Genomic DNA, 49,444 nt, shown 5'->3' with positions numbered 1-49,444 from the left:
GCATGAAAACCGCACTAAATCGATGAAATTCGGGCTCGATTTCCCGCATCACGAAACGCACTCAACTCAGACTTTAAGTCGGGCGCCAAAGCTGCATGATCAAGGCGGTTTTTCAGCAGCCTGCTAACTGAGAGTGAGCCCTTCATGAGTATGCTGAGTCAATGGAATGTCCGAACGCGCCTGTGGCTGGGCTTCGGCGGGTTGCTGCTGCTAGCCATCGGCATTGCACTGTTTGCTATGCGCAATCTTCAGCAGACCACGGCCGACGTAGAGGACTTGGTCTCTGAGAAGATGGCCAATGTGGCCCGAGCTACGGAGATCAAGGACAACATCAATGTCGTGGCGCGTGGTTTGCGCAATTTGGCATTGATGACTGAGCGCTCTCTCATATCGGACCAGCCTGCCAAAACCGCAGAGCGCAAGCGCATTGACGAAGTCCGGGCACGCAACTCTGTCTTGATCAAAGAACTGCAAGACAAGGTTCAGGACACGCGCGGGCGCGAACTGCTGACGGCGCTGGTGGCCGCACGTGACCCCTACGGCAAGCATCTTGATCGAGCGCTGGAGATCTCGACCACCGGAACCTCCAGCGAGGCCGTCGACTACCTGTTGAAGGACATGAGAACTGTCCAGAGCAACTACTTCAAGGCCATCGACGAATTTGGCAAGGAGCAGCGTGAGCAGATGAAGTCGACGGCAAACACGGTGGGGCAACGTGCCCAGCAAGTGGGTGCTGTGATGATGGGGCTAGCCCTGCTGGCCACGGTAGCAGGATTGGGTCTCATGATGCAGATCAGCCGATCCATCACCCAGCCCTTGGCCCATGCGGTATCGCTTGCTCAACGCATTCGCGATGGTGATCTCGCCACCAGCATTCAGCCCCACTCCCGAGACGAAATGGGTCAGTTGCTGAGCCATATGGCTGAGATGCAGGATTCATTGCGGCAGTTGGTGGCCAATGTCCGCGCCAATGCCACCCAAGTGGCGACAGCGGCCACACAGATTGCGCAGGGCAATCAGGATTTGAGTGCCCGCACAGAGCAGCAGGCCAGCGCTGTGCAAGAAACGTCGTCGACGATGGAGCAGTTGGGCAGCACCGTTAGCCACAACGCGAACAGCACCCGGCAAGCTAACGAGCTGGCGCACACAGCGACCGCCGTAGCGACAAAGGGCGGGGAGGTGGTGGCCCAAGTGGTGGAGACCATGCGCGGCATCAACGAGTCTTCGCATCGCATTGCGGACATCATCAGCGTGATCGACGGCATCGCCTTTCAAACCAACATCCTCGCGCTGAATGCAGCCGTCGAGGCCGCCAGGGCGGGGGAGCAGGGGCGAGGCTTTGCGGTTGTTGCGGGGGAAGTGCGCTCTTTGGCGCAACGATCTGCCGAGGCCGCTCGTGAGATCAAGGGCTTGATCACCGCGAGCGTAGAACGAGTGGGGACCGGCACCGTCCTGGTGGATCAGGCCGGCAACACCATGAATGATGTGGTGCAGGCTATTCGCCAAGTCAGCCAGATTGTGGGCGAGATCAGTGCGGCCACGACCGAGCAGAACGAAAGTGTTCAACAGATCACCCAGGCGATGGGTCAAATGGACCAAGCCACTCAACAGAACGCGGCCCTGGTGGAAGAGTCTGCCGCTGCGGCGATGAGCCTGCAGACGCAGGCCCAGCAGTTGGCGCACACCGTCTCTGGCTACCAAGTCTGACCGCTGGGCCGCAGGACCGCGTTGCGGTCGCCATGGCCACGCAGCCTTTATGCCTCTAGCGAATTAGCTTATTCGCGACTGGACTTTGGGCTTTGGGTGAAGGGGGCGAAGATGCAGCCATTACCCAACCGAATGGTTTGACATGAATGCTGTTGCAACGCCCACGGTAGCCATCGTGGGCGCTGGTTTTTCTGGCACGGCGGTGGCCATGCATTTGCTGGCGCGGCTGCCGCGTCATGCCCGTGTGATCTTGATAGAGGCCGCGCCGCGCTTTGCGCGCGGGGTGGCCTATGGCACCCGCAGCCCCAGCCACTGGCTCAATGTGCCAGCGGGCCGGCTGGGCTGGACGCCGCAGGACGAGGGCGACTTTGTCGCCTGGCTGCAAGCCCGGGGCAGCGACGCGCAAGCGCCGGACTTTGTGCCTCGCATGCAGATGGGGGACTACCTGGCCAGCCGCTTGCAAGATGCCATTGAGCAGGCGCGGCTGCACGGCCCGGTGGTGGAGCGCTTGGCGGCAGAAGTGCTGGCGGTTCACCCACAGAGCCCGGGCCATGCACTTGTGTTGGCCGACGGGAGCACCCTGCAGGTCGACGCCGTCGTGCTGGCCTGTGGCCATGTGCCGCCGGTTGCGCCACCGCTGCCTCACACGGCGTGGAGCGAGCCCGGCTTGGTGGCTGACCCCTGGCAGCCGGGGGCCCTTGCGCATTTACCCGAGACCGGTGACGTCTTGGTGATGGGCACGGGGCTGACCGCCATTGACGTGATGACTTGGTTGCAAGACCGAGGGCATGAAGGGCGTGTGACTCTGCTGTCTCGCCGTGGCTTGCTGCCGCAAGCTCACCGCACCTTAGAGGCTCGCCCGCCGGTGGGCTTATCCCCCGTGGCGGAGTTGGGGGACGAGCGCCGCCTGCGCTTCATGGTCAAAGCCATGCGGCGCTGGGTCGATCAGGCGCAAGCCCAAGGGCGTGATTGGCGGGATGTGATGGCCAGCCTGCGGGCCTGTACGCCGCAACTCTGGCAACGTTTGTCGCTGCGGGATCGCCGCCAGTTCCTGCGTCATGTCGTGCCCTATTGGGACACCCACCGCCACCGTCTTGCCCCCGGCATCCACCGTCGCTTGCAGGCGGCGCGTCAAGCGGGGCATGTCGAGGTGGCGGCGGGGCGCCTGCACAGCTTGCTGCGTTTGCCAGATGGGCAGTGGCGGGCGGCATGGGGCCCCCGCGGCGGTGGCCCGCTCGAGCATCGCGATGTGGTGGCGGTCATCAACTGCACGGGGGCTTCGACCAGCCTGCGCGCAGCGACCACGCCCTTGCTGACGCAGTTGCGTCAAGACGGGCTTTTGTGTGCGGACGCCCTGAACCTGGGCCTGCAGATGAGTGGGTCTACCCAGCCTGTGGCGGCCAACGGCCAGACCACGCCCGGCCTGTATTACGTCGGCCCCATGCTGAAGGCCGACCGCTGGGAGGCCATTGCCATCCCTGAATTGCGTCAGCATGCACTAGAGGTGGCCGAGGCCGTGCTCAAAGACCTGTCGGTGTGCAGCGTCTGAGCGCCGAGCGGGCCGCTAGGCCCGCGTCGGCTTCAGGGCTTGCTCAGGCCAGCGCATCCTTCCAGATGGTGCGAGCCCAGTTCCAGGCGTAGCGGCCTTCTTGTTCGCTGGGTGCCACTGACAAGCCACCCGCACCGGCCACGGGCTTGAAGGTGCGCTCTGCCGCCACGTACTCATGCACGCTGGCCACATGCACCACACGCTGGCCGTCTACAAAGCTGTAGCAGGTGTTGGTCAGCACGGGGGCAGGGTTCAGCTCCCAACCCCGCAAGCGGGAGATCGCAGCCGCAGCAGCCACCTTGCCATGGTTGTTGGCCATGTGTCCGCTCTTGGGCATGCCCGGCGCAATCTGGATTGCGTCGCCAATGACATGCACATCGGGCAGCACGGTCGACTCGAAGCCTTGGTAATGCACACCCGCCCAGCGCTGGTTCGCCAGGTTGGCCAAGCCGCTGTCCAGCGCGATACGACCCGCCCGCATGGGCGGCAGCACATTCAAGACGTCGGCGCGGAGGTCTTCTTGCACCTCAAAGCGCAGCGTCTTGCTGGCGCCATGCACGCCCACCAGCTTGTGCTGCGGCCGGTACTCGACCAGGCCAGGGTAACTCTCGGCCCAGACCTTTTTGAACAGCGCGCCCTTGGAGGTGACATCAGGGTTGGCATCCAGGATTAAGACCTTGGAGCGCGGCTTGTACTGCTTGAAATAAGCGGCCACCACGCTCGCCCGCTCATAGGGGCCAGGTGGGCAGCGGTAGGGGGCTTCGGGGATGGTGATGGCAAACACGCCGCCGTCCGGCAGGGCTTCCAATTGGCGGCGCAGCGCCAAAGTTTCTGCGCCGGCCTTCCAGGCATGCAGGGCTTGGCCTTGCTCGTGGGCTTGGCGCAGGCCTTCCACGGCATCAAGGTGCAGGTCAATGCCGGGCGAGACGATCAGTCGGTCGTAGCCCAAGGTCACACCCGAGGCGAGGCGAAGCTCATGCTTGGCGGCGTCGATGGCGGTGACCGAATCACGCACCAGAGTCACGCCTTCACGGCGCAAGCCCTCGTAGGACACGCTCAAGTCGTCCAGGCTCTTGTGGCCCGACAACACCAGATTGCTCAAGGGGCAACTGATGAACTGTGGGTTAGGTTCGATCAGCACCACCTGCACTTGATGGGCCGACAAGAGGCGCAAGTAGCGTGCTGCCGTGGCGCCACCATAGCCACCACCAATGACCACCACCTGGGCCTTGCGGGGCAGCGGCGTGGCACAGCCTACCAAGCCCAAGCCACCCGCCACACTGGCGGCGGCCAAGAGAGTTCGACGTTGCATCGTCGCTCCTTCAGCGCGGCTGAGCCGCAAAGTATTGAGCCAACTGTTCGATCTGAGCAGGCGTGTAGCCCTTGGCAAGCTGATGCATCACCGTGGCTGGGCGCGTGCCATTGCGAAACGCATTCATTTGCTCGATCAGGTAGGGGGCAGCCATGCCCGCAAGGCCAGGCACCTCGCTGCGCTCAACCGCGCGGCCTTGGGGGCCGTGGCAGTTGGCACAGGTGGCGGCCAGCGCGGCACGCTGCAACTCGTTGGGGGTGTTGGCAGCGACGGCTGGCAGAGCCAGCAACGCAGCCGCAAGACAAAAGAGAGATCGCATGGGGATGTCCTTCACAAGTCAACGGCCGGGCTTCTTGATCACGATCTGGTCGTAGATGCCACCGTCATCGAAGTGCTCTTTCTGGGCTTTCTTCCAGCCCCCAAAGACTTGGTCGACGGTGAAGGTCTGGACCTTGGGAAAGTCTTTGGCATGGGCGGCCAGCAACTTGGCATTGCGAGGGCGCAGATGGTGCTTGACCGCCAGCGCTTGGCCCACATCTGACCACAACCATGCCAGGTAGGCCTCTGCGACCTTGCGGGTGCCACGACGATCCACCACCTTGTCGACCACCGAGACCGGGTTCTCGGCCAAGATCGTGCGTTCGGGGTAAATCACTTCAAAGTCGCCCCCAAACTCGCGTTGGATCAGCGGCACTTCGCTCTCGAACGTCACCAGCGCATCGCCCAGTTGACGTTGGGCAAAGGTGGTGGTGGCCGCGCGGCCACCGCCATCCAGCACCGGCACATTGGCAAAGATGCGCTCTACCAGCGCCCGCGCAGCCGCCGGGCTGACGCCGTTCTGTACCGCCGCGCCCCAGGCCGCCAGATAGGTGTAGCGGCCATTGCCCGAGGTCTTGGGGTTGGGAATGATGACGGAGATACCCGGTCGGCCCAGGTCAGTCCAGGTACGAATGGCCTTGGGGTTGCCCTTGCGCACCAAGATGACCGAGATGGAGGTGGTGGGCGAGGCGTTGTCTGGCAGGCGCTTGGCCCAGTCGGCGGGGACCAGGCCGCCACGGTCATGCAAGATGTCGATGTCATTGGCCTGGTTCATGGTGATGACATCGGCCTCCAGGCCGTCGGCCACGCTGCGGGCCTGCTTGCTGGAGCCGCCGTGGGATTGGTTGAGCACCAGGACTGCGCCGGTCTGCTTCTTCCAATGCGCAGCAAAGGCGGCGTTGTACTCTTTGTAGAACTCTCGTGAGACGTCATAGCTGACGTTGAGCAAGCTGGTGCCCGCCAGGGCTTGGCTGCTCCACCACAAGACGGGGGCCAGAAGCGCTGCGCGACGCGAACGAGATAAAGCGATGGACATGACGAAGCGTGCCAATAAAGAGGTTCGGGCTCGCACTGTAGGCGAGCCCCTTTGTTCCGCCAAAGAACTGTTTGGCAGATGCTTATGCCGCCACAGACTCAGCTCAGATTGACCGGGGCGGCGTGCAGCAAGTTCAGCTTCTTGGGGATGAGCTTGAGCTCAAAGAAGGTGTCGGCAATTTGCTGCTGCTCTGCCAAGATCTCGCGCGTCACCGGAGCGGTGCCAAAGGCCGCGCGGCTCAAATACAGCTCGGTGATGCTGGTGTCCAGACCCAGCACCTTGGAGAGCTCGGCCGCAGCGGCGGGCTTGTTGGCCGCCACCCAGGTGTCGATGGCATTGATCTCGCGGATGGCGATGCGCAGCACATCCACATTCTTGGTGGCAAAGTCGCGCGAAGTGAAGTAATAGCCCCGGTTGTTCACCACGCCGCTGGCATTGACGAGCAGTTGGGCGTCCAAGGTCTTTTGCGCGGCGGCCAAGAAGGGGTCCCAGATGATCCAGGCGTCGATGGCGCCTCTTTCAAAGGCGGCGCGGGCGTCAGGCGGGGCCAAGAAGACCGACTGCACATCGTTGTACTGCAGGCCATGCTTCTGCAGCAGTTTGACCAAGAAGTACTGCACGTTGGAGCCCTTGTTATAGGCCACGCGCTTGCCCTTGAGATCGGCCACCGTTTTGATGGGCGAGCCCTTGGGCACGATGATGGCTTCAAGCTGTGGGCGGGGCACGGTAGCCCCGGCATAGACCAGCGGGGCACCCGCAGCCTGCGCAAAGATGGGCGGCGCTTCGCCCACGTCGCCAAAGTCAATCGAGCCCACGTTCAGTGCTTCCAATTGCACCGGACCGGCATTGAACTCGGTCCAGGTGACGCTCACGCCCAAGGGCGCGAGTTGCTTCTCCAGCGTGCCGCGTCCTTTCAAGATGGACAGCCAGCCTTTTTGGTGCCCGATGCGCAAAACGCGGGGGCCTGTTTGGGCCTGTACGGCGCTGCTGCCAGCGGCGGCCAAGGCCAAGCCTGACAAGCTGCTGGCCAACCATTGGCGACGCGAGAACAACGAATGCATGATCAAACTCCTTATGAGTTGGGAGGCATCGAGAGCGGCCTCTGTCGGATGCATGTTGTCTTGGCCTGCAGGGCTTGTGAACAAACAAGAACGAGTTTGCTCATGCAGTGAGGTGGCGTTCCATGGCGGTGCCCCTGATCCTGTATTCGGAGGCAGTATCCCGACCCAGGCTGAGTGCTTCATTGACGACCTCCCGCGTCAGCGGCGGAGCAAACGCCCGGATGAACTCGTAAGCAATGTCCCGCAGAGCTTCGCCGCGTCTGACGGCCAAGCGCGTGATGTTGGCGGCGAAGAGGTGTCTGCCGTCCAGCGCCACCAAGGCTTGGTCCCGCTCGGGTTGATGCGCAATGGCGGCGATGATCCCGACGCCCAAGCCCAACTCCACATAGGTCTTGATGACGTCGGCGTCCATGGCTTCCAGCGTGAAGTTGGGTTTCAGTCCTGCCGCTGCAAAGGCCTTGTCGATATTGGTTCGCCCGGTAAAGCCAGGCTCATAGGTGATGAGGGGGTACTGAGCCAGCCGCTCCAGCGTCAGTGGGCTTTGCAAACGAACCAGCGGGTGGCCCTTGGGGACCAAGACCATGTGCGTCCAGTGATAGCAGGCCAGCGTGCTCAGCTCAGGGTAGCTGGCCAAGGCCTCGGTGGCGATGCCGATGTCTACCGTACCGTCGAGTAGCAGCTGTGCGACTTGCTTGGGTGAGCCCTGGTGCAGGTGCACCATGACCTCTGGGTGAGCGGCCCTGAAGTCGTAAACCGCATGCGGCATGGAATAACGAGCCTGTGAGTGGGTGGCCGCAATGCCCAGTCGACCGGACTGCTCACTCTGAAAGTCTCGCCCGACCTTGCGCAGCCGCTCGGCGTTGTCCAGCATGCGCTCGACAATGGGCAGCAAGCGTTTCCCTTCAGTCGTCAACCCCGTGAGCCTCTTGGATTGGCGGGTGAACAGATCGAGCTTCAGCTCTTGCTCAAATTCACGTATGTGGCGGCTGATCCCGGGTTGAGAGGTGTGCAGCACATTGGCCACTTCGGTCAGATTGAACTCCTGCCTGACTGCCTCACGAACCGATCGCAATTGTTGAAAGTTCACAGCCCATCTCCCTGAACACACGAAAGGGAAGATTGTCGAAATCAGGCGGCCGAAGCAGAAGGAATGATTCCGACTGTGGTCATGCGGATTGGGTTGTGCGTGTTGAGGCGCGCCCACAAAAAAGGCCCTGTGAAGACAGGGCCTTGATGGAAGAGCAGTCCGTGTTTCAGGCGGTGGCTGCGAACCTCGTCACCCGTCGCGGACGCAGATGCACAGCGCTGCCATTCTCTAGCTTAAGTTCAGCGCGCAGCGCTTGCCAGGCCTCGCGGCTGAGCTCCACATCCACATAGCTCCCGTCGTCGCGCTTGAACTCCAGGCGCGTGTTGGGGCCTACGGTGAGCGCTTGGGCCAGGGTTACAGCCCAGGTGTCGTCCGCAGGAGTGGTGACGATGTCCAGCTCGTGCGGGCGTACATAGCTGACTTCCTCGCTGGGAGCGCCTCGGCCATGGAAGAGGTTCACATCGCCCAGGAACTTCAGCACAAAGGGGGTGGCGGGGTGGTCGTAGACCTCGTCCGGGCTGCCTTCTTGCTCGATGCGGCCTTGGTTCATCACCACAATGCGGTCGGCCACTTCCATGGCCTCTTCTTGGTCGTGGGTCACAAACACGCTGGTGACATGCATTTCGTCGTGCAGGCGGCGCAACCAGCGGCGCAGCTCTTTGCGCACTTTGGCGTCCAAGGCGCCAAAGGGCTCGTCCAGCAGCAGCACTTTGGGCTCCACCGCCAAGGCGCGGGCCAGGGCCACGCGCTGGCGCTGGCCGCCAGAGAGCTGGTGTGGGTAGCGCAGCGAAATAGCGTCGAGCTGCACCAGCTTGAGCAGGTCCATCACCTTGGTGCGGATGGCGGCCTCTGAGGGGCGGGTGGCGCGTGGGCGCACCCGCAGGCCGAAGGCGATGTTCTCGAAGATGGTCATGTGACCAAACAACGCATAGTGCTGGAACACAAAACCCACGTTGCGGTCACGCACGTCGTCGAAGGTGGCGTCTTCGCCGTGGAAGTGCACACTGCCTGAGTCGGGTTGCTCCAGCCCCGCAATGATGCGCAGCAGCGTGGTCTTGCCCGAGCCCGAGGGGCCAAGTAGCGCGACCAGTTCACCCGAAGGGATGGTCAGGTTGAGGTTGTCGCAAACGGCCAGGGTGCCGAAGCGCTTGTTGAGGTTTTTGACTTCGATGCTCATGGGGGGCTCACACGGTTTCAGCTCGGGCCGAGCGCTTCTCGTGCTTCACACGTTGCTCGACGATGTACTTCAGCACCAGGGTGACCAGCGCCAGGGCGGCCAGCAGCGAGGCCACCGCAAAGGCGGCCGCAAACTGGTACTCGTTGTAGAGAATTTCAATGTGCAGGGGCATGGTGTTGGTGGAGCCCCGGATGTGGCCGGAGACCACCGAGACCGCCCCAAACTCGCCCATGGCCCGTGCATTGCACAAGATCACGCCGTAGAGCAGGGCCCACTTCACATTGGGCATGGTCACGCGCCAGAACATTTGCCAGCCGCTGGCGCCCAGCACGCGGGCAGCTTCTTCTTGCTCTGCGCCTTGGGCTTGCATCAGCGGGATCAGCTCGCGCGCCACAAAGGGGAAGGTCACGAAGACGGTGGCCAGCACAATGCCTGGCACGGCGAAGACGATACGCAGGTCGTTGTCGCGCAGCCATTCGCCAAACCAGCCTTGCAGGCCAAACACCAGCATGTAGATCAGGCCGGCGATGACGGGGCTGACGCTGAAGGGCAGGTCGATCAAGGTCAGCAGCACGCTTTTGCCACGGAACTCGAACTTGGCAATGGCCCAGGCGGCTGACACCCCGAACACGAGGTTCAGCGGCACCGAAATAGCAGCGGCAATCAGGGTCAGCTTGATGGCGGAGATGGCGTCGGGCTCGGTGATGGCTGCAAGATAGACATCCCAGCCCTTTTTGAAGGCTTCATGGAAGACCGCCACCAAGGGCACAAACAGGAAGAAGGCCAGAAAGGCCATGGCCAAGGCGATCAGCGTCCAGCGAACCCAGGCGGGTTCTTGGTTGGCGGCCAATGCGGACCGCGTAGCGGACTGAGGGCGAGGCGACGAACCTGGGGCCAAGGCGGCGGAGGGGGAGGTCACGGGAGTGGCTGTGTTCATGGTCTCAACGGCCTTGGCGTTTGCGGGTCCAGGCCTGCAGGAGATTGATGGCCAGCAGCAGCACGAAGGCGGTGACCAGCATCACCACGGCAATCGCGGTGGCACCGGCGTAGTCGTATTGCTCTAGCTTGGTGATGATGAGCAGGGGTGTGATCTCACTGACCATGGGCATGTTGCCGGCAATGAAGATGACCGAGCCATACTCGCCCAAGGCGCGGGCAAAGGCCAAGGCAAAGCCCGTCAACAGGGCTGGCATGATGGTGGGCAGAATCACATTCCAGAAGGTTTGCAGGCGGGTGGCGCCCAGCGTGGCGGCGGCTTCTTCCAGCTCTTTTTGCAGGTCTTCCAGCACGGGCTGCACGGTGCGCACCACAAAGGGCAGGCCGATGAAGGTCAGGGCCACAAACACGCCCAGCGGCGTGAAGGCCACCTTGAAGGGCAGCAGCTCACCGATCCAGCCGTTCTGCGCATACAGGGCGGTCAGGGCAATGCCCGCCACGGCGGTGGGCAGGGCGAAGGGCAAGTCCACCAGGGCGTCCACGATGCGACGGCCCGGAAACTCATAGCGCACCAAGACCCACGCTACCAAGAGGCCAAACACGCCATTGAGCAGTGCGGCCGCCAGCGAGGCTCCAAAGGTCAGTTGGTAAGAGGCGACCACACGGGGCGAGGCCACGGCGTCGACAAATTGACTCCACGTCAGCGTGAACGTCTTGAAGAACACCGCCGAGAGCGGGATCAGCACCACGATGCTGAGGTAGAGCACGGCAAAGCCCAAGGCCAGGTCGAAACCAGGCAGGACGCTGTGGCGCTTTAAAAGAGTTTTGGACAGCAGCACGGGAGGAATCACTTCAAAGGAAGGCGCGATGCTAGGCAGTGCGCTGAAAACGCGGAACGAAGTAAAACGCGCTTGCTTATGCAAAAAGCAAACAAGCCCGCTGAAAGCAGGCTTGTCAGGCGCTCACTGCTGGATTACTTCTTGGTGTAGATCGCGTCGAACAGGCCGCCATCGGCGAAGTGGGTCTTCTGAGCCTTGGCCCAACCGCCAAACACTTCGTCAATGGTGAAGAGCTTGATCTTGGGGAAGAACTTTTCGTACTGCGCGGCCACCTTGGGGTCGGTCGGGCGGTAGTAGTTTTCGGCCGCGATCTTCTGGCCTTCTGGGCTGTAGAGGTGGTTCAGATAGGCGGTGGCCACCTCACGGGTGCCGCGCTTGTCCACCACTTTGTCCACCACCGTCACGGGCGGCTCGGCCAGCATGCTGATAGACGGCACCACGATCTCGAACTTGTCTGGGCCCAACTCTTTGACGGCCAAGAAGGCCTCGTTTTCCCAGGAGATGAAGACATCGCCAATGCCGCGCTCCACAAAGGTGATGGTGGAGCCGCGCGCACCTGAGTCCAGCACCGGCACGTTCTTGAACAAGGCCGTCACGAACTCACGGGCCTTGGCTTCGTTGCCGCCCGGCTGCTTGAGGGCATAGCCCCAGGCGGCCAGATAGTTCCAGCGCGCACCGCCCGAGGTCTTGGGGTTGGGGGTGATGACTTGCACGCCAGGCTTCACCAGATCGCCCCAGTCTTTGATGGCCTTGGGGTTGCCCTTGCGTACTAGGAACACCAGGGTCGAGGTGTAGGGGCTGCTGTTGTGCGGCAGGCGCTTTTGCCAGTTGGCGGGAATGAGTTTGGCCTTGGCTTCCAACTCGTCAATGTCGTAGGCCAACGCGAGGGTGACGACATCGGCTTCCAGGCCGTCAATCACCGAGCGGGCCTGCTTGCCCGAGCCGCCGTGCGATTGCCTCACGCTGAGGTTTTGACCCGTCTTGGCTTTCCAAACGGCGGCGAAGGACTTGTTGAAGTCTTGGTAGAGCTCACGGGTGGGGTCGTAGGAGACGTTCAACAGCGTGATGTCCTTGGCGTGGGCCAAGGGGGCGGCCAGAGCGAGAGCCAGGGTGCTGAGAGCCGCCAGAGTGACGCGACGAGACAACATGAATCAATCCTTTGAGGTGTCAGGCCGAACGAGGTGTCGGCATGGGAGGGATGCTATGAATGGCCGCTCAATGAGGGAACGAATCAAATCGTTGCTGCTTATGCGGTTTGTGCGCTTGGTGGTGTTCAGGTGGCAAAGCGCAGTGTGTTGACGCGGGGCGGATGCACGCGTTGGTGCTCTGCTTCCAGCGTTTGGGTCATCTGGTTGATCCATTGGCGGGCCAGCGGCCAAGGGCCGTAGCCAGATTCCGGGTTGATGTGGCCAGCCTCACCGGCATCCACCAACTGGCTGCCCCAACGCTGGCCGTAGTAGCGCGCGTCAGAAGCACTCATCCATGGGTCGCTGCGGCTGTAGATGAGGGTGCTGGGGCAGGGCAGACCTCGGTCCAGTTGGCCTTCTGGGATCTGAAAGCGATCAGGGTTGGCAGGGGCCACCAGGAGTGCGGCTTGCAGGCCGCGACCGCGCTGCTGTAGATAACGCGCCAAGGCCAAGCAACCAAAACTGTGGCCCACGGCGATCCAGGCCTCTGCGGGTCTTTCGGGGTTGAGCAGTCGCACCCTGGCCGAGGGCTCTGCCACCGTGCATGGGCCGACTGACACCGGCCGCGCCTGCGACTCGGTCAGGGTCCGGTCTATGGCCTCTACCCAGTCGTCCAGATGTGGCGCGCTCCAGTTGGGAACTCGCACACGCACCGCGCCGGGGTGCTGACGCTCCAGCCAGCTTTGCCAATGCTCAGGGCCGCTGCCATGCAGGCCCGGCATGATCAGCAGGCGGGTGTGGAGTTCAGACCACGCCATGAAGGGCTCCTTGTTGCTTCGTTTTAAAGGGTGGCGATGGAGACTTCGGTGGACTTGACCAAGGCGACCACGTCGCGGCCCACCTTCAGGCCCAGCTCATGCACGGAACGCGTGGTGATGACCGAGGTGACGATGAGCCCCGACGGGGTCTCGACATCGACCTCGGAGACGACCGGGCCTTCGATGATCTCGCGGACCTTGCCGCGGAACTGGTTGCGTGCGTTGACGGCGATGATGCTCATGGGAACTCCTGCAGTTGAGACAGTGATAGGAATGGGAGAAGTGGCCTCAGGCCGAGATTCGGAAAGGAACGCTTTGGTCCACTTGCTGGCGGGCAGCGGCTTCGGGCACCTGCACGTAGAGGGGAACGCGCTGACCAAAGGGGTCGGTCAGCCAGACGCAGCCGTGACTAAGCAGCTCTTCCGCAAGGCGTTGTGGGTCCACGCTGAAGCCGGCAATGCGCAATTGGTGCGCGGCGTTCATCAACAGCCGGATGTCGCGCTGAGCCACAGCTTGACGCAAAGCCTGTCCGGTGAAGGGCAGCTTCAGGGGCCGGGTGGGGTGGGCTGAGGTGGGGGTGTCCATGGCTCACATGGTGCGAGCGGTGGACCATTCAGGGAACGAATGAAAACGGTCATCGTCATGCGAAAACCGCATATGCGAAGCGTCAGGTGTCTCACCGCTAGGGTGCAGGCAAAGCCAAGAGCGCTGCAGCGCGAACGCGCTCTTCACCACTGAAGCGCTGCAGTAGGGCGCGCTGAGCCTGCTGGCGTTGCAGGTCGCTCAGTTCGGGCGCGCTGTTGATGCGCTGAAGTTCCACCCTCGCTTCGGACAATCGGCTTTGCCACTGTTCTTGCAGGGCCTCTTCTTGAACCAATCGGGCCAGGGCGGCTGGGTCCAACGTGCTGCGGTCAATCAAGGTTGAACTGCGTGGCCCAGAGGCCTGGGTCATCTGCAGGATTTGGGCTTCCTCTTGCGCGTAGAAGGCGTCGGCCCAGACTCGGCCCAGAGCGCTGCGGCGGGCGATCTGGCGCTCGGCCAGTGCAGCGGAGATGCTCTGAGGGTCTTGCGGGTTCACCTGGGTGCTGAACTTCACTTGCTGAAGTTCAAGGTAGCGCCGCCACAGCTGCATCACCTCGCGCGCGGCGGCTGGGCTCAGGGCTTGCTCGGCCTGGGTTTGAACCAGGGCGCTGATGCGCTCGATGGGCTGTTGGCCCAAGAGCTGCAAGAAGTAGTCGAAGCGGCGCCTCAGGGCGATGTCGGGCACCAACTGGCCTTGGGCGTTGACGCTCCAGCTGCCGTCCACACTGCTGCCGCGCAGAGGGCTGTCTTGGGCCAACCAGGTGGCCATGGCTTGGCCCGGTGCGCTGGCGGTCTGGCTGCCCGCTGAAGCTTGAGAGGCTGAGATGGAGGGGCTGTCCGTTGCTGGGGCAGCGGCCTTGCTGGCCGGTGTGGTGGGGCTGGGTGCGGCCGATGGATAGGCCCACCACACCGCTGCAGCGGCGCAGCCCAGCGCCACGATGACCAGCAAGGGACGCTTCATGGGCTTACAGGCCGGTGTTCTTCAGGCGGTTGGCTTGGACGCGATAGAACTGCACCGGGTCGGGGGTGAACCAGCCCCGCAAGCCAAAGGCTTGATTGACTTCGTCCATGTGGTTCCAAGGGTAGGTGTCGCTCAGGACGGTGCCCCAGCGGCTGGAGCAGCGGCTGACCACGCCGTCATTGGCTTCACCAAGAAACACCACCGACGCGGCGAGCAAGAAGCCGTCGCTCAGGTCGAACAGATTGGTCCAGACACTGATGCCGCCTGCCGAGTAGTAACGCACGCCGTTCACCACTTCAGGGCCGGTGCCGCAGGTGCTGGTGGGGCTGCCTTGGGGAAAGCGGCGGTTGAAGTCAGCCGCGCCCACGGTGTTGAGAGACTCCAGCGTGCCCAAGGCGTTTTGGGGCAAGGTGGGCGAGCCGGCCATCCAGGCAATGGCAGTCCCCAAGGCGTTGACGATGCTGGCGACCAAGGGGGTGGTGCCGGTGGCACCAGTGACGCCCTTCACCACATCAGCGACCTTGCTGCCCTGATGCGGTGTGCCCATGGAGGTGACCGAAGCCACCAAGCTGGGCTCGACAGCGGCCACATAGCGGGCCGTGGTGCCGCCATGGCTGTGGCCGATGATGTTGAATTTTTGGTAGCCATAGGCGGCCTTCAGCTGGCGCAGCGTGGCACGCAGTTGCTCGCCACGCTCTTCGGTGGTGCTGAAGGGCGACACCATGGGGGTGAAGACCGTGGCGCCGCTGGCCCGCAGGCTGGCAGGCACATTGAAGAAGTAGTCCACCGGCCCGATGGCGTCAAAGCCTGACATGCCATGCACCAGCACGATGGGGTAGCGCGTCTTGGTGTAGGTGTCTTGGGCCATGGCCACCTGCGCAGACAAGGCCAGCGCGGCGGATGCCAGCAGGGTGCGAAATCTCAACGACATCTCTTTGTCTCCTGGCGCCGGCGAACAAGGGCAGCAACAGGTCGGCGCCCCCTGATGCTGAGGGCGCAAGTGTGTACGAACGGTCGTGCTTTTTTATCGAGGGCAAACCCTTCGCCTGGGAGTTTCCCTGCTCAGTGCTAGAGAGTGATCCCTAACGCGCGGGATGTGGGTCAGTCCTCGGCGTAGTTCACCGCTTCTCGGTAGGCATGCCAAGTGGCATGGCCAGTGATCGGGCCGACGATCAGCAAGCCAGCAAACCAGGGCAGCAGGGCGGCTACCACCAACACCGTCAGCAGAAAACCCCACCACAGCATCACGCCCGGTTGGGTCAGCACAAGTTTGAAACTGGTCAGCCCGGCGGTGATGGCATCGGTGGGCCGGTCAAGAATCATCGGGATGGAGATCACGGTGACCGCAAAGATCAGGCCAGCAAAAAACGCCCCCACCAACACATAGGCGACGATGAAATTGATGTTTTCAGGGTCGAGCAAGGCCAAGAGCGAACCCTTGAAATCAGGCATGCCATCAAAGCTGACGGCGAAGACGATCAGCGAGGCGCGGCCCCAGATCATCTCCAAGACCAAAAGCACAAAGCCAAAGATGGCCAGTGTGCCGGTGCGGGTGTCCCAGGCCAGCAGGCTTTGGCCAAAGTCAGGTTTCAGGCCTTGCTCTAACTGCTTGCTGACATGGTAGAGGCCCAAACACATGAAAGGCCCCATCAGCAAGAACCCGGCGGAGAGGGCCAGGGTATAGGCTGGAGCGGACTCGAAGACCTTGAGCAAGGCCCAACCCATGGCCATGAAGCAGGCGCCATAGAACAGACCGATGCCGGGGGCGCGGATGAAGTCCTTGAAGCCCAGCTTGATCCATCTCAAGGGGGCGCCCCAACTCAGCGGACGCAGTTGCAAGGATTGACGGGCGACGGCCGCGTCAGTTTCAGCAGGGAGGGCTGCGTCGGCGTGTGGGGTGAGTTCGTTGTCGGAAGGGGTATCAGCCTGCATGGGGCTTGAGCTTACGCATGCGCAGGCTCGGCGTCCAGCGGGCACACCCGCCCTGGGGCAAACCCACCCCAAGGCTGGCGTTCAAAGCCCTAAGGCTTCAGCCCACTGGGGCTGCCACAAGCGGCAGGTGTGGCGCAGGCTGAAGATCAAGGTCTGGTTGACCTCGGGCTGGCCAATGCGCAGGGCTTGGGCGGCGTTGCGCACCTCCAGCGGCGGCAGGGTGTCCGAGGCTTCGGCCAGCTTGACCCAAGGGTTCAGATCGCCCCGGCCATTGAGCGATTCCTTGACCCGCAGCGGCAGATGCAGCAGGCGGGCGACCTCGTCGCCACTGAGTTGCAGGACAGCAGGCAGGGTAGAGACTGCCGCCGCCATGAAGGCCAGATCACGCAGTTCGGGGTCCGCTTGGTCGGCCATCAAATGGGCCAGGAACAAGGCTCGGTAAGTGGCCGGGAAGCCCAAGGTGCGACCCAAGTGGCGACCGATGACCAGGGGCAGCATCAAGGCCGCAGCGCGCACCAAGTGGGCGCGTCGCGAGAGGCTCAGCGCCTCGGCCAGCGAACTCATCGGGGGATGCCCGTTCATCGTGGTCAGAAAGCTGGCAATGCGCATCAGGTGATCGGCTAAGCCCCGGTGGCGCGCCAGTGCTTCTTGCAGCACCGTGGCCGAGGAGCCGTGCATCAGCAGGCTGAAGAACTCCATGGCGCCCAAAGAGCGGTGGTCGGCCAAGGCCGAACTCGTCTCGTTGGCTGAATGGGTGGCCCACTCGTGGCCGACCACGCCAAAGGCGCCCAGCTCAAAGGAGGCATCCACCTCTTCAGGGGAGTTGCATCGCTCATGCACAAACGGCGTGGTACGGATGGCTTGGTAGGCGGCACCCAAAGGGTCCATGTGGCGACGCTCATCATTGCGGTCGAACAGCACGCAACTGACGCGCTGCAACAGGCGGGTCGGCACCTTGGCGCTGGGGCGGCCATTGATGATCAGGTCTGGCCCACGCGAGCTATTGGGAGGCAAGTCCGAGCACCACACGTCGTCAGAGGCCAGAAACACCGGCACTTCCAGCAGCAGCTCGCGCGGGCTTTCCAGGGTGAGCAGGCGTTGTAGCCAGCGGTCGTTATTGACCCGAACCCAGATGGGGCATTTGATGTCGGCCAAGTGCGTGCACAGGCTCTTCCAGACCAGCAGCACATCAGCGTCGGTGGCATGCTCGCGGCGCTGGATGTTCAGGCGGATGGACAGAGGCTCCAAGCTGCGCGCATAAACAGGCGCCACGCTCATGGTGCAGCAGTCCAGGCCCTCGGTGTCTATGCCCAAGTCGGCCAAAGAGGAGTCGGCCAGGTTGAAGGCCAACGGGTCAAAGGGGGTGAAGCCCGAAGAATGCGGCGAGCGGGCGCGGGCATCGTCCAGCAAGCCCCAAGTGGAGGGCTGGGTGCGGGTAGCGGTGGCGCGTTGAGAGGCAAGCAGGCGGTTTTTCATGGGTGCTCCGTGTGAACGAAACCCCAGCCCTGTGCGTGTCGAAGACACGCCCCTCAGGCCAAGGCAGTGCTCAGAGTCACCACGTTAGCGCCCGAACGCCTCGACCTAAACCCGATACAGCAGGCAAAAAACCCGGCAATAGTGCCCGGCCATGTGGCGTCCCTGCTGCCTTAACTCCGCCGTACGCGCAGCAACTCGTCCAGGATCAGGCCAATCGCGCCACCAGTGATGGCCATGTCGGCCACGTTGAAGCTGGGGAAGTAACCCCCATGAAACACGGGCGAAAGAAAGTCCCAGTGGAACTGCAAGAAGTCGACCACATAGCCGTGCCAAATGCGGTCGGTGACATTGCCAACGGCGCCGCCCAAGATGAGCGTGACGGCCAAGCAGAACAACTTTTGATCCGGGTGGCTGCGCAGCATCCAGACGATGACGCAAGAGGCCACCGCGCCCAGGCCCACGAAGAACCAGCGCTGCCAGCCTGAGGCATCGGCCAAAAAGCTGAAGGCAGCCCCTGTGTTGTGCACCCTCACCACATTGAAGTAGGAGGTGACGGTGACGCTGTCACCCAATTGGAAGTTGCCGACGATCAGCACCTTGGTGAACTGATCCAACAAGATGATGACAGCCGCCATGCCCAGCCACAGCCAGAGGCTGGGGCTGGAGGAGCGGCTAGAGAGCGAGAGCTTGCGGGCCATGATGATGAGACTCAGGCGATGTGGCGGGTTTCACCTGCGCCATGCAGGTTGCTGACGCAACGGCCGCACAGGCCTGGGTGCTCCGGCTGCTGCCCGACATCATTCACATAGTGCCAGCAGCGCTCGCACTTGGGGGCGGTGCTGGGGCTGACCTGCACGGCCAGCTCCGCGCCGTCTTCCACGCTGACGGCGGAGGTGATGGTGACGAACTTCAGGTCGGCGCCCAAGCCGCGCAGCAAGGCGGCGTCTTCTGCGTTGGCGGTGATGCGCAGCGTGGCTTGCAGCGAGGCGCCCACTTGGCCCGCCGCGCGCAATGCTTCGATCTCCTTGTTGGCCACATCGCGGATGGCGCGGATGCGAGCCCACTTGGCCAGCAGTGCCTCATCGGGTGCGTTAAAGCGGCTGAAGGTTTCAAAGAAGATGGAGCCTTGGCTGGCGCTGCCCACCAGGGTGGGCCAGGCTTCTTCAGCGGTGAAGCTGAGGAAGGGCGCCATCCAGCGCAGCATGGCGTGGGTGATCTGGTGCAGGGCGGTCTGGGCACTGCGGCGCGCCAAGCTCTTGGGCGCGGTGGTGTAGAGCCGGTCCTTCAGCACATCCAGGTAGAACGCGCCCAGGTCTTCCGAGCAGAAGACTTGCAGCTTGCTCACCACCGGGTGGAATTCATAGCGCTCGAAGTGGGCCAGGATGTCCGCTTGCAGCTCGGCCGTGCGGGCCAGGGCCCAGCGGTCGATCTCCAGCAACTGGTCTGCGGGCACGGCGTCGGTGGCGGCATCAAAGTCGCTCACATTGGCCAATAAGAAGCGCAAGGTGTTGCGGATGCGGCGGTAGGCATCCACCACGCGGGCCAGGATCTTGTCATCGATGTTGAGGTCGCCCGAGTAATCGGTGGCGGCCACCCACAGGCGCACGATCTCAGCGCCCAGCTTGGTGGTCACGCTTTGCGGCTCGACGGTGTTGCCCAGGCTCTTGCTCATCTTGCGGCCTTGGCCGTCGGTGGCGAAGCCGTGGGTCAAGAGGCCCTTGTAGGGCGCGCGGTCATAGAGCGCGCAGCCCAGCAGCAGCGAGCTGTGGAACCAGCCGCGGTGCTGGTCATGGCCTTCCAGGTAGAGGTCGGCCTCCGGGCCGCTCTCGTGATAAGGCTTGACCGCATAGGCGTTGGCATGGCTGCCGCGCAGCACGTGCTGGAAGGTGGAGCCCGAGTCGAACCACACCTCCAGGATGTCGGTGCTCTTGGTGTAGTGCGGGGCGTCTTCAGCGCCCAGGATCTCTTCGGCCGTGACGCGGCTCCAGGCCTCGATGCCGCCTGCCTCCACGATGTCGGCCGTCTGGTCCAAGATGGCCATGGTGTTGGGGTGCAGTTCGCCCGAATCCTTGTGCAAGAAGAAGGGCACGGGCACGCCCCAGGAGCGCTGGCGCGAGATGCACCAGTCGGGCCGATTGGCGATCATGTCGCGCAGGCGGGCGCGGCCGTTCTCGGGGTAGAAGGCGGTCTGATCAATCGCGTCCAAGGCCAACTGCCGCAGGGTCTTGGGCGCTTTGTCTTGGGTGAACACGCCCTCGCCCTCGTCCATGCGGATGAACCACTGTGCAGCGGCGCGGTAGATCACCGGCGTCTTGTGGCGCCAGCAGTGCGGGTAGCTGTGGGTGATGCTGACTGTGGCCATCAGGCGGCCCGCGTTCTTCAAGGCCTCCAAGATGACGGGCACGGCCTTCCAGATGTGCAGGCCGCCGAACAGCGGGAAGTCGGCCGCATAGGTGCCGTTGCCCTGCACCGGGTTCAGGATTTGGTCGTAGCGGATGCCGTTGGCGATGCAGGAGTTGAAGTCGTCCACGCCATAAGCGGGCGAGGAGTGGACGATGCCGGTGCCGTCGCTGTCGCTCACATACTCGGCGATGAAGACGGGCGAGAGGCGGCGGTATCCTGCGTCAACGTCATAGAGTGGGTGGCGGAAGTTCAGGCCACCCAATGCGCGCCCTTTGCACTCGCCCAATCTGCGGTACCGACTCACACCGTAGCGCTTGAGAATCTCGGGTCTAAGGTCTGGAGCGGACGGCACAGCTCGCCCGTCCACGAAATCTGGACTCGACCGCACATACTCCGGCGTTTCCACCAGCTTCTTGGCTAATACGAGGATTCCCTTGTCAGTTTCGACCAAGGCATAGTCGATTTCTGGGTGGACATTCAGCGCCTGGTTGGCAGGGATGGTCCAGGCGGTGGTGGTCCAGATCACCGCGAAGGCGCTTTGACCCGCCGGCAAGGCGGGCAGGCCGAAGGCGGCGGCCAACTTGGCGCCGTCGTCGGTCTCAAAGGCGACGTCCAGGGTTTCACTCTTTTTGTCTTGGTACTCGATCTCGAACTCGGCCAAGGACGAGCCGCAGTCAAAGCACCAGTACACCGGCTTCAGGCCACGGTAGACAAAGCCACGCTCGATGACGCGCTTGAAGGCGCGGATCTGGCCGGCCTCGTTGGCCGGGTCCATGGTGCGGTAGGGGCGCTCCCAGTCGCCCAGCACGCCCAGGCGCTTGAAGTCCTCGCGCTGCTGGTCGATTTGTTCGGCAGCGAAGGCGCGGCTCTTGGCCTGCATGTCGTCGCGGCTGAGATTGCGGCCATGCAGCTTTTCGATGGCGTTCTCGATGGGCAGGCCGTGGCAGTCCCAGCCGGGGATGTACTGGGCGTCAAAACCACTCAACTGGCGGCTCTTGACGATCATGTCCTTGAGCACCTTGTTCAGCGCATGGCCGATGTGCAGCTTGCCATTGGCATAGGGCGGGCCGTCGTGCAGCACGAACAGCGGGGCACCGGCGCTCGCATCGCGCAGGCGCTTGTAGAGGCCAGCATCACCTTCGTGCGCGTTCCACTGCTGCACCCAGCCTGGCTCGCGCTTGGGCAGATCGCCGCGCATGGGGAAGGCGGTGTCGGGCAGGTTCAGGCTGCTGGCGGGTTTGTCGGCAGCGGGTGTCTTTTTGGCGTCGGTCATGGCGCGGGGTCTCGATCAAGGTGGGCGCAAGTGCTGCGCAGTGGCTGGTAGAGCCACAGAGGGCTGACGAGGGGGTCAGCGAGAGGCCAGCGACTTTGCGCTGGCAGCGCAGGCAGGGTGCCCCTAGGGCTGGGCTACGCCCAACCTATCCCCCAAGGGGAGCAAGAAAATTTGGGGCGGCCCGGCGCTTTCTTTCGAGCGCCAAATTCGATCGCGCGTGGTCTGCCGACGGGTGCAGGCATGGCCACGGGCAGCCGGAGAGGCCCATGGCCGGAGCAAAGGAGCAGCGCGGGTGAACATGGGCCTCATTCTACCGGGCCGCCCACCAGGCTCTGGCATCGACCACATCTTGGGCAATGCCGGCCACCAGCGCCTCCAGGCCGTCGTACTTGCGCTCGTCGTGCAGCTTGTGCAGCAGGTCCACCTGCAAGATGCGGGCATAGCCGGCGTCTAGCGCCAGGCCTGCAGGCCAATCGAGGCAATGCACTTCCAGCAGCACGCGCCCGGCGTCCTCGATGGTGGGCCGCACGCCCAGCGAGGCCACGCCGGCCAAGGGCTCATCGGTCAGGCCATGCACTTGCACCACAAAAATGCCTCGGGCGGCTGGGCGATGCGAGGGAAAGCGCAGGTTGAGCGTGCGAAAGCCCAGGTCGCGCCCGAGCTTGCGGCCGTGCACCACGTGGCCGCTGATGCTGTAGGGGCGGCCGATCAAGCGCGCGGCTTGCACCATGTCGCCGGCCGCCAGGGCCTCACGCACGGCCGAGGAGCTGACCCGCAGGCCATGGACCTCATAGCTCATCATGCGCGCCACATCAAAGCCTTTGCTGGCGCCTTGCTCGTCGAGCAGGGCATAGTCGCCGGCCCGCTTGGCCCCGAAGCGGAAGTCATCGCCCACCAGCACATAGCGGGCGTTCAGGCCCTGGCACAGCACTTTGTCGATGAAGTCCGTGGGGCTGAGGCCGGCCAGGCGGTCGTCAAAACGCATCAGCACCACGTCGTCCACCCCGCAGCGCTGCAGCTCGGCCAGCTTGTCGCGCAGCGGCGCAATGCGCAGTGGCGCCAACTCGGGCTTGCCTGCCTTTTGGGCAAACCAGTCGCGCGGGTGGGGTTCAAAGGTCATCACGCAACTGCGCAGGCCACGGTGGCGGGCCTCGTTGGTCAACAGTGCCAACATGGCTTGGTGGCCACGGTGGACGCCGTCAAAGTTGCCGATGGTGAGGGCGCAGCCTTTGTCGGCTGCTGAGCGGGGGCGTTGGGCCCGGTAGATTCGCATGGCGCTGGATTATCCCGCCTGCGGCAGCCACTGGCTCAGCAGGGCGTGCAGGGTGGCTGGTTCGAAAGGTTTGGCGAGGTAGCCGTCCATGCCGGCCGCGAGGCAGCGCTCGCGGTCGCCCTGCACGGCATTGGCCGTCAAGGCGATGATGGGCAGGCGGGTTTGGGTGGGCTGAGCGGCCTCCAAGACCCGCCAGCGGCGGGTGGCTTCCCAGCCGTCCATCTCGGGCATCTGGCAATCCATCAAGACTAGATCGGGGCGGTGCTGCTCTAGGCTCGCCAAGGCCAAAGCACCGTTGGCGACGGTGCTGACCTGCAGCCCGAAGTGCTCCAGCAGGGCTTGCGCCACCATGGCGTTGACGGGTTGGTCTTCGACCAGCAAGACCTCACCCTTCAGGGGCGCCAAGGGCGCGCCTGCGGGGTGTGGGGGCGCCTCAGGCGCTGCCGTGGGCACGCAGCGCAGGGTGAAGCCAAAGCAAGCGCCGCCGCCCGGCGCAGGGCGGCAGATCACATCGCCGCCCATGGCTCGCGCCAGCTCGCGCGAGATGGTCAGGCCCAGCCCCGTGCCGAGGGGGCCTTGGGTGCTGGTGGTAGCACTCTGCTCAAAGGCCTGGAAGATGCGTTCATGGTCGGCCTGCGGAATGCCCGGCCCAGAGTCCAGCACCTCAAACCGCAACTGCCGTGGCTCTGGTGCCGATGCGCTGGGCGACAGCGACACACTCAGGCTGACCCGGCCACCGCTCGGCGTGAACTTCAGGGCATTGCCCAAGAGGTTGTGCAGCACCTGCTTGACCCGTGCGGCGTCGCACAGCACATGGGCGGGCAGGTCTGGCGAGAGCTGGACTTGCAAGCGCAAGCCTCGGTCGGCCGCTAAGGCGGTCAGCAGATCGGTGACCTCATGGACCATGGTGGACAGGGCGGTGACCTGGGGCTGGAGGTCGATACGCCCGTGCTCGATGCGGGAGAAGTCCAGCAGGTCGCCCAGCACGGTCAAGAGGTGGTCGGCTGACTGTTTGACCACGCCGAGTCGCTCGCCTTGCTTGGCCTCCAGAGGGTCCAGACGCATCAGCGCCACAGTGCCCAAAATGCCGTTGAGCGGCGTGCGTAACTCGTGGCTGACAGTGGCCAGGAAGCGGCTCTTGGCCGAGCTGGCATGGCGGGCCAGGGCCAGCGCGTCCCGCTGGCTGGCGGCGATGGCGCTGTTTTCAAAGCGCAGGCGCAGCAACTCCAAGGCGCGCCGTTCACTGCGAATGGCCTCGACGCTCAAGACGGCGAAGTACAGTGCCAAGCCGCCCACCACATGCCAAGACCCGTATTGCCCACTGAAGGCATAAGCCAGAGCGATGGGCAAGAGCCCGATCGCCAAAAAAGGAATGGCGAGCTGGCGATAGTGCAGCAATGGAAAGAGACTGACGGCGGCCACGCCAACGATGCCCGCCAAAATCAAGCCATCGACCAGCAAATGGCCGGACTGTGAAAACAGCGCGCCCATCATGCCCCAGCTGATGGCGTCCACCAGCAGCACGGCGGTGAAGATGAACAACCATCGGCGCATATGAAGACGGCGCTGGGGCGCGCGCGCGAAGCTCAGTGACACCAGCAAGCGCACCAAGCCGATCGCCATCTTGCTGAGGCACCAACCCCAGGCCATGGCCGCGCCAAAGTAGGGCTCCACCACATGCGCAACCACGAGAGCGAAGACCAAGCCAGCGATGACGGGAGCGACGGCCCCGGCATGCAAGGCCTGCAGTCGCTCGAAGGCAATGTCCTCAGCGATCTCCGACTTGGAGCTGGGCCGCCAAGAACCCTGCGAGTCGGTGTGGTCTGACGCTGGTTCGGGGGCGTTCACGGGGGGCTCCAAGGGCGGGCGTTGGGGCGCGTGCGGGCTGGCTTACTTGGGCCAGCCGTCGACCCAGCGCCATTGGCCTGCGGGCAAGTCGGGCGGCAGCACCAAGTGACCGAAGCTGCTGCGGTGCAGGGTTTCGACCCGGTTGCTGACGGCGGCCACCATGCGCTTGACTTGGTGGTATTTGCCTTCTGTCAGGGTCAGGCGCAGATGGTGTTCACTCACGCGCTCGCAGGCCGCAGCCTTGACGGGTTGTGGGTCGTCATCCAGCACCACACCGGCCAGCAGGCGCTCGACCTGCTCATCGCTGATGGGGTGTTTACAGCCGACTTCATAGACCTTGGGCACATGGTGCTTGGGCGAGGTGAGCTTGTGGATGAGGGTGCCGTCTTCCGTCAGCAGCAGCAGTCCGGTGGTGTCTTCATCGAGCCGGCCAATCGGCTGCACGCCCCGGTTGCGCAGCGGCGGAGGCAGCAGGGTCATCACACTGGGGTGGTGTTTGGGCTTTTGCGAGCATTCAAAACCTGCAGGCTTGTGCAGCAAGATCAAGGCCTTGGCATGGAAGGGCCAGGGCTTGCCCTCCACCGTCAGCACCAGGCCGTCGGTGTCCAGGTCCTCATGCGGGTCGTCCAAGACGCGGCCTTCATGGCGCACCAGGCCCGCATCAATCATGCCGAAGCAGACTCGGCGCGTTCCAAAACCTTGGCTGAAGAGAATCTGGCTGAGTTTCATGGGCCAGACTGTAGCCGCTCAGGGCAGGTCTTGATGGGCGGGTAGGCCCGGTAAGCCGGTGGCGGCCCGTATGGCGTTGAGCACGGCCTGGGCCGTGACCTCGGCGGCCAGGCTGCCCAGCACGCTGGGCTCCACGGTTTTGCCCGCCGCACCGGTGGCCAGCGAGAACATCACGTCACCGTCAAAGCCGGTGTGGACGGGTGCAATGGTGCGGGCCAAGCCGTCATGGGCCATGGTGGCGATGCGCTGCATCTGAACCTTACTCATCACGGCATCGGTGGCCACCACGCCGATGGTGGTGTTGGCGCCGGCCAGCAGCGCGGTGGGCCACTCACCGGCCTGCAGGGCGGCCAGGGTGTCTCTGAGGCCGCCTTGGGGCGAGCGTGCACCGGCCAGCAAGCGGCCGCTGGCTGGGTCGCGGACATCGCCCACCGCATTGACGGCTACCAAGGCCCCCACCGTGATGCCGTGCACGGTGACGGAGGCCGTACCGATGCCGCCCTTCATGGCCCACTGCGGGCCAAACAGTTTGCCGACGGTGGCGCCGCTGCCTGCGCCCACGTTGCCTTGATCGGACGTTGCGGTGCTGGCAGCCTCACAGGCAGCATAGCCTGCGGCGGCATCTGGGCGAATGCGGCCGTCGCCCACCCACAGGTCAAACAGCACCGCAGCAGGCACGATGGGCACGCGGGCTGTGCCCACGGCCAAGCCGTGTCCGCGTTCGTCCAGCCAACGCATCACGCCGCTGGCGGCATCCAGGCCAAAGGCGCTGCCGCCACTCAAGACAATGGCATGGACCTGCTGCACGGTGTTGCTGGGGGCGAGCAGCTCGCACTCGCGTGTGCCGGGCGCCGCCCCTCGCACATCGACACCGGCCACCGCCCCCGCTTCGCACAAGACCACGGTGCAACCCGTGGCGCGCTGGGGGTGCGTGAAGTGCCCGACCTTGAGGCCTGCGACGCGGGTGATGCTCATTCGGCCTAGCCGAACACGCCGGCGGTTTCTTGCATGCGTGTCGAGACTTCACCCAGGTGATGCAGGGTGTCGCCGAACTGCATCTCCAGCATGGTCAGGCGCTTGAAGTAATGGCTGGCGATGTATTCGTCCGTCACGCCAATGCCGCCATGCAACTGTATGCATTGCTGGCCCACAAAGCGCGCCGACTGCCCCAACTGCACCTTGGCTTGGCTCAGCGCACGGCGCCGCGCGGCCGCGGGCTCACCCAGCTTCAGGCTGGCGTAATAGCTCATGGAGCGGGCCAGCTCCAGCTGCATCTTCACATCGGCAATGCGGTGGCGCAGGGCTTGGAAGCTGGCCAGCGTGGTGCCGAACTGCTTGCGCGTGTTCATGTAATCGACGGTGATGGCGGTGAGCTTGCCCATCAGGCCCACACCCTCGGCGCAGAGCGCAGCAATGGCGATGTCCACCGCCTGCTCCAGCACCGCAAAGCCTTGCTCGCAGATCAAGGTGGCCGGGCAGGCTTGCAACTGCAGCTCGGCGGCCCGGGCACCGTCTTGTGTGGCATGGCCGCGCACGCTGCAGCCGGGTGCACCTTGGCGGACCAAGAACAGGCCAATGCCCTCAGTTGAGTCGGCGACGCCGCTGAGGCGGGCAGGCACGATGAAGGCGTCGGCCTCGTCGCCTGCTGGCACCACGCTCTTGCTGCCCGTGAGCAGCCACTGCTCGCCGCTGCGTTGCGCTTGCGTGCTGACATGGTGGAGGCGATAGCGCGCGGCGCGTTCTTGATGGGCCAGCACCACCAGGGCAGAGCCTTCGGCGATGCGGGGCAGCCACTCGGCCTGAACGTCGGCCGGGGCCGCTTGCAACAAGGCCGGTGCCACCAGCGCGCCTGCGGCAAAGGGGGCGTTGACCAAGCCAGTGCCCAGCTCTTCCATGACCACCATGGCTTCGACCGCGCCAAAGCCCATGCCGCCGTGCTCGCTGGGCACGGTGAGGCCGGTGAGCCCCAGGTCGGCCAGCTCTTGCCACACCACGCGGGTGAAGCCGCCGGCCTTGGCCAAGCCATGTCGGCGCTCAAAGCCAAAGCCCTTGTCCACCCAGCGTGCCACAGCGTCGCGCAGGGCCAGTTGATCGTCTGTGAAATCAAAGTCCATGAGTGTCTCCAGAGCCTCTTAACCCAGCACCGTCTGAGAGACGATGTTGCGTTGGACTTCGTTGCTGCCACCGTAAATGGTGGTTTTGCGCAGGTTGAAATAAGTGCTGGCCAAGGGCGCGCAGTGGTGGGCCGCACCGGGCCACAGGCCACCCAAAGCGGCATCGCCTTGCCACCCTGCCTCCATCGCTTCTTGAATAAAGGGCAGGGCATAGGGCCCAGCGGCCTGCATCATCAGCTCGGCATAGCGCTGTTGGATCTCGCTGCCGCGGATCTTGAGCAAGCCCGCCACATCCAGGCTTTGCTTGCCGCTGCGCTCGGCACTCAGCACGCGCAGCACCATCATCTCCAGGGCCACGATGTCCACTTCGAGCAGGGCGATCTGGTCGCGGAAGCGCGAGTCGTCCCACACGCCTTCTGCTTTGGCAATGCGCTTGAGCCGTTCCAACTCGCGCTTGGCCCGGTTCACGTCGGCGATATTGGTGCGCTCATGGGCCAACAAGTGCTTGGCGTAGGTCCAGCCTTTGTTTTCTTCACCGATGAGGTTGTTGGCTGGGACGCGCACGTTGTCGAAGAAGACTTCGTTCACCTCATGCTCACCGTCGAGCATGATGATGGGGCGCACCGTCACGCCGGGGCTCTTCATGTCGATCAGCAAAAAGGAGATGCCGGTTTGGGGCTTGCCTTCCGTGCTGGTGCGCACCAGGCAAAAAATCCAATCGCCGTATTGGCCCAGCGTGGTCCAGGTTTTTTGGCCGTTGACGATGTAGTGGTCGCCGTCGCGCTCTGCGCGGGTCTTGACCGAGGCCAGGTCAGAGCCTGAGCCGGGCTCGCTATAGCCCTGGCTCCACCACACATCGCCCGAGGCAATGCCGGGCAGAAAGCGCGCCTGCTGCTCTGGGCTGCCGAAGGTCATGATGACAGGGGCCACCATCACCGGCCCGAAGGGCACGATGCGGGGAGCACCGGCCAGCGCGCACTCTTCTTCAAAGAGGTGCTTCTGGATGGCGTTCCAACCCGGGCCACCAAAGGCTTGCGGCCAGGCATAGCCCAGCCAGCCTTTGCGCCCCAAGATGCGCGCCCAAGACTGCATGTCGTCTCGGCTGAGACGCAGTCCTTGGTGCACTTTGTGGCTGATGTCAGGCGGCAGATGAGCCGCGACCCACTCGCGAACCTCTTGGCGGAAGGCGAGCTCTTCGGGGGTGAATTGAAGGTCCATAGGGCTGTGGTTTTAGCATGCCTGCTGGCCTCAGCCTTGTCTCCGCAGCGACAAAAAAGGCGCCCGGAGGGCGCCTTAGGGGAAAGCACGGGGCGCCAGAAGGCGCCTGCGCCTTGGGGGTTCAGCGGCGCCAGCAGTCCTCTGTGGTGGGGTCAGCCTTGACGCTTGCGCCATCAAGCTTGCCGCGAAGGCCACTGCTACTGATCGCCAAGGTGCCGCAGGTGGCGTCGTCAGTGGCTTGGCCGCCCTGTGGGGTCGCAGACACGACAAAGGCATTTGCACTGATGGCCGCAAACTGGATTTGATAGTGCATGGTGCCTGTGGCGGGCGTTCGATCAAAACCCAAAGCAGTCAACCTTGCGTTGTTAATGCTCCCGTTCTCAAGATCTCGGTCATAGCGGTAGGTGGCGGCCTGGTTGCGCTCCATCCACATCGCGACCTGTTGCAGCATGGCCTTGGCTTCCGCTCGTCGGCTCTTTACCAGATAGCTGTTGAAGGACGGGAAAGCAACGGTTGCCAAGATGCCCACAATGGCTACCACGATCATCAATTCAATGAGCGTGAAGCCTTTCGGCCTCACGGCGCTGAGACGGGCTGTACTGCTGCGCATATCAATAGACTTCCCGCCAGGACATACGGCCTAGCTGTTTGGGGTTGGCGTGCTTGACGTTGTCCGGTTGGCCGGCTTTGGCGCCGACAGATCCGAAAGAGTTGGGTGCGCTGCGGTCTTGGCCCGCACTTGGAAGCACCAAGGACATGCTGCTTGACCCGGTAGAGCTGTCCAGCAAGATGGCCGGAGGGCCAAACTGACTGCCGCTGGTGGCCATGGCCGCAGGGATTTTTGTGCCATCCAACAGGTCTAAGGAATCGATCTTGCCGTCGCCATTGGTGTCAAAGGTAAAGCCTGTCGGCGCACCCGTGATCGGGCTGAGTTCGAACAACCAAGACTGAGCCACCTTACAGGCTGCTGCCGAGGTATCTGTCTTGCCGGGCTGCACCACGGGGTACATGACCAAGCCTGTGGGCTGCAGTTTAGTGGCCCCCACCAAATGCTCGGTCGCCCCCAAGGCCATGTACCAGCCTCGTTTGCCAGAGGCGTACTCGATCTTCTGCGCGCTCACCGTCCGGAAGTCAATGCCCGACGCACCGCGCTTAGTTTCGAATTGGTTCAAAACAAGGGTGTTCAGGCTGACGGTGGTTTTGTCGCCCTTGTCCAAGATGCCGTAAAGATACTGGATGGGCTTGCTGCCTATCAAGGCCTGAATGGGGCTGAAGTAGTGACCCGTGCCAAAGGTGACCTGCCAGCACTGGCGGAATTTGTCCGCCGCACAAGCGCCTTGCTCGGTATTGCGAACGGCCACGGGTACGCTGTAGATCGGCTGCTTGTCGATGGTCTGGAACAAACGCGTCACACGGTCTTGGTTCGGGCTGCCGGTCACGGAGATGTCAGAGAGGTCAAATCGCCACAGATTGCCCTGCTGGTCGCCGGCATAGGCCACATCGACATCGCCGTTGCCGTCGGTGTCAACGGGGCGAGGTGTTGAAAGCCCATTCTTGAAAGCCAAGCCCGGTTCCTTGGCGCCGTCTTTGAAGGCGCTTTGAACATCAATGCGACGCCAACGCGGCTGGTCAAAGGCGGGCGGTTGGTCGAGATAGAAGGCATAGAGAACCGGGCGACCCGTGCCGCTGGGCGACCCATCATCGGCGTCATCGCTGGAGGCACCATTGCCCACCAGCACGGCCCAGCGCTTGTAAAGGCCGTCTTTGACGCGGACGATTTGATGCGACCCCAGGGTTTCGTCATAGGCGGGCTGGCTGATGATGCGTCCCAAATCAGCGAGGTCATTGATACCTTCAGAGCGCGTGGTGTCACCCAGAGTCGAGTTGGTGTACTCAAAGAGAACGCCTTTCCCCTTGGTCGGGTCTGAACCAGAAATGTCAAGTGCAGTGATGGCACGTGCGCCTCGCCCATAGGTGATGACGGCCACTGGAGCCCATCCATCATTCCCTGTTCCATTGAGATCGGCGTGTCCGATCATGGGGATGGCGTCGACATAGTAGGGGTTGAGGTTGTTTTCGGCCAAGCTGCTGTCTGTCATCCGATTGGTGAGCTTGAGCATGACATCGGGGACAAAGGTCCAAGACTCCGTGAGCTTGCCCTTATCGAAGCTGAAGGCATGTATCGCACCGTCATTGCCACCCCAAAGGGCCAGGGGCGGAAGCTTCTTGCCGATCGTGTTCTCGCAGTACTTGGTGTAGTCCTTGAACAGGTTCTCAGGCAAAGAAGGCATGGTGCTGCGGTTCAGCACGACCGGGCCGGAGTTAACCACCGGGCCCAACAGGGCTGCCCGGGCTCGGAAAGGTCCGTCACTGCCGTAGTGGTAGCTGACGCGGTCATTGCCACGGTTGTCCTGCACACCCCGCCGGTTGGTATTGAGCGCTGCTTGCTGGGCTGGGCTGGCGGCGGCCAGACTCAACTTGTAAGGCGCCATGCTGCCCTCTGTCCCGCTGCCGGGTTTGGCTGAGAAGACAGGGCGGCTCAAGCTGGGCGACAAAATGTCTGTGGCCTCTTGCTTAGTGGCCCCATTGACATTGCCCGAACCATCCAAGTCGTAGGCCCAGAGGTCGCCAGTGAAGTTCTGCATGTCAAAGCGCCCCTGGAGAACCCGCGTGCGCCCATCCAGGCCCGCAATGCTGTCGTTCAGGATGGAGCGAGGAGAGGTCACCGCGCTGACGGCCGCATAACCCGTATTGGGCAAGCCCGGCATGAACACCATGGATGCGTCGAGCCAATCATCGATGATGCCGTCTAGATTCTCGAACTTGGCCAAGGTCACCTTGGTTTCTGCACTGATGGGGCAGCCTGGGTTCTGCGGAATCTTGGTTTCGTAGCAGAGCTGGATGGGGTCGCCCTTCCAGGTGACGTCCATGCCGACTTCTTGTGTGGTGGTCAGCCCGCCATTGCCCGTCATCTGAACGATGATCTTCAGACGTGGGTACTGTGCATACGGCACGGTGTTTTCGTCCGGTTGACCTTGGTCATTCAGGCCAATTCTTAAATCGTAAGCACCGACAGTGAAAAAGCGCACTGGCTTATAGAGCGGAGGCAACATCGCTCCGTTGGCATCTTGCAAAGTCACCTTGACAGACTTCAGGCCACCAGAGCCGCCCCACTTCAGAGAGGGAGAAATTCGGACTTTGTCCCATGCCGTGACGGTGGCTTGAGTCGCATCGCCCTTGTAATACTGAGCGGGCTCTACATCCATCAGTTTAGGCTTTTCAGCTTCGCTGCCATCGGTGCAGCCGCCACCCGTGTTCACATCAAACAATAGGGCACGAGCAGCATCCCCCAAATGCAAGACGCAGTTGGCGCGTGTGGGGTCCATATTGGTCGTGTAGCCCAGCGTACGAGCGTCGGTTCTCTTGGGGTAACCGGTACAGACGGCGTTGGTTCTGAAGTCGAAGCAGTTCACTCCGAAACCATTGGTTTGCCCCGTAATCAATCTGGTGCCGTCAATAGCCCCGGCGTTCCATGAGTAATGATAAGAGTTTCTGACGCCCGGGGTCCCGCCATTCCAGGTGGTTCGGGGGGCAAACGAGTTGTTCATGAAATACGTTTGCGCTTCGGCGCTGGTCTGAAAGCTCACACCCCCAATGGTGTAGCAATTCGTGCCGAACCCATCGCAAACCCCTTTGGGGGTTCCTGCGACGTCATTTTCTAGGATGGGCATCACCCCGCCAAATGGGCTGGAGTTGCCAGCGGTGCTCCAGCCTGCACATGCACCGCCAGTGGCCGCGTCATGGCAATAAACCTTATTGGCAATGGCGAAAAATACTTTATTGACTTGGTCGCCCTTGGGCCCAAACTTAGAAGAAACCGTGAAGGCGCCAATATTTGGATAGGTTCCACCGGAAATGTTGTAGTTGGTCCTACCGCAACTGGCTTTTGTCTTGATGTTGACGCAATGCAGATCCCCATTGGCTGCCAGGACAAAATACTTATCGCCAATTTGTTCGAGGGGCGCATGGTTACCACCCCAGTTTCCGGTGGTATAGGTTCCAAGCCGCAAAGAGCCGCACGACACCAAAGTATTGAGATTCACGCAGACCACATCAAGCTCGTTACCGCGCTGCCCGGAAACAAACAACTCTCCAGTTTCGTAGTTGATCGCCTCCATGGGGTTGTGGACCATGTAGTACGTCCTGTCGCCCGTACTCGCGGCCGTGCCGGCAAATTGAGCCAAGCCTAGGCCGGTTCCGTTGGAGGGGAAGCCAGCGCAAGTGCCACCGGTGGCGGCAACGCGGCAATTGAAATACTGATTGTTGGTATGGTGGTTCAGAACATAGAGGTTCTTACCGAAGGGGATGATGCGAAAGCCATCACCTGTGCCGGTGAAGTCCACTGTGGTGTTGACGACCCCAAAGTCCACCTTGACCATGGGCTCCATCTTCCACTTCACTTTGGTCACAGGGGTGCCAGTCGCCGGCTCGGTGGTGGTCCAGCCGCTGCCCTTCACAAACCATTCAAAGCTGACCTTGGGGGGTAGTACCAACTTGCCCCGAATCCACTTGAAGTCTCCTGAACCCGGTAGGCTGTTTTGAAAGCTGGTTTCACCGATGGCTTCAAAAGGAGACCCAATGCGGGACTGAATATAGGTGATCCACTTGACATCATCCTCAGGGGTGATGCTGTAGGTACTGTTCAGCGTGGGGGATGTGGCAGGGCCAATAACCTGACCCCGCATCGCCAGTGTGCTGCCTGTCTGGATGGGCGCTGCTTGGCTTTGAGCAACGCTCCACATGATGGTGCTGACGCCCATCACCGCAATCAGCGCCACAGTCAACTTACGAGCCATCTTGCTCAGGGGCACAGCCATCAGTCGAGAGCTTACTTGCATGGTCGGTATACCTCTTGAAGATCAACCACGGTGGCCAGGGTTGCGCCATAGCCACGTGCGGTGATTCGGAACAGGGGGGAGGGTTCGTTGGTGGCCGCCAACTGCGCGTCCAGCACATCAATGTGATAGCGGGGCAGGGCTATGACCCCGACAACAGCGGTGGCTCTTGTCTTCGTGCCAAGGGTCACAGCACAGTTGCCCGTGGTGCAGGGGTTGGAGTTCCAATCTATATCTGCAGGTCTTGCTGCGGGCGTGCGCCCGAGCAGTCTCATGCCTGGCTCGTCTTGAGTGGGCATCATGGCTGAGCAGGTCGGTGCCAGCGAAAGGCAGTAGCTGTTCACCAATGGCTCAGACGCGTCTGTTGTCTGTATCAACTGGCCGGTTGCGGTATCCCAGACTTGGCAGGTGATGTCGGCTTCAGCGTCCCTCAGCGCCGCTTCTGCGGCCTGGCGAGCCAGCGCTAAATCACGCTCATTTCTGGATGTTCGGAACTGACCCACGACGCTGTTGGTTTGCGAAAGCGCGAGCAAGGCCAGCAGCAGTGCGAGCACCACCACCGTCCAAAGGGCAACGCCTTGCTGGCCTTGCCGTTTGAATCGAAGGGCCGGGTGCGAGGGTTTGGGCCTGAAGCTCATGGCATGACGGTGGCACTGCGAGAGCCACTGCGCAAATTGATGGTGGTGCGATGGGCGCGGCGAATGCGGCCGTCGTTCGCATTGGCGGCGTTGCCCGAACAATCCACATTGAAGACGTTGGTGCCCGCGCTGCCTGCCGCCGAGCTGCCCGGCTCACCGACAGCCAGCACACAGACCTGCACAGCGACTACAGAAGCCCAACCATTCACCATCGAGTTCACTTCGCTGGCCAGCACGAACCGTGATATGGCACTGGCCGATGTTGAGCTGGCCTGCGAGGTGGCATACAAAACCTGAAACTGTTCTATGTCTGCGGCAACTTGGACAGCCCTACTGGGGTCGCCGTTGCCAATGCACATCAGGCGGCGTTCGGCAGTGTCAAGGTAGTACCGGTTGATGACCAAGTCACCCGCAGGGTTGGCTGTAGCGCTTTGGCCTGTGCGTGTGCCGCGCCCGCCGCAGTCGGTCTGGAAGCCGCGGTTGGCATTGAAGGTCTCCGCCAGGCTGGGTGCGACCCAGCCTTCAGGTGTTGAGAGGACCTGATAGGCCACGGTGAGTGACGATACAGTGCTGTTGACGTCTGGGGCGCACGCAAAGTCCAACAGTGTGGTGGGTGTTTTGAAGGCTCCGCTGCAACCCTTGATGGAGTACAGGCCAGGAAAGTTCCCTGCAGAGTCCAGTGCAAGCAGGCTGCCGTCGCCGGAATTAGGCGCGCCCACTTGCCCATCGGCGGAGGTCAAGACGCTCCACTGTCCGTCTCTTTCCATCAAGTCGACATGACCAGCGGCCCGAATCTGCTGTGCAATATAGCTGGTGAAACTCTGTCCCCCATCGCTGACGGTGGCTGCGCCGCGCATGGACCGAGCCAGTTGTGATGAGGCCAAAAAGGTAGAGAGTGCTGCGCCAGCCAGCAAGAGGCCCAAGAGCATGGCGACCATCAACTCGACGAGGGTCATGCCTCGGGAGGTGGCCAACTTGGTCATGGCTTGAGCGTGAGGAAGGCTTGACCGACGGTTGATCACAGCCGCACCTCCATGCGATAGCACCTCACCGTATCCGGAGGCGCAAAATTTGTGCCACAGTCGTCTGGGCCGCGCGGCGGTAATGCTTGCCCGTTTGTTTTGTTGTAGTCGAGTGCCGGCTCAATCCATCCCACGATGATGGTTCGCACGTTGCTGTTGCCTCGTCTCTCGATTCGCCCTACGCCGCCGGGAAGGTTGGTTTGAAGCTGAACGCGCCAACTTGCCAGGTCATAGGCTGCAGCAGCTGCCGCATTCCCACAAGATGGAAGATTGAGGGGTGCTGCCCCTGGTGCGGTGAATAAGCCGCCGCAAGCCGGCGCCGTGACTGCGCCAGAGCCGGAAGCATAGGTTTGATCCAAGATGTAGTTGTCGATGGCCGCTGGGCTGGACCGAATTCGTTCGGCCATGTCAGAGGCCAAACTGGCCGCCCGGCCCATGAAAAGCGCCGAGCGTTCCTCTTTGGCTGTTTTTGCGAGCAGCAAGGCGGTGCCCAGGAAGCTCATCGACAACACCATCATGGCGGCCAGAATTTCGAAGAGGGCCAGGCCCGTCTGGTGCCTCTTGGAGTGCAGGGGCAGTCTCATGGCACACATCCTTTTCCAGGGGTGCAGTCGGCCTGGGCCAAGGAGCGTGCACGACCGGCACGCCCTAACATCACATAGCGCTTATTGCTCATTTTTTCGTCACTGAATCGAAAGGTCCGCGCGCTAGTGGTCAATCCGATGGTGGAGCCCTGAGGGTCCATAGCGATAGGTCCGCCCTTGGGCTCTTCCGTGGCAATGAGGGTGGTGCGGTTATCTAGGTTGGAGCGCACCTGAATAACCTCTTCGCCGCTGTCTACTGTGCGGTCGTCATCCGTGTCTTGAAACATCACCCAACCAGAATTCCAGTTGGCGGCACCGGCTTGGCAGCCGCCGGACACACTACGTGGGCAGAGCACCACCACTTGCCGGCGGCGCTGGGCTTCGCTGCGGGCCAGCGATACCGTGTCTGCAAACTCAGACGCCAGCGAGCTCTGTCGCATGTCTACCAGCGGGTTGACAAAGTCTGCGAGCGCGATCGTCGTCAAGATGGCCATCACCGCGATGGTGGTCATCAATTCGATCAGGGTGAAACCCTTGGGGTGAGAGGACAGTGCCACGGGCGGTCTCGCTCGGTTGAAGGAGAGGGTGAATGCAGTTCGGCGCATAACTGATGCTGCTTAAGGCAGCATCCGATGGCGAATTTTCTGGCTTAAACCTGCTCTCATCGCCGTTTGGGCACAAAAACTCCCTGTAAGTGCGCCATTTTGAGGGGTTTGGGTGCTGGCGCCGTTCCGTTGCCGATGAGCGGCACCACCGAGTCGATGGGCGGAGGAAGATTTCTAGGCTCTCTGCCAGTCTCAGGCCGCTGCCGCCAAGCCGTTTTGAAAATGGGCCTGCATCAGGCGACCTGCCGCTTGCGCGTCACGGGCGGCTAAAGCGGCCATCAAGGCGCGGTGCTCGGCCAAGCTCTCGGCCAAGCGCCCTTGTTTGAACAGCGAGTGGTGCCGATTGAGTTTCATGACCTTGCGCAGGTCGTCCACGATCTGTTGGCGCCAGCGGTTGCCCGCTAAGTCCAGCAGGCGGCGGTGGAACTGCTCGTTGATGCGGAAAAACTCATCCCGTTGGGTGGCGCTGGCCTCCAGTTGGGCATGCAGACCCTGCAACTCGGCCAAGCCCTCAGGTGTGGCGGTGCTTGCCACCTCGGCGGCGGCGTCGCTTTCCAGCAAGCCCAGCAGGCGATAAACCTGTTGCACGTCGATGCCGGACATCTCCGTCACATAAGCGCCGCGCCGCACTTTCATGGTGACCAAGCCTTCCACGGCCAGCACCTTCAGGGCTTCTCGCAGCGGGGTGCGGCTGATGCCGTACTCGCCGCAGAGCTTTTGCTCGTCGATCCAACTGCCGGGCTCCAGGGTGCGGGCAAAGATTTGCTCGCGCAGCCGCTCCGCTACCTGTTGGTAGAGGGCGCGGGGGGCAAGGGAGGTGTCGGCTTCGGCGGGCACGGCGTGAGGCTGTCAGATCATTGTCAAGTTTGAATTCATAATTATGCATCATGTATCATTCACGGCAAGCTGCAAAAAGGCCGTCGCACACCGCCTGCCGCACACAGCCCGCCGTTCAAGCGCCCACGCTCCCCTTGGGCGACCAGGAGTCTTCATGTCCCAATCCAACGAGTTCAATCCCGCCAACCTTGAGCAATGGGCCAAGGCGGCCGCCAAGTCGGCGCCAGGCGGCGACCTCCAGGCCTTGAACTGGCAAACGCCTGAAGGCATCAGCGTCAAGCCGCTCTACACCGCTGAAGACACGGCCGCGCTGCCCTACACCAACACGCTGCCGGGGCTAGAGCCCTTCATCCGCGGCCCGCAAGCGACCATGTATGCGGTGCGGCCGTGGACCATCCGCCAGTACGCAGGGTTCTCCACCGCCGAAGAGTCCAACGCCTTCTACCGCAAGGCCTTGGCGGCAGGCGGGCAGGGCGTGTCCGTGGCGTTTGACCTGGCCACTCACCGGGGCTATGACTCCGACCACCCCCGCGTCACGGGCGATGTGGGCAAGGCCGGTGTGGCGATTGACTCGGTCGAGGACATGAAGGTCTTGTTCAACGAGATCCCGCTGGACAAGGTGTCGGTCTCGATGACCATGAACGGCGCGGTCTTGCCTGTGCTGGCCGGCTATGTGGTGGCCGCCGAAGAGCAGGGCGTGTCGCAAGACAAGCTCTCCGGAACCATTCAGAACGACATTCTGAAAGAGTTCATGGTGCGCAACACCTATATCTACCCGCCTGAGCCGTCGATGAAGATCATCGGCGACATCATCGAGTACACGAGCCAGAACATGCCTAAGTTCAACTCGATCTCGATCTCGGGCTATCACATGCAAGAGGCGGGCGCCAACCAAGCGCTGGAGTTGGCCTTTACCCTGGCAGACGGCAAAGAGTATGTGAAGACAGCCATTGCCAAGGGCATGGACGTGGACGACTTCGCCGGTCGGCTCTCCTTCTTCTGGGCCATTGGCATGAACTTCTATCTGGAGATCGCCAAGATGCGCGCCGCGCGCCTCTTGTGGTGCCGGATCATGAAGGGCTTCAACGCCAAGAACCCCAAGAGCCTGATGCTGCGCACCCACTGCCAAACGTCCGGCTGGAGCCTGACCGAGCAGGACCCCTACAACAATGTGGTGCGCACCACCGTCGAAGCCATGGCTGCCGTCTTCGGTGGCACGCAGTCGCTGCACACCAACTCCTTTGACGAGGCTATCGCGCTGCCCACCGAGTTCTCGGCCCGCATTGCCCGCAACACCCAGCTCATCATCCAAGAAGAGACCCACATCACCAATGTGGTGGACCCGTGGGCCGGCTCTTACATGATGGAGTCTCTGACCCAAGAAATGGCCGACAAAGCCTGGGCCATCATCGAAGAAGTTGAAGCCATGGGCGGCATGACCAAGGCCGTGGACAGCGGCTGGGCCAAGCTCAAGATCGAAGCCAGTGCCGCCGAGAAGCAGGCTCGCATCGACTCGGGCAAGGACGTCATCGTGGGCGTCAACAAGTACAAGCTCAAGACGGAAGACCTGATCGAAGCCCGCGACATCGACAACGTGGCGGTGCGCGACGGTCAGATCGCTCGCCTGCAAGCCATCAAGGCCAGCCGCGATGGCGCCGCCGTGCAAGCCGCGCTGAACGCGCTGACGGCAGCCGCCGAAAGCGGCCAAGGCAATCTGCTGGACTTGGCCATCAAGGCCATTCGCCTGCGCGCCACCGTCGGTGAGGTGAGCGACGCGCTGGAGAAGGTGTATGGTCGCCACCGTGCCGACATTCAAAAGGTGACCGGTGTGTACGCAGCTGCTTATGACTCTGCCGAAGGCTGGGACAAGCTCAAGGACGAAATCAGCGCCTTTGCTGAACAAGCAGGCCGCCGCCCTCGGGTGATGATTGCCAAGCTGGGCCAAGACGGCCATGACCGCGGCGCCAAAGTGGTGGCCACGGCCTTTGCCGACCTGGGCTTTGACGTGGACATGGGCCCCTTGTTCCAAACGCCCGAAGAATGCGCCCGCCAGGCCATTGAGAACGACGTGCATGCGGTGGGCATCTCCACCTTGGCTGCAGGCCACAAAACCTTGGTGCCGGCCATCATTGCCGAGCTGAAGAAGCAAGGTGCTGACGACATCATCGTGTTTGTGGGCGGCGTCATTCCGCGCCAAGACTACGACCAGCTTTACGAGGCAGGGGTCAAGGGCATTTACGGGCCCGGCACCCCCATTCCGGCCAGCGCCAAAGACGTGCTGGAGCAGATCCGACTGGCGCAATCTGCGGCCTGACGCCAAGCTGCCGCCATGGTCTACCACGAGCGCGTCGTTGAAGGCCTGAGCCTAGCCCCGGCCGGCGAGGGCGACTTTGAAGCCCTGCTGGCCCTGCGCATGGCCGCCATGCGCGAGAGCCTGGAAAAGGTCGGGCGCTTTGACCCGCAGCGCGCGCGCGAGCGCTTATCGCGCGGCTACTTGCCGGCCTATACCCGCCACATTTTGCTCAAGGGCGAGTTGGTGGGCTTTGTGGTGGTGGTGGTGCCGCGCGAGCACGACTGGCTGCTGGATCACCTCTACATTCACCCCAGCGCCCAAGGCCAAGGCATCGGCTCGGGCGTGTTGGCCCAGGTGCTGCGCGAGGCCGATGCGCAGCGCAAGGCGGTCAGCGTGACGGCGCTCAAGCACTCAGACGCCAACCGCTTCTACCTGCGCCATGGCTTTGTGCTGCAGGCCGAGGGCGAGTGGGATTTGTATTACTTACGCTCCGCACGCGGTCGTGCCGACGGGGTAGGCGCGTGAAGCACCTCAACCCGGATCAAGTCCATCAGGCCTTGCTGCTGCAGGCTGATGCACAGGCCCGCCAAGACGGCCGTGAACTGCGTGAGGCGGAAATGGCCTTGATGCAGGACGTGATCGGCGGCGAACCCGCGCGACAACGTCGGGCCATGGCCAAGACCATCACGTTGCTGGAGTCGACCCGCGCCGACCATCGCCTGCACGCTGATGCACTGCTCAATGCCTTGCTGCCCGCGACAGGCGACAGCTTTCGTTTGGGCATCAGCGGTGTGCCCGGCGTGGGCAAGAGCACCTTCATTGAAGCGCTGGGCCTGCACCTGATCAGCCTGGGCCATCGTGTGGCGGTGCTGGCGGTGGACCCTTCGTCCAGCGTGTCCGGCGGCTCCATCTTGGGCGACAAAACCCGCATGGAGCAACTCTCGGTGCACCCGCAAGCCTACATCCGCCCCAGCCCGAGCAGCGGCACTTTGGGCGGCGTGGCCGAGCGCACCCGCGAGGCCATGCTGGTCTGCGAGGCCGCCGGCTATGACGTGGTGATTGTGGAGACCGTGGGCGTGGGCCAGAGCGAGACGGCGGTGCAGGGCATGACCGATATGTTCTGCCTGCTGCAACTGCCCAACGCCGGCGATGACCTGCAGGCCATCAAAAAAGGCGTGATGGAGCTGGCCGACTTGGTGGTGATCAACAAGGCCGACTTAGATGAAAACGCCGCCACCCGGGCCCGCGCCCAGATCAGCTCGGCGCTGCGCTTGTTTGGCATGCATGGGCATCCAGATCACCTTCACCATGATCAAAGCGTGTGGCACCCGACGGTGATCCAAATGAGCGCCCTGAAAAACCAAGGCGTCGACGCCTTCTGGGCGACGGTGTCCGATTTCCGAGACCTGCAATCCCGCAGCGGCCGATTGGCTGCGCGCCGCCGCGCCCAGGATGAAGCCTGGATGTGGGAGCGCATCGACGCTGGTCTCAAAGCCCGATTCAAAGCCCACCCCGCCGTGCGCGAACAGATTGGCCGAGTGGCCGACGATGTGCGCAAGGGCGTGGTGGCCGCGTCCGTGGCCGCTCGGCGGCTGCTGGACCTGTTTCATTGATGTTGATGGTTAGATAGACGATCCTGAGGAGCCCTTATGCACGATATCCAGCAGATGCTCGAAGAAAAGCGCGCCAAAGCCCGCTTGGGTGGTGGCGAGAAGCGCATCGCCGCACAACACAAAAAGGGCAAGCTCACGGCACGTGAGCGCCTGGAGTTGCTCTTTGATGAGGGCACCTTTGAAGAGTGGGACATGTTTGTCGAGCATCGCTGCGTCGACTTCGGCATGGCCGACACCAAGATCCCGGGCGATGGCGTGGTCACCGGCTACGGCATGATCAACGGCCGCTTGGCCTTTGCCTTCAGCCAAGACTTCACCGTCTTTGGCGGCGCCTTGTCGGAGTCGCATGCCGAGAAAATCTGCAAGGTCATGGACCAGGCCATGAAGGTCGGCGCCCCCGTCATCGGCCTGAACGACTCGGGTGGCGCGCGCATTCAAGAAGGCGTGGCTTCTTTGGGCGGCTATGCCGAGGTCTTCCAGCGCAATGTGATGGCCTCGGGCGTGATCCCGCAGATCAGCATGATCATGGGCCCCTGCGCCGGTGGCGCGGTGTACAGCCCGTCCATGACCGACTTCATCTTCATGGTCAAGGACAGCTCCTACATGTTCGTGACCGGCCCGGAAGTGGTCAAGACGGTGACGCATGAGGACGTGACGGCTGAAGAGCTGGGCGGCGCTTCCACCCACACCAGCAAGAGCGGTGTGGCTGACCTGGCCTTTGAAAATGATGTCGAAGCGCTGTTGATGCTGCGCCGCTTCTTCAACTACCTGCCGTTGAACAACCGCGAGAAGCCACCGGTGCGCCCAAGCGGCGACGCGGCCAGCCGCCTGGATTACTCGCTGGACACCTTGGTGCCCGACAACGCGAACAAGCCTTATGACATCAAAGAGTTGATCTTGAAGGTGGTGGACGACGGCGACTTTTTTGAGTTGCAGCCCGACTATGCCGCCAACATCGTGATCGGCATGGCCCGCATGGAAGGCCAGACGGTGGGCATCGTGGCCAACAACCCGTTGGTGTTGGCCGGCTGCTTGGACATCAAGAGCAGCATCAAGGCAGCGCGCTTTGTGCGCTTCTGTGACGCTTTCAACATCCCTGTCATCACTTTCGTCGACGTGCCCGGCTTCATGCCCGGCACCAGCCAGGAGTACGGCGGCATCATCAAGCACGGCGCCAAGCTGCTGTATGCCTATGCCGAGTGCACGGTGCCCAAGGTCACGGTGATCACCCGCAAGGCTTATGGCGGCGCGTATGACGTGATGGCTTCTAAGCACTTGCGGGGCGACGTCAACTTTGCTTGGCCTAACGCTGAAATTGCGGTGATGGGTGCTAAGGGCGCGGTTGAGATCATCTTTCGCGAAGACAAGGGTGACCCAGAGAAGCTGGCGGCCAAGGAAGCCGAATACAAAGCCCGTTTTGCCAACCCCTTTGTGGCGGGGGCGCGCGGCTTCATTGACGACGTGATCCAGCCGCATGAGACCCGCAAGCGCATTTGCCGCTCGCTGCTGATGCTCAAGGACAAGAAGCTGGACAACCCGTGGCGCAAGCACGGGAACATCCCGTTGTAATTTGCGTGATGGGTGACATGTCTTACGTATGCGCTGGAACGGACCGTACGGGCGCTTTGCTCCGTGTCCCCCGCGCTTCGCGCTCCTCCTTTACCTGCGCAAAGCACCCGCACGGCCCGTTCCTGGGGCGCTCAGGTTGCGGCGCGGGCAGGGTGCGCGGCATCGGGCCGGGTGGGCACTTTGCTTCGTGTCCCCCGCGCTTCGCGCTCCTCCTTTACCTTCGCAAAGCACCCACCCGGCCCGATGCCGATTCGGTGCGTGGGTCGACTGAGCTGCAAGTTCACCTCGCTGAGCACGTGGCTGTTGGGACCGTGACGCACCACCGAGTCAGCCGTGGATGTGGTGGGCCTGGCGCAGCGAAGTTAAGGAGGAGCCGACCGCAGGTCGGCGGGGGACATGAGCGGAGGCAGGCCCGCCGCAGCCATGGCGTGCGCAAGCCACTGTGAACCTGAGCAAGCAACACGACCGAACCACACTGAAAGTCACTCCCATTTAGGAGACCGAGATGTTCAAGAAAATTCTGATTGCTAATCGTGGCGAAATCGCCTGCCGCGTCATCAAGACCGCCAAGAAGATGGGCATTGCCACGGTGGCGGTGTACTCCGAGGCGGACAAAGACGCGCGCCATGTGGCGCTGGCCGATGAGGCTGTGCTGTTGGGCCCGGCGCCCTCGCGCGAGTCCTACTTGGTGGCCGACAAGATCATCGCCGCCTGTAAGGCGACCGGTGCCCAAGCCGTGCATCCGGGCTACGGCTTTTTGTCTGAGAACGAAGGCTTTGCCAAGCGCTGCGAAGAAGAAGGCATTGCCTTCATTGGCCCCAAGCACTACAGCATTGCGGCCATGGGCGACAAGATTGCGTCCAAGAAGCTGGCCAATCAAGCCCAGGTCAACACCATTCCGGGCTACAACGATGCCATCGATACGCCTGAACAGGCGGTCGAGATTGCCAAGGGCATTGGCTACCCGGTGATGATCAAGGCGTCCGCCGGTGGTGGTGGCAAGGGCCTGCGCGTGGCCTTCAATGACAAAGAGGCTTTTGAAGGCTTTTCGTCCTGCCGCAACGAAGCGCGCAACAGCTTTGGCGATGACCGCGTCTTCATCGAGAAATACGTGCTGGAGCCGCGCCACATCGAGATCCAAGTGCTGGGCGACAGCCACGGCAATGTGGTCTACCTGCATGAGCGCGAGTGCTCCATCCAGCGCCGCCACCAGAAGGTGATCGAAGAGGCGCCATCGCCCTTCATCTCTGAGGCCACCCGCAAGGCCATGGGCGAGCAGGCCGTGGCCTTGGCCAAGGCCGTGAAGTACCAGTCTGCCGGCACGGTGGAGTTTGTGGTCGGCAAAGACCAGGACTTCTACTTCCTGGAGATGAACACCCGCCTGCAGGTGGAGCACCCGGTGACCGAGTGCATCACCGGGCTGGACCTGGTGGAGCAGATGATCCGCGTGGCAGCCGGCGAAAAGCTGGCCTTTGGGCAGGCTGATCTCAAGCGTGAAGGTTGGGCCATTGAGTGCCGCATCAATGCGGAAGATCCGTTCCGCAACTTCCTGCCGTCGACTGGCCGCTTGGTGCGCTACCAACCGCCAGCGCAGCAGTTGGAGCAGTCGGTCCAGACGCTGCAAGGCGCGGCCTATTCGGATGGCAAATTCGGTGGCGTGCGGGTGGACACCGGTGTCTACGAGGGCGGCGAGATCCCGATGTTCTACGACTCGATGATCGCTAAGCTCATCGTGCACGGCAAGGACCGCAATGACGCCATCGCCAAGATGCGCGAAGCGCTCAATGGCTTTGTGATCCGCGGCATCAGCAGCAACATCCCCTTCCAGGCCGCGTTGCTGGCGCACCCAAAGTTTGTCACCGGCGCCTTCAACACCGGCTTCATTGCCGAGCACTATGCCAACGGCTTCAAGGCCGAAGATGTGCCCCATGATGACCCTCTGTTCTTGGTGGCCCTGGCCGCTTTTGTGCGCCGCAAGGCGCGCGAGCGTGCGGCGCGCATCAGTGGCCAGTTGCCGGGCCACGGCGTGCAAAACGGGCCGGACTTGGTGGTGGTGCAACTGGGTGCTGAAGGCCAGCACACCCATCATGAAGTGAAGGTGCCGGTGTTTGACAACGCCCGTGGTGCCGCAGACATTCTGGTGGGCGGCAAGACCTATGCCATCCAGAGCCAAACCAAGCTGGGCGAGTTGCTGATGACGGGCACCGTCAATGGCAAGGCCTTCAGCGCCCAAGTGGACCGCGTGGCGGGCAAGAACCCCTTGGCGCTGCGCGTGATCCATAACGGCACGCAGCTGGATGCGCTGGTGCTGCTGCCGCGTGCTGCAGAGCTGTTCAAGCTCATGCCCTACAAAGCGCCGCCGGATCTCTCTAAGTTCTTGCTGTCTCCCATGCCCGGCTTGCTGGTGGATGTGGCTGTGACGGTGGGGCAGAAGGTCTTGGCGGGCGAGAAGCTGGCCGTCATTGAGGCCATGAAGATGGAAAACATCTTGGTGGCCACGCAAGACTGCGCGGTCAAAGAAGTGCGCGCCAGCAAGGGCGAAAGCCTGAGCGTCGACCAAGCCATCTTGGCTTTTGAATAGGCTGTGGGGACATTGACATGAGCAAACCCTTCAAGATTCTCGGCATCCAACAGATCGCCATTGGTGGCCCCAGCAAAGACAAGCTCAAGAGCCTGTGGGTGGACATGCTGGGCCTGACCGTGAAGAGCACCTTTGTCTCGGAGCGCGAGAACGTCGACGAAGACATCTGCGCACTGGGCAGCGGCCCCACGGCGGTGGAAGTGGACCTGATGCAGCCGCTGGACCCCGAGAAAAAGCCAGCGGTACACACCACGCCGCTGAACCACGTGGGCCTGTGGGTGGACGACCTGCCCAAAGCCGTGGAGTGGATGACGGCCAATGGTGTCCGTTTTGCCCCAGGTGGTATCCGCAAGGGCGCCGCAGGCTTCGATATCTGCTTCATCCACCCCAAAGGTAACGACGAATTTCCGGTTGGTGGTGAGGGGGTGCTGATTGAGTTGGTGCAGGCACCCCCTGACGTGATTGCTGCATTAGGCTGAATTTGCACAGCGGCCATGCTGCCATGACAGTGCAGCGTCAGGCATTCGCAGTGCAATGAGGGCTGTCGTTGCGGTCCTCGCATCCTTCGCACTGCTCCAGGAGACAAAACATGACGAATTACGCTGACTTCCATCGCCGCTCCATCCAAGATCGCGATGGCTTTTGGACCGAGCAGGCTGCGCTCATCGACTGGCACAAGCCTTTTGAGCAGGTGTGTGATTACAGCAAGCCCCCGTTTGCGACCTGGTTCAAGGGCGGCGAGACGAACCTGTGCCACAACGCGGTGGACCGCCATCTGAAGGATCGCGCTGACCAAAACGCGCTGATCTTTGTCTCGACCGAGACCAACACCGAGAAGGCCTATTCCTTCCGTGAACTGCATGCCGAAGTGCAGCGCATGGCCGCCATCTTGCAGGCGCAAGGCGTGGTCAAGGGTGACCGCGTGTTGATCTACATGCCCATGATTGCCGAGGCTGCATTTGCCATGCTGGCCTGCGTGCGCATCGGGGCCATCCACTCGGTGGTGTTCGGTGGCTTTGCCAGCCACTCCTTGGCCAGCCGCATTGACGATGCGCAGCCCAAGCTCATCATCAGTGCAGACGCCGGTATGCGCGGCGGCAAGGTGGTGCCCTACAAGCATTTGCTGGACGAGGCCATCAGCCTCTCCAGCCACAAGCCTGCCAAGGTGCTGATGGTGAACCGTGGCTTGGCCGACCTGGCCCCGGTGGCTGGGCGCGATGTGGACTACGCGGCCGCGCGCGCTGAGGTTATGGACACCGTCGTGCCCTGCGAATGGGTGGCCAGCGACCATCCCAGCTACATCCTCTACACCTCGGGCACCACGGGTAAGCCCAAGGGTGTGCAGCGCGACACAGCGGGCTACACCGTGGCACTGGCCGCGTCCATGAAGCACATCTACATGGGCAACCCCGGCGAGGCCTATTTCTCCACCAGCGACATCGGCTGGGTGGTGGGCCACAGTTACATCATCTATGGCCCGCTGATCAACGGCATGGCCACCATCATGTATGAAGGCCTGCCCACACGGCCTGACGCCGGTGTTTGGTGGAGTTTGGTCGAGAAGTACAAGGTCTCGGTGATGTTCTCGGCACCCACGGCGGCCCGCGTGCTCAAGAAGCAAGACCCGGCTTACCTGACCAAGTACGACCTGTCGTCATTGAAGGCCCTGTTCTTGGCGGGCGAGCCGCTAGATGAGCCCACCGCCTCATGGATCGGTGGCGCGCTGAACAAGCCCATCATCGACAACTACTGGCAGACCGAAACCGGCTGGCCCATCATGGCCATCTGCAACGGCGTCGAGAAAGCGCCGACCAAGTTCGGGTCGCCCGGCAAGGCGGTGTATGGCTATGACGTCAAGCTCATCGACGAGAACACCGGCGCAGAGATCACCGAGCCCAATCAGAAGGGCGTGATCGCTGTGGAAGGCCCGCTGCCTCCGGGTTGCTTGCAAACCGTGTGGGGCGATGATGCGCGTTATGTGAAGACCTATTGGTCCAGCATTCCGGGCAAGGTCATGTACAGCACTTTCGACTGGGGCGTGAAGGATGCCGATGGCTACTTCTACATCCTGGGTCGCACGGATGACGTGATCAACGTGGCAGGTCACCGCCTGGGTACCCGCGAGATCGAAGAAAGCATCTCCAGCCACGCCAATGTGGCCGAGGTGGCGGTGGTCGGTGTGGCGGATCAACTCAAGGGCCAGGTCGCGGTGGCCTTTGCGGTGCTGAAAGATCCGTCGCAGGCCGACACACCTGAAGCTGCCATGAGGCTGGAAGGCGCCATCATGAAGGTGGTGGACGGCCAACTCGGTGCGGTGGCCCGCCCGGCCCGCGTGCGCTTTGTGAGCGTGCTGCCCAAGACCCGCTCCGGCAAGCTGCTGCGCCGTGCCATTCAAGCCGTGTGCGAAGGCCGTGACCCTGGCGACCTGACCACCATGGAAGACCCTGCTGCACTGCAGCAAGTCAAGGACTCAGTCGCCCGTTGATCTGGGCTTTGGGTCGATCAAGCCGCCTTCCCTGCCGGGTTGGCGGTTTTTTTACGAGTCAAGAGGCCTTGGTTTTCGCATCGTGAGATGCGGGGCTAAAAAAATGAAATTCGGACAGGTGCACGAAAGCAAAATCCGGCATCGTCTTGAGTTGGCCGCGCGAGACACGTGGCCTGTATCACTTCACATTCACAAGCCGGAGCAAAAGTCATGAGCGACAAGCAGCCCACCATCATCTACACCCTGACCGATGAGGCGCCGCTGCTGGCGACCCATGCCTTCTTGCCCATCGTGCGGACGTTTGCGGGTGCGGCAGGTGTGAACGTGGAAACCAGCGACATCTCGGTCGCGGCGCGCATCTTGGGCCAGTTCCCGGAGTGCCTGAGCGAAGAGCAGAGTGTGCCGGACAACCTGGCTGAGTTGGGTAAGCTGACCCTCAAGGCCGATGCCAACATCATCAAGCTGCCCAATATCAGCGCCTCTGTGTCGCAATTGATGGCCGCCATCAAAGAACTCCAAGGCAAGGGCTACGCGATTCCTGACTATCCGGAATCGCCCAAGGACGACAAAGAGAAGGACATTCGCGCGCGCTACAACAAGTGCATTGGCAGCGCCGTGAACCCCGTGCTGCGTGAAGGTAACTCGGACCGCCGTGCCCCCAAGGCCGTGAAGGAATACGCCCGCAAGAACCCACACAGCATGGCCGAGTGGAGCCAAGCTTCGCGCTCGCACGTGTCGCACATGCACGCGGGCGACTTCTATCACGGCGAAAAGTCCATGACCTTGGACCGCGCCCGTGACGTGAAGATGGAGTTGATCACCAAGAGCGGCAAGACCATTGTCTTGAAGTCCAAGGTGTCGCTGCTGGACCGAGAAGTCATCGACAGCATGTTCATGAGCAAGAAGGCCTTGCTGGACTTCTACGAGAAAGAGATTGAAGACGCACGCAAGACCGGCGTGATGTTCTCTCTGCACGTCAAGGCGACGATGATGAAGGTCTCGCACCCCATCGTGTTCGGCCACTGCGTCAAGATCTTCTACAAGGACGCGTTCGAGAAGCACGCAGCGACCTTCAAGGAGCTGGGCATCAATGTCAACAACGGCATGGTGGATCTCTACAACAAGATCGCCGCGCTGCCGCAAAGCAAGCAAGAAGAGATCAAGCGGGATCTCCACGCCTGCCATGAGCACCGCCCTGAGTTGGCGATGGTGGACTCGGCCAAGGGCATCACCAACTTCCACTCGCCCAATGATGTGATCGTGGATGCCTCGATGCCGGCCATGATCCGCAATGGCGGCAAGATGTGGGACGCGAACGGCCGACTCAAGGATGTCAAGGCCGTGATGCCTGAGTCCACCTTTGCCCGCATCTACCAGGAGATGATCAACTTCTGCAAGTGGCATGGCGCTTTTGACCCCCGCACCATGGGCACCGTGCCCAATGTGGGCTTGATGGCCCAGCAGGCTGAAGAATACGGCTCGCACGACAAGACCTTCGAGATCCCTGAAGACGGCGTGGCCAACATCACCGACATCAATACCGGTG

General features: G+C 62.4%; 41 protein-coding genes. 10 read left to right on the top strand and 31 right to left on the bottom strand.

What is annotated here, in order from left to right; all coding sequences use genetic code 11:
- Positions 1 to 144 precede the first annotated feature (144 nt).
- Positions 145 to 1,707, top strand: coding sequence for a methyl-accepting chemotaxis protein (locus ACIQ3Q_RS14360; RefSeq protein ID WP_396269815.1), 1,563 nt, complete (start codon positions 145 to 147; stop codon positions 1,705 to 1,707).
- Positions 1,708 to 1,849: 142 nt separating this feature from the next.
- Positions 1,850 to 3,256 carry an FAD/NAD(P)-binding protein gene (locus tag ACIQ3Q_RS14355; RefSeq protein ID WP_396269814.1) on the top strand — a complete coding sequence of 469 codons (1,407 nt, stop codon included), beginning with the start codon at positions 1,850 to 1,852 and terminating at the stop codon, positions 3,254 to 3,256.
- A gap of 43 nt (positions 3,257 to 3,299) precedes the next feature.
- On the opposite strand, the gene ACIQ3Q_RS14350 is transcribed toward ACIQ3Q_RS14355, so the two are convergent.
- The 31 genes from ACIQ3Q_RS14350 to ACIQ3Q_RS14200 form a co-directional block, all read right to left on the bottom strand.
- Positions 3,300 to 4,568 (bottom strand): NAD(P)/FAD-dependent oxidoreductase, encoded by a 1,269-nt coding sequence (locus tag ACIQ3Q_RS14350; protein WP_396269812.1) that lies wholly within the window; start codon positions 4,566 to 4,568, stop codon positions 3,300 to 3,302.
- Between the two features lie 10 nt (positions 4,569 to 4,578).
- The gene (locus ACIQ3Q_RS14345) at positions 4,579 to 4,887 is read right to left on the bottom strand and encodes a c-type cytochrome (RefSeq protein ID WP_396269811.1); all 309 of its coding nucleotides are present in this window, start codon (positions 4,885 to 4,887) and stop codon (positions 4,579 to 4,581) included.
- 18 nt (positions 4,888 to 4,905) lie between these two features.
- Positions 4,906 to 5,922 (bottom strand): sulfate ABC transporter substrate-binding protein, encoded by a 1,017-nt coding sequence (locus tag ACIQ3Q_RS14340; protein WP_396269810.1) that lies wholly within the window; start codon positions 5,920 to 5,922, stop codon positions 4,906 to 4,908.
- A gap of 98 nt (positions 5,923 to 6,020) precedes the next feature.
- Positions 6,021 to 6,983 (bottom strand): sulfonate ABC transporter substrate-binding protein, encoded by a 963-nt coding sequence (locus ACIQ3Q_RS14335; protein ID WP_396269809.1) that lies wholly within the window; start codon positions 6,981 to 6,983, stop codon positions 6,021 to 6,023.
- A gap of 100 nt (positions 6,984 to 7,083) precedes the next feature.
- Complete coding sequence (locus tag ACIQ3Q_RS14330) at positions 7,084 to 8,070, bottom strand: CysB family HTH-type transcriptional regulator (RefSeq protein WP_396269808.1); 987 nt, start codon at positions 8,068 to 8,070, stop codon at positions 7,084 to 7,086.
- A 166-nt stretch (positions 8,071 to 8,236) separates the two neighbouring features.
- Positions 8,237 to 9,247: a sulfate/molybdate ABC transporter ATP-binding protein gene (locus ACIQ3Q_RS14325; protein WP_396269807.1), complete on the bottom strand. Its 1,011-nt coding sequence runs from the start codon at positions 9,245 to 9,247 to the stop codon at positions 8,237 to 8,239.
- Positions 9,248 to 9,254: 7 nt separating this feature from the next.
- Positions 9,255 to 10,184, bottom strand: coding sequence for a sulfate ABC transporter permease subunit CysW (cysW, locus tag ACIQ3Q_RS14320; RefSeq protein WP_396269806.1), 930 nt, complete (start codon positions 10,182 to 10,184; stop codon positions 9,255 to 9,257).
- 4 nt (positions 10,185 to 10,188) lie between these two features.
- Positions 10,189 to 11,022, bottom strand: coding sequence for a sulfate ABC transporter permease subunit CysT (gene cysT / locus ACIQ3Q_RS14315; RefSeq protein WP_396269805.1), 834 nt, complete (start codon positions 11,020 to 11,022; stop codon positions 10,189 to 10,191).
- A gap of 134 nt (positions 11,023 to 11,156) precedes the next feature.
- Positions 11,157 to 12,170, bottom strand: coding sequence for a sulfate ABC transporter substrate-binding protein (locus ACIQ3Q_RS14310; protein WP_396269804.1), 1,014 nt, complete (start codon positions 12,168 to 12,170; stop codon positions 11,157 to 11,159).
- 125 nt (positions 12,171 to 12,295) lie between these two features.
- Complete coding sequence (locus ACIQ3Q_RS14305; protein ID WP_396269803.1) at positions 12,296 to 12,967, bottom strand: RBBP9/YdeN family alpha/beta hydrolase; 672 nt, start codon at positions 12,965 to 12,967, stop codon at positions 12,296 to 12,298.
- A 23-nt stretch (positions 12,968 to 12,990) separates the two neighbouring features.
- On the bottom strand, positions 12,991 to 13,209 hold the full coding sequence (locus ACIQ3Q_RS14300) for a molybdopterin-binding protein (protein ID WP_210809184.1): 219 nt from the start codon (positions 13,207 to 13,209) through the stop codon (positions 12,991 to 12,993).
- Between the two features lie 46 nt (positions 13,210 to 13,255).
- Positions 13,256 to 13,552 (bottom strand): hypothetical protein, encoded by a 297-nt coding sequence (locus ACIQ3Q_RS14295; protein ID WP_396269802.1) that lies wholly within the window; start codon positions 13,550 to 13,552, stop codon positions 13,256 to 13,258.
- Between the two features lie 97 nt (positions 13,553 to 13,649).
- Positions 13,650 to 14,510 carry a lipase chaperone gene (locus ACIQ3Q_RS14290; protein WP_396269801.1) on the bottom strand — a complete coding sequence of 287 codons (861 nt, stop codon included), beginning with the start codon at positions 14,508 to 14,510 and terminating at the stop codon, positions 13,650 to 13,652.
- A gap of 4 nt (positions 14,511 to 14,514) precedes the next feature.
- Positions 14,515 to 15,441: an esterase/lipase family protein gene (locus ACIQ3Q_RS14285; protein WP_396269800.1), complete on the bottom strand. Its 927-nt coding sequence runs from the start codon at positions 15,439 to 15,441 to the stop codon at positions 14,515 to 14,517.
- A gap of 170 nt (positions 15,442 to 15,611) precedes the next feature.
- A complete protein-coding gene (locus ACIQ3Q_RS14280; RefSeq protein WP_396269799.1) occupies positions 15,612 to 16,442 on the bottom strand; it encodes a DUF2189 domain-containing protein in 831 nt (276 codons plus the stop codon).
- A gap of 81 nt (positions 16,443 to 16,523) precedes the next feature.
- Positions 16,524 to 17,918, bottom strand: a complete 1,395-nt coding sequence (locus ACIQ3Q_RS14275; protein WP_396269798.1) for a hypothetical protein — start codon at positions 17,916 to 17,918, stop codon at positions 16,524 to 16,526.
- A 170-nt stretch (positions 17,919 to 18,088) separates the two neighbouring features.
- Positions 18,089 to 18,616 carry a signal peptidase II gene (gene lspA, locus ACIQ3Q_RS14270; protein ID WP_396269796.1) on the bottom strand — a complete coding sequence of 176 codons (528 nt, stop codon included), beginning with the start codon at positions 18,614 to 18,616 and terminating at the stop codon, positions 18,089 to 18,091.
- An 11-nt stretch (positions 18,617 to 18,627) separates the two neighbouring features.
- Entirely contained in the window at positions 18,628 to 21,594 is a 2,967-nt protein-coding gene (ileS, locus tag ACIQ3Q_RS14265; RefSeq protein WP_396269795.1) for an isoleucine--tRNA ligase, read from the bottom strand.
- Between the two features lie 310 nt (positions 21,595 to 21,904).
- Entirely contained in the window at positions 21,905 to 22,867 is a 963-nt protein-coding gene (locus ACIQ3Q_RS14260) for a bifunctional riboflavin kinase/FAD synthetase (protein WP_396269792.1), read from the bottom strand.
- 9 nt (positions 22,868 to 22,876) lie between these two features.
- Positions 22,877 to 24,715, bottom strand: coding sequence for a response regulator (locus ACIQ3Q_RS14255; protein WP_396269791.1), 1,839 nt, complete (start codon positions 24,713 to 24,715; stop codon positions 22,877 to 22,879).
- Positions 24,716 to 24,757: 42 nt separating this feature from the next.
- Positions 24,758 to 25,444: a 16S rRNA pseudouridine(516) synthase gene (locus tag ACIQ3Q_RS14250; protein WP_396269790.1), complete on the bottom strand. Its 687-nt coding sequence runs from the start codon at positions 25,442 to 25,444 to the stop codon at positions 24,758 to 24,760.
- Positions 25,445 to 25,462: 18 nt separating this feature from the next.
- Entirely contained in the window at positions 25,463 to 26,419 is a 957-nt protein-coding gene (locus ACIQ3Q_RS14245; RefSeq protein ID WP_396269789.1) for a P1 family peptidase, read from the bottom strand.
- A gap of 5 nt (positions 26,420 to 26,424) precedes the next feature.
- Complete coding sequence (locus ACIQ3Q_RS14240) at positions 26,425 to 27,558, bottom strand: acyl-CoA dehydrogenase family protein (protein ID WP_396269786.1); 1,134 nt, start codon at positions 27,556 to 27,558, stop codon at positions 26,425 to 26,427.
- A gap of 18 nt (positions 27,559 to 27,576) precedes the next feature.
- Positions 27,577 to 28,776: an acyl-CoA dehydrogenase family protein gene (locus tag ACIQ3Q_RS14235; protein ID WP_396269785.1), complete on the bottom strand. Its 1,200-nt coding sequence runs from the start codon at positions 28,774 to 28,776 to the stop codon at positions 27,577 to 27,579.
- A gap of 121 nt (positions 28,777 to 28,897) precedes the next feature.
- Complete coding sequence (locus tag ACIQ3Q_RS14230; RefSeq protein WP_396269784.1) at positions 28,898 to 29,386, bottom strand: type IV pilin protein; 489 nt, start codon at positions 29,384 to 29,386, stop codon at positions 28,898 to 28,900.
- 1 nt (position 29,387) lies between these two features.
- The gene (locus ACIQ3Q_RS14225; RefSeq protein WP_396269783.1) at positions 29,388 to 33,674 is read right to left on the bottom strand and encodes a pilus assembly protein; all 4,287 of its coding nucleotides are present in this window, start codon (positions 33,672 to 33,674) and stop codon (positions 29,388 to 29,390) included.
- Positions 33,665 to 34,309, bottom strand: a complete 645-nt coding sequence (locus ACIQ3Q_RS14220) for a pilus assembly protein (protein WP_396269782.1) — start codon at positions 34,307 to 34,309, stop codon at positions 33,665 to 33,667. The genes ACIQ3Q_RS14225 and ACIQ3Q_RS14220 overlap by 10 nt, the downstream gene beginning before the upstream one ends.
- Positions 34,306 to 35,292: a PilW family protein gene (locus ACIQ3Q_RS14215; RefSeq protein WP_396269780.1), complete on the bottom strand. Its 987-nt coding sequence runs from the start codon at positions 35,290 to 35,292 to the stop codon at positions 34,306 to 34,308. Before ACIQ3Q_RS14215 ends, ACIQ3Q_RS14220 begins: the two co-directional genes overlap by 4 nt.
- A gap of 35 nt (positions 35,293 to 35,327) precedes the next feature.
- Entirely contained in the window at positions 35,328 to 35,915 is a 588-nt protein-coding gene (gene pilV, locus ACIQ3Q_RS14210) for a type IV pilus modification protein PilV (protein ID WP_396269779.1), read from the bottom strand.
- Positions 35,912 to 36,472, bottom strand: a complete 561-nt coding sequence (locus ACIQ3Q_RS14205; RefSeq protein ID WP_396269778.1) for a GspH/FimT family pseudopilin — start codon at positions 36,470 to 36,472, stop codon at positions 35,912 to 35,914. Before ACIQ3Q_RS14205 ends, pilV begins: the two co-directional genes overlap by 4 nt.
- Positions 36,473 to 36,712: 240 nt before the next feature.
- Complete coding sequence (locus ACIQ3Q_RS14200) at positions 36,713 to 37,357, bottom strand: GntR family transcriptional regulator (RefSeq protein WP_396269777.1); 645 nt, start codon at positions 37,355 to 37,357, stop codon at positions 36,713 to 36,715.
- Between the two features lie 154 nt (positions 37,358 to 37,511).
- On the opposite strand from ACIQ3Q_RS14200, the gene scpA reads away from it, so the two are divergent.
- The 8 genes from scpA to ACIQ3Q_RS14160 all read left to right on the top strand — a co-directional run.
- Complete coding sequence (gene scpA / locus ACIQ3Q_RS14195; RefSeq protein WP_396269776.1) at positions 37,512 to 39,671, top strand: methylmalonyl-CoA mutase; 2,160 nt, start codon at positions 37,512 to 37,514, stop codon at positions 39,669 to 39,671.
- A gap of 15 nt (positions 39,672 to 39,686) precedes the next feature.
- Positions 39,687 to 40,175, top strand: coding sequence for a GNAT family N-acetyltransferase (locus tag ACIQ3Q_RS14190; protein ID WP_396269775.1), 489 nt, complete (start codon positions 39,687 to 39,689; stop codon positions 40,173 to 40,175).
- Between the two features lie 101 nt (positions 40,176 to 40,276).
- Positions 40,277 to 41,263, top strand: a complete 987-nt coding sequence (gene meaB, locus ACIQ3Q_RS14185) for a methylmalonyl Co-A mutase-associated GTPase MeaB (protein WP_396269816.1) — start codon at positions 40,277 to 40,279, stop codon at positions 41,261 to 41,263.
- 36 nt (positions 41,264 to 41,299) lie between these two features.
- Positions 41,300 to 42,832 (top strand): acyl-CoA carboxylase subunit beta, encoded by a 1,533-nt coding sequence (locus tag ACIQ3Q_RS14180; RefSeq protein ID WP_210809151.1) that lies wholly within the window; start codon positions 41,300 to 41,302, stop codon positions 42,830 to 42,832.
- 505 nt (positions 42,833 to 43,337) lie between these two features.
- Positions 43,338 to 45,413: an acetyl-CoA carboxylase biotin carboxylase subunit gene (locus ACIQ3Q_RS14175; protein ID WP_396269774.1), complete on the top strand. Its 2,076-nt coding sequence runs from the start codon at positions 43,338 to 43,340 to the stop codon at positions 45,411 to 45,413.
- Between the two features lie 17 nt (positions 45,414 to 45,430).
- On the top strand, positions 45,431 to 45,892 hold the full coding sequence (locus ACIQ3Q_RS14170; RefSeq protein ID WP_396269773.1) for a VOC family protein: 462 nt from the start codon (positions 45,431 to 45,433) through the stop codon (positions 45,890 to 45,892).
- A gap of 110 nt (positions 45,893 to 46,002) precedes the next feature.
- Positions 46,003 to 47,898 carry a propionate--CoA ligase gene (locus ACIQ3Q_RS14165; protein ID WP_396269772.1) on the top strand — a complete coding sequence of 632 codons (1,896 nt, stop codon included), beginning with the start codon at positions 46,003 to 46,005 and terminating at the stop codon, positions 47,896 to 47,898.
- A gap of 210 nt (positions 47,899 to 48,108) precedes the next feature.
- On the top strand, positions 48,109 to 49,444 hold a 1,336-nt coding region (locus ACIQ3Q_RS14160; RefSeq protein WP_396269771.1), incomplete at its 3' end, for an NADP-dependent isocitrate dehydrogenase.

The organism is Ideonella sp. (assembly GCF_044358605.1).
Taxonomy (GTDB): Bacteria; Pseudomonadota; Gammaproteobacteria; order Burkholderiales; family Burkholderiaceae_C; genus Ideonella.
The sequence above is the reverse complement of the archived record's forward strand: the minus strand, read 5'-3'. Positions and strand labels throughout refer to the sequence as shown.

Bases quoted from the DNA above. Each gene is read 5' to 3' on its own strand.
- ACIQ3Q_RS14360 (WP_396269815.1), top strand. From the start codon at position 145: ATGAGTATGCTGAGTCAATGGAATGTCCGAACGCGCCTGTGGCTGGGC.
- ACIQ3Q_RS14355 (WP_396269814.1), top strand. From the start codon at position 1,850: ATGAATGCTGTTGCAACGCCCACGGTAGCCATCGTGGGCGCTGGTTTT.
- ACIQ3Q_RS14350 (WP_396269812.1), bottom strand. From the start codon at position 4,568: ATGCAACGTCGAACTCTCTTGGCCGCCGCCAGTGTGGCGGGTGGCTTG.
- ACIQ3Q_RS14345 (WP_396269811.1), bottom strand. From the start codon at position 4,887: ATGCGATCTCTCTTTTGTCTTGCGGCTGCGTTGCTGGCTCTGCCAGCC.
- ACIQ3Q_RS14340 (WP_396269810.1), bottom strand. From the start codon at position 5,922: ATGTCCATCGCTTTATCTCGTTCGCGTCGCGCAGCGCTTCTGGCCCCC.
- ACIQ3Q_RS14335 (WP_396269809.1), bottom strand. From the start codon at position 6,983: ATGCATTCGTTGTTCTCGCGTCGCCAATGGTTGGCCAGCAGCTTGTCA.
- ACIQ3Q_RS14325 (WP_396269807.1), bottom strand. From the start codon at position 9,247: ATGAGCATCGAAGTCAAAAACCTCAACAAGCGCTTCGGCACCCTGGCC.
- cysW (WP_396269806.1), bottom strand. From the start codon at position 10,184: ATGAACACAGCCACTCCCGTGACCTCCCCCTCCGCCGCCTTGGCCCCA.
- ACIQ3Q_RS14310 (WP_396269804.1), bottom strand. From the start codon at position 12,170: ATGTTGTCTCGTCGCGTCACTCTGGCGGCTCTCAGCACCCTGGCTCTC.
- ACIQ3Q_RS14305 (WP_396269803.1), bottom strand. From the start codon at position 12,967: ATGGCGTGGTCTGAACTCCACACCCGCCTGCTGATCATGCCGGGCCTG.
- ACIQ3Q_RS14300 (WP_210809184.1), bottom strand. From the start codon at position 13,209: ATGAGCATCATCGCCGTCAACGCACGCAACCAGTTCCGCGGCAAGGTC.
- ACIQ3Q_RS14295 (WP_396269802.1), bottom strand. From the start codon at position 13,552: ATGGACACCCCCACCTCAGCCCACCCCACCCGGCCCCTGAAGCTGCCC.
- ACIQ3Q_RS14290 (WP_396269801.1), bottom strand. From the start codon at position 14,510: ATGAAGCGTCCCTTGCTGGTCATCGTGGCGCTGGGCTGCGCCGCTGCA.
- ACIQ3Q_RS14285 (WP_396269800.1), bottom strand. From the start codon at position 15,441: ATGTCGTTGAGATTTCGCACCCTGCTGGCATCCGCCGCGCTGGCCTTG.
- ACIQ3Q_RS14280 (WP_396269799.1), bottom strand. From the start codon at position 16,442: ATGCAGGCTGATACCCCTTCCGACAACGAACTCACCCCACACGCCGAC.
- ACIQ3Q_RS14275 (WP_396269798.1), bottom strand. From the start codon at position 17,918: ATGAAAAACCGCCTGCTTGCCTCTCAACGCGCCACCGCTACCCGCACC.
- lspA (WP_396269796.1), bottom strand. From the start codon at position 18,616: ATGGCCCGCAAGCTCTCGCTCTCTAGCCGCTCCTCCAGCCCCAGCCTC.
- ileS (WP_396269795.1), bottom strand. From the start codon at position 21,594: ATGACCGACGCCAAAAAGACACCCGCTGCCGACAAACCCGCCAGCAGC.
- ACIQ3Q_RS14260 (WP_396269792.1), bottom strand. From the start codon at position 22,867: ATGCGAATCTACCGGGCCCAACGCCCCCGCTCAGCAGCCGACAAAGGC.
- ACIQ3Q_RS14250 (WP_396269790.1), bottom strand. From the start codon at position 25,444: ATGAAACTCAGCCAGATTCTCTTCAGCCAAGGTTTTGGAACGCGCCGA.
- ACIQ3Q_RS14245 (WP_396269789.1), bottom strand. From the start codon at position 26,419: ATGAGCATCACCCGCGTCGCAGGCCTCAAGGTCGGGCACTTCACGCAC.
- ACIQ3Q_RS14240 (WP_396269786.1), bottom strand. From the start codon at position 27,558: ATGGACTTTGATTTCACAGACGATCAACTGGCCCTGCGCGACGCTGTG.
- ACIQ3Q_RS14235 (WP_396269785.1), bottom strand. From the start codon at position 28,776: ATGGACCTTCAATTCACCCCCGAAGAGCTCGCCTTCCGCCAAGAGGTT.
- ACIQ3Q_RS14230 (WP_396269784.1), bottom strand. From the start codon at position 29,386: ATGCGCAGCAGTACAGCCCGTCTCAGCGCCGTGAGGCCGAAAGGCTTC.
- ACIQ3Q_RS14225 (WP_396269783.1), bottom strand. From the start codon at position 33,674: ATGCAAGTAAGCTCTCGACTGATGGCTGTGCCCCTGAGCAAGATGGCT.
- ACIQ3Q_RS14220 (WP_396269782.1), bottom strand. From the start codon at position 34,309: ATGAGCTTCAGGCCCAAACCCTCGCACCCGGCCCTTCGATTCAAACGG.
- ACIQ3Q_RS14215 (WP_396269780.1), bottom strand. From the start codon at position 35,292: ATGACCAAGTTGGCCACCTCCCGAGGCATGACCCTCGTCGAGTTGATG.
- pilV (WP_396269779.1), bottom strand. From the start codon at position 35,915: ATGAGACTGCCCCTGCACTCCAAGAGGCACCAGACGGGCCTGGCCCTC.
- scpA (WP_396269776.1), top strand. From the start codon at position 37,512: ATGTCCCAATCCAACGAGTTCAATCCCGCCAACCTTGAGCAATGGGCC.
- ACIQ3Q_RS14190 (WP_396269775.1), top strand. From the start codon at position 39,687: ATGGTCTACCACGAGCGCGTCGTTGAAGGCCTGAGCCTAGCCCCGGCC.
- meaB (WP_396269816.1), top strand. From the start codon at position 40,277: ATGCAGGACGTGATCGGCGGCGAACCCGCGCGACAACGTCGGGCCATG.
- ACIQ3Q_RS14180 (WP_210809151.1), top strand. From the start codon at position 41,300: ATGCACGATATCCAGCAGATGCTCGAAGAAAAGCGCGCCAAAGCCCGC.
- ACIQ3Q_RS14175 (WP_396269774.1), top strand. From the start codon at position 43,338: ATGTTCAAGAAAATTCTGATTGCTAATCGTGGCGAAATCGCCTGCCGC.
- ACIQ3Q_RS14170 (WP_396269773.1), top strand. From the start codon at position 45,431: ATGAGCAAACCCTTCAAGATTCTCGGCATCCAACAGATCGCCATTGGT.
- ACIQ3Q_RS14165 (WP_396269772.1), top strand. From the start codon at position 46,003: ATGACGAATTACGCTGACTTCCATCGCCGCTCCATCCAAGATCGCGAT.